The 57,671-nt window shown below is 69.0% G+C and carries 35 protein-coding genes, 1 tRNA gene and 2 pseudogenes (2 of these 38 only partly in view); 19 read left to right on the plus strand and 19 right to left on the minus strand.

The annotated features are described in order from the left end of the window. A protein-coding gene (locus tag OEB96_RS37465; protein ID WP_266221690.1) for a nitrilase-related carbon-nitrogen hydrolase crosses the window boundary here: on the plus strand, positions 1-1,073 show its 3' portion. It extends 631 nt beyond the left edge of the window; 1,073 of the gene's 1,704 nt are visible here — the last part of the coding sequence; the start codon falls outside the window, past its left edge; it ends in the stop codon at positions 1,071-1,073. A gap of 59 nt (positions 1,074-1,132) precedes the next feature. Continuing rightward, positions 1,133-2,548 carry a cobyrinate a,c-diamide synthase gene (locus tag OEB96_RS37470; protein ID WP_266221691.1) on the plus strand — a complete coding sequence of 472 codons (1,416 nt, stop codon included), beginning with the start codon at positions 1,133-1,135 and terminating at the stop codon, positions 2,546-2,548. 26 nt (positions 2,549-2,574) lie between these two features. On the opposite strand, the gene OEB96_RS37475 is transcribed toward OEB96_RS37470, so the two are convergent. Beyond that, on the minus strand, positions 2,575-4,743 hold the full coding sequence (locus tag OEB96_RS37475; RefSeq protein WP_266221692.1) for a molybdopterin oxidoreductase family protein: 2,169 nt from the start codon (positions 4,741-4,743) through the stop codon (positions 2,575-2,577). 20 nt (positions 4,744-4,763) lie between these two features. Beyond that, positions 4,764-6,398, minus strand: a complete 1,635-nt coding sequence (locus OEB96_RS37480; protein WP_323137473.1) for an AAA family ATPase — start codon at positions 6,396-6,398, stop codon at positions 4,764-4,766. 32 nt (positions 6,399-6,430) lie between these two features. On the opposite strand from OEB96_RS37480, the gene OEB96_RS37485 reads away from it, so the two are divergent. After that, positions 6,431-7,174, plus strand: a complete 744-nt coding sequence (locus OEB96_RS37485) for a hypothetical protein (protein WP_266221694.1) — start codon at positions 6,431-6,433, stop codon at positions 7,172-7,174. A 156-nt stretch (positions 7,175-7,330) separates the two neighbouring features. Here the strand turns inward: OEB96_RS37485 and OEB96_RS37490 are convergent, their stop codons facing one another. From OEB96_RS37490 to OEB96_RS37505, 4 genes are all read right to left on the minus strand, one after another. After that, positions 7,331-8,506, minus strand: a complete 1,176-nt coding sequence (locus tag OEB96_RS37490) for a hypothetical protein (protein ID WP_266221695.1) — start codon at positions 8,504-8,506, stop codon at positions 7,331-7,333. Positions 8,507-8,638: 132 nt separating this feature from the next. Then, positions 8,639-10,960 carry a TonB-dependent receptor plug domain-containing protein gene (locus OEB96_RS37495; RefSeq protein WP_266221696.1) on the minus strand — a complete coding sequence of 774 codons (2,322 nt, stop codon included), beginning with the start codon at positions 10,958-10,960 and terminating at the stop codon, positions 8,639-8,641. Positions 10,961-11,088: 128 nt separating this feature from the next. After that, positions 11,089-13,674 carry a protein kinase domain-containing protein gene (locus tag OEB96_RS37500; protein ID WP_266221697.1) on the minus strand — a complete coding sequence of 862 codons (2,586 nt, stop codon included), beginning with the start codon at positions 13,672-13,674 and terminating at the stop codon, positions 11,089-11,091. Next, positions 13,674-15,005, minus strand: a complete 1,332-nt coding sequence (locus OEB96_RS37505; protein ID WP_266221698.1) for a coiled-coil domain-containing protein — start codon at positions 15,003-15,005, stop codon at positions 13,674-13,676. The genes OEB96_RS37500 and OEB96_RS37505 overlap by 1 nt, the downstream gene beginning before the upstream one ends. Positions 15,006-15,216: 211 nt before the next feature. Between OEB96_RS37505 and OEB96_RS37510 the strand changes: the two genes are divergently transcribed. The 7 genes and pseudogenes from OEB96_RS37510 (at position 15,217) to OEB96_RS37540 (ending at position 27,438) form a co-directional block, all read left to right on the plus strand. Then, on the plus strand, positions 15,217-18,111 hold the full coding sequence (locus OEB96_RS37510) for a hypothetical protein (RefSeq protein ID WP_266221699.1): 2,895 nt from the start codon (positions 15,217-15,219) through the stop codon (positions 18,109-18,111). Positions 18,112-20,490: 2,379 nt separating this feature from the next. Then, positions 20,491-20,625 (plus strand): annotated as a pseudogene (locus OEB96_RS46740) (hypothetical protein); the annotation flags it as partial. Positions 20,626-20,693: 68 nt separating this feature from the next. Further along, positions 20,694-20,975 (plus strand): annotated as a pseudogene (locus OEB96_RS46745) (FG-GAP repeat protein); the annotation flags it as partial. Between the two features lie 9 nt (positions 20,976-20,984). Further along, positions 20,985-22,013 (plus strand): hypothetical protein, encoded by a 1,029-nt coding sequence (locus tag OEB96_RS37525; RefSeq protein ID WP_266221727.1) that lies wholly within the window; start codon positions 20,985-20,987, stop codon positions 22,011-22,013. Between the two features lie 352 nt (positions 22,014-22,365). Then, the gene (locus OEB96_RS37530; RefSeq protein WP_266221700.1) at positions 22,366-22,815 is read left to right on the plus strand and encodes a hypothetical protein; all 450 of its coding nucleotides are present in this window, start codon (positions 22,366-22,368) and stop codon (positions 22,813-22,815) included. A gap of 187 nt (positions 22,816-23,002) precedes the next feature. Continuing rightward, the gene (locus tag OEB96_RS37535) at positions 23,003-25,600 is read left to right on the plus strand and encodes a hypothetical protein (protein ID WP_266221701.1); all 2,598 of its coding nucleotides are present in this window, start codon (positions 23,003-23,005) and stop codon (positions 25,598-25,600) included. Between the two features lie 113 nt (positions 25,601-25,713). Continuing rightward, positions 25,714-27,438: a fibrinogen-like YCDxxxxGGGW domain-containing protein gene (locus OEB96_RS37540; RefSeq protein WP_266221702.1), complete on the plus strand. Its 1,725-nt coding sequence runs from the start codon at positions 25,714-25,716 to the stop codon at positions 27,436-27,438. A 15-nt stretch (positions 27,439-27,453) separates the two neighbouring features. Here OEB96_RS37540 and OEB96_RS37545 read toward each other — a convergent pair whose 3' ends face one another. The 6 genes from OEB96_RS37545 to OEB96_RS37570 form a co-directional block, all read right to left on the minus strand. Further along, positions 27,454-28,134 carry a hypothetical protein gene (locus OEB96_RS37545; protein WP_266221703.1) on the minus strand — a complete coding sequence of 227 codons (681 nt, stop codon included), beginning with the start codon at positions 28,132-28,134 and terminating at the stop codon, positions 27,454-27,456. 45 nt (positions 28,135-28,179) lie between these two features. Further along, positions 28,180-29,376 (minus strand): Vgb family protein, encoded by a 1,197-nt coding sequence (locus OEB96_RS37550; protein ID WP_266221704.1) that lies wholly within the window; start codon positions 29,374-29,376, stop codon positions 28,180-28,182. Then, complete coding sequence (locus tag OEB96_RS37555; RefSeq protein ID WP_266221705.1) at positions 29,373-29,522, minus strand: hypothetical protein; 150 nt, start codon at positions 29,520-29,522, stop codon at positions 29,373-29,375. The genes OEB96_RS37550 and OEB96_RS37555 overlap by 4 nt, the downstream gene beginning before the upstream one ends. 47 nt (positions 29,523-29,569) lie before the next feature. Beyond that, complete coding sequence (locus OEB96_RS37560) at positions 29,570-30,640, minus strand: exonuclease/endonuclease/phosphatase family protein (RefSeq protein WP_266221706.1); 1,071 nt, start codon at positions 30,638-30,640, stop codon at positions 29,570-29,572. A gap of 181 nt (positions 30,641-30,821) precedes the next feature. Continuing rightward, positions 30,822-31,598, minus strand: a complete 777-nt coding sequence (locus OEB96_RS37565; RefSeq protein ID WP_266221707.1) for a PfkB family carbohydrate kinase — start codon at positions 31,596-31,598, stop codon at positions 30,822-30,824. Beyond that, the gene (locus OEB96_RS37570) at positions 31,595-33,925 is read right to left on the minus strand and encodes a peptidylprolyl isomerase (protein ID WP_266221708.1); all 2,331 of its coding nucleotides are present in this window, start codon (positions 33,923-33,925) and stop codon (positions 31,595-31,597) included. Before OEB96_RS37570 ends, OEB96_RS37565 begins: the two co-directional genes overlap by 4 nt. A 50-nt stretch (positions 33,926-33,975) precedes the next feature. Between OEB96_RS37570 and OEB96_RS37575 the strand changes: the two genes are divergently transcribed. Then, entirely contained in the window at positions 33,976-34,188 is a 213-nt protein-coding gene (locus tag OEB96_RS37575; protein WP_266221709.1) for a DUF5818 domain-containing protein, read from the plus strand. A gap of 35 nt (positions 34,189-34,223) precedes the next feature. Here OEB96_RS37575 and OEB96_RS37580 read toward each other — a convergent pair whose 3' ends face one another. Together OEB96_RS37580 and OEB96_RS37585 are read right to left on the minus strand one after the other, a co-directional pair. Beyond that, positions 34,224-36,014: an FG-GAP repeat protein gene (locus OEB96_RS37580; protein ID WP_266221710.1), complete on the minus strand. Its 1,791-nt coding sequence runs from the start codon at positions 36,012-36,014 to the stop codon at positions 34,224-34,226. A gap of 55 nt (positions 36,015-36,069) precedes the next feature. After that, the gene (locus OEB96_RS37585) at positions 36,070-36,234 is read right to left on the minus strand and encodes a hypothetical protein (RefSeq protein WP_266221711.1); all 165 of its coding nucleotides are present in this window, start codon (positions 36,232-36,234) and stop codon (positions 36,070-36,072) included. Between the two features lie 48 nt (positions 36,235-36,282). On the opposite strand from OEB96_RS37585, the gene OEB96_RS37590 reads away from it, so the two are divergent. Together OEB96_RS37590 and OEB96_RS37595 are read left to right on the plus strand one after the other, a co-directional pair. Then, complete coding sequence (locus OEB96_RS37590) at positions 36,283-36,906, plus strand: DUF6891 domain-containing protein (protein WP_266221712.1); 624 nt, start codon at positions 36,283-36,285, stop codon at positions 36,904-36,906. Between the two features lie 141 nt (positions 36,907-37,047). After that, positions 37,048-37,467, plus strand: a complete 420-nt coding sequence (locus OEB96_RS37595) for a hypothetical protein (protein ID WP_266221713.1) — start codon at positions 37,048-37,050, stop codon at positions 37,465-37,467. A gap of 65 nt (positions 37,468-37,532) precedes the next feature. Here OEB96_RS37595 and OEB96_RS37600 read toward each other — a convergent pair. Both OEB96_RS37600 and OEB96_RS37605 read right to left on the minus strand, forming a co-directional pair. Next, a tRNA-Leu gene (locus OEB96_RS37600) sits at positions 37,533-37,614 on the minus strand. A gap of 59 nt (positions 37,615-37,673) precedes the next feature. Beyond that, positions 37,674-40,940, minus strand: a complete 3,267-nt coding sequence (locus OEB96_RS37605) for a methyltransferase domain-containing protein (RefSeq protein ID WP_266221714.1) — start codon at positions 40,938-40,940, stop codon at positions 37,674-37,676. Positions 40,941-41,225: 285 nt separating this feature from the next. On the opposite strand from OEB96_RS37605, the gene OEB96_RS37610 reads away from it, so the two are divergent. From OEB96_RS37610 to OEB96_RS37625, 4 genes are all read left to right on the plus strand, one after another. Next, on the plus strand, positions 41,226-41,630 hold the full coding sequence (locus OEB96_RS37610; protein ID WP_266221715.1) for a hypothetical protein: 405 nt from the start codon (positions 41,226-41,228) through the stop codon (positions 41,628-41,630). A gap of 236 nt (positions 41,631-41,866) precedes the next feature. Next, a complete protein-coding gene (locus tag OEB96_RS37615) occupies positions 41,867-43,510 on the plus strand; it encodes an adenylate/guanylate cyclase domain-containing protein (RefSeq protein WP_266221716.1) in 1,644 nt (547 codons plus the stop codon). A gap of 164 nt (positions 43,511-43,674) precedes the next feature. Then, a complete protein-coding gene (locus OEB96_RS37620; RefSeq protein ID WP_266221717.1) occupies positions 43,675-44,130 on the plus strand; it encodes a c-type cytochrome domain-containing protein in 456 nt (151 codons plus the stop codon). Continuing rightward, complete coding sequence (locus OEB96_RS37625; protein WP_266221718.1) at positions 44,127-45,602, plus strand: multiheme c-type cytochrome; 1,476 nt, start codon at positions 44,127-44,129, stop codon at positions 45,600-45,602. Before OEB96_RS37620 ends, OEB96_RS37625 begins: the two co-directional genes overlap by 4 nt. A gap of 13 nt (positions 45,603-45,615) precedes the next feature. Here OEB96_RS37625 and OEB96_RS37630 read toward each other — a convergent pair whose 3' ends face one another. Continuing rightward, complete coding sequence (locus OEB96_RS37630; RefSeq protein ID WP_266221719.1) at positions 45,616-46,077, minus strand: FixH family protein; 462 nt, start codon at positions 46,075-46,077, stop codon at positions 45,616-45,618. A 169-nt stretch (positions 46,078-46,246) separates the two neighbouring features. Here OEB96_RS37630 and OEB96_RS37635 point away from each other — a divergent pair, with 169 nt between their 5' ends. After that, positions 46,247-47,290 carry a hypothetical protein gene (locus tag OEB96_RS37635; RefSeq protein ID WP_266221720.1) on the plus strand — a complete coding sequence of 348 codons (1,044 nt, stop codon included), beginning with the start codon at positions 46,247-46,249 and terminating at the stop codon, positions 47,288-47,290. An 80-nt stretch (positions 47,291-47,370) separates the two neighbouring features. Continuing rightward, a complete protein-coding gene (locus OEB96_RS37640; RefSeq protein ID WP_266221721.1) occupies positions 47,371-48,357 on the plus strand; it encodes a hydantoinase B/oxoprolinase family protein in 987 nt (328 codons plus the stop codon). Here the strand turns inward: OEB96_RS37640 and OEB96_RS37645 are convergent, their stop codons facing one another. Both OEB96_RS37645 and OEB96_RS37650 read right to left on the minus strand, forming a co-directional pair. Then, positions 48,358-49,398 (minus strand): hypothetical protein, encoded by a 1,041-nt coding sequence (locus OEB96_RS37645; RefSeq protein WP_266221722.1) that lies wholly within the window; start codon positions 49,396-49,398, stop codon positions 48,358-48,360. Positions 49,399-49,537: 139 nt separating this feature from the next. Continuing rightward, positions 49,538-57,671, minus strand: the 3' portion of a protein-coding gene (locus OEB96_RS37650; RefSeq protein ID WP_266221723.1) for a tetratricopeptide repeat protein. Its footprint extends 3,800 nt past the window's final position; only the last 8,134 of its 11,934 coding nucleotides appear in the window; its start codon lies off the right edge, out of view; it ends in the stop codon at positions 49,538-49,540.

The following is a 57,671-nucleotide window of genomic DNA, read 5'->3' on the forward strand; positions in this document are numbered from 1 at the left end:
TCGCGCCCACCAACTCCGGGGTGACCACGACGTTCGGGCAAGTGCGCGCCTACGAGAACAACTTCCACTTCATCATCGCAAACCGCTATGGGGAGGAGACCGCCGGGACCCCCCTGGACCACTTCACGCAGGACACCTTCACGATCCCTTCGCCATTCCCCTACAACTTCGATTTCGATCCTCGCAGCATGATCATTCGCAACGACACGAAGGTCATGGTCGACATCTCCACCAAGGAGAACACGATCGGCTACGCCGAGCTCCCCGTGTTGGGCGAGCGCGCGCGGCCGGTCGTACGACGGCCGGAGCTCTACTCGATGCTCGCGCAGGACACCCTCCAGCCCTACGTACAGCAACAACTGGGGCTGCCGCCCGCCACCACCTTCGGCGCGGCTGCGGTCCAGCCCGCCTCGGGCGGTGACCCCTACCAGCAGACCATTCACGCGGCAGAAGCCGCCATCGCCGAGGCGAAGTCCAAGGGGATGACTCTTCGCGTGCTCGTCCTTCCCGCGGACTACTTCGGCAAGCCCACCAGCGGCGGGGTGCAGCAACTCCAGGACTTTGCCAGGGCCCAGGGCATCGACCTGTACGTCAACTTCGGCGCCGGAGAGGTGGTACCACCCGAGAGTCGATTGTTGGGCTCGGACGGCAAGGTCTTCACCTACGAGCGAACCCATCGAGCCCCCACCGAGCCGGATGTCGTGGGCGCGGACTACTGGGTCGTGGATCGGGACTACGGTCGGGTGGGCTTGCTGCAGGGGAATGATCTGCTGGCTCCGGAAACCAGCCAGGTCATGCAGAGCATGGGCGTCGACGTCCTCCTCGTCAATGCCAACTCTTCGGAGGCCGTACTGCCCGCCCTCTGGGAGAATCGCACGGGAGACTTCGTCCACGTGATCGAAACCAACCTCAACGGGCTGGAGGGCATCTACCTCGGCGGCTATGTCGCCAATCCCAGCAAGAGTGAGGGCGAAGGGACGGTCATGCTCGACGTGAACACTGCCGACGTTCGCAACAAGAAGGGGCTGCGCTTCCTCGATCCCTATCCATTACTGGGTCCGAAGGCGCCCTGAGCCTGCAACGTCGGAGGAGGCGCTCGTGTTATGCTCGGAGCCCCGCCAACCGGGGGCCCATGGCCAGCGACTCCCACCGACCCGGCTTCATCATCGGAGCGACGCACAGCGGTGCGGGCAAGACCACTGCGTCGATCATAGTGATGGCCATGCTGCGCGAGCACGGCTATCGGGTGCAGCCGTTCAAGATCGGGCCGGATTTCATCGACCCGCAGTACCATCGAGCGGCGACCGGCGCGAACTCCGTCAACCTCGACGCGTGGATGCTCGGAGAAGAGACGATTGCGTCGGTCTATCGCGAACACTCGCAACGGTCCGACGTCGCGGTGGTCGAAGCAATGGGGGCCCTCTTCGACGGGGAGAACGGCACGCAGGACCGAGGAAGCGCGGCTCACCTGGCGCGACTGCTACGGCTGCCCGTGATCCTGGTACTCGACATCTGGGGCATGACCCGGAGCACGGCAGCGGTGGTGCAGGGGTTCGAGTCCTTCGACCCAAGGGTCGAGATCCGCGCCTTGCTCTTCAATCGCGCGGGTAGCGTCAAGCACTTCGAGATGGTGCGAGACGCCATGCCCGCGCGACTGCGGCCGAAGATCATCGGCTACCTACCGGCCTCCGCCAAGCTGACCATGCCCGAGCGCCACCTGGGCTTGGTGACCATGCACGAGAACACGCGCGCGGATCGCCTGGTGGAGGAGATGGTCGCACAAGTGCGAGATACCATCGATCTTCCGCGCCTGTGCACCTTGTTCGGCATCGAGAGGCGAGAGCTGCCCTCCCCCACGAAGAGGCGGTCCCCCGCGGGGACCGTGCGCATTGGAGTGGCCGACGACCAGGCCTTTTGCTTCTACTATCCCGACAACCTCGAGCGCCTCGAAGCAGCGGGAGCCGAGCTCGTGCGCTTCAGCCCGATCGAGGACGATGCTCCCCCCGAGGGTATCTCGGGCCTGTACTTCGGCGGAGGCTACCCAGAGCACTTCGCCACGGCCCTGAGCAACAACCGCTCGATGCGAACCGCGCTGCGAGACGCGCTTGCGGCGGGCCTCCCGGCCTACGCCGAGTGTGGCGGGTTGATCTACTTCGGTCGAAGTCTCATCGACTTCGAAGGCGCGCGTCACGAGATGGTGGGCGCAGTGCCGGTGGATACGCAAATGGACCGGGAGTACCTCGCGATTCGCTACGTCGAGCTGACGACCCGAGTCGGCACGCCCTTTGGCCCGGCGGGGCTGCGCGTGCGCGGTCACGAGTTCCATCAGTCCCGCATCGTCGCCGACGACACCGATGTGGCAGCCTACGCTGGGGTGGACAGCGCAGGCCAGCCGCTGGAGGCAGGCTACAGCAACAGCACCATCCTTGCGGGCTACCCCCATCTACACTTCGCGTCGAACCCGGAGATCGCGGTGAACTTCGTCGCAGCCTGCCGACGATTCCAGGAGCGGACGCGAGAAGGGCTTGCCTCCACCGAAGGCCAGTGAACCAGCCCGCCGAGACATCCCACGGTCTACGCCGGCCCCACCGTGACCTCGAGCCCGTTGAGCGCCGCGTTGCCGCACAGCTCGTCGATCGCCAGCTCGTCCGTGAGATCGTTGAGACTCACCCCGGCGTGAGCCCGAGCCACGCGCAGCTCGACGCCCTCGCGATCGTGCCCCCAGCCATGCGGCAGGCTGATCACCCCCGCCTTGATGTCGCGGGTGAGCTCGACCGCCGCGGTCACCATCCCCACCCGCGAGCGCACCTGCACCCGCCCCCCATCCTCCACCCCGCGCGCCGCCGCGTCATCGGGATGCATGAGCACCGTGCACCGATCCTTGCCCTTCACGAGCCGCTCGGCGTTGTGCAGCCACGAGTTGTTGCTACGCAGGTGACGACGCCCGATGAGCCGCAGCGGTCTCGCATCGCCACCGTCCACCACTGCCGCCTCCCCGAACGCAGCTCGCAGCCGCTCCAGATCCTCCACGAGCAGCTTCGGCGCCAGCTCGATCCGCCCCTTGGGCAGCCGCTCGAGCAGGCACGCCTTCAGCGGCCCGAGATCCACCCCATGCGGCTCCCCCCGCAGGCGCCGTAGGCTGAGCGCATCCTTGCCCAGGCCAAAGCGCCCCCCGTACGGCCCTGCTCGCAAGCCGAGGTCCACCATCCGATCCGGCCCCAGCCGCAGGAGCGCCTCGTCCATCAGGCGCTGCGCCACCCCCACCCCGCGGAGCTTCTCGAGGCGCTGCTTGAGCTCCAGCAGGATCTGCCAGTCGTGCTTGGCATCCGCCGGCGGCTCGAAGCACGCCTCGGAGAACTTCGCCGTGTTGCGCACGGCCAGCATGTGGAAGATGAGATCGTAGTGGCTCCGCTCGAGCGGCGAGGTGGGCGGCAAGATGATGTGCGCGTGTCGAGTGGTCTCGTTGACATAGAGGTCGACCGCCACGTAGGTCTCGAGCCCCGCGAACGCCTCGTCGAGCCGCGCACCATTGGGCGTGGACAGCACCGGGTTGCCCGCCAGCGTCAGCATCCCGCGGATCTGGCCCGGCCCCTCGGTGAGCATCTCCTCGGCCATGCACGCCACCGGCAGCTCGCCGCCGAACTCGGGAAGCTGGCGCACGCGGCTGCGCCAGCGACCAAAGCTGCCTCGGCCCACGCCGAGCCCCTTGGGCAGGTCCAGCGCGTCGACGGCCGGCGAGGTGAACATCGCCCCCCCGGGCCGATCGAAGTTGCCGGTGACGAGATTGAGCAGGTTGATGGCCCACTGGCACAGCGCCCCGAAGGCTTGCGTCGAGCACCCCATGCGCCCGTAGACCACCCCGCTGCCCGCCTCCAGCAGGCCCCTGGCCAGCCGCCGGGTCACCTCCGCGGGCACCCCCGTGTGCACCGCCGTCTGCTCGGGGCAGAACCCTCGCGCCAGCGCCTGCACCTGCTCGAGCCCGTCGCACACCGACGCGAGATGACCGAGCCGCGCGCCTCCCTCCTCGAGCACCACCTGCAAGAGCGACCACAGCAGCAGCGCATCGGTCCCCGGCGCGATGAACACGTGCTCGTCGGCGATGCGCGCGGTCTCGGTGCGGCGCGGGTCGACCACCACCAGCCGCCCTCCCCGCTCCTGGATCGCCCGCAGCCGCGTCTTGACGTCGGGCGCCGTCATCAGGCTGCCGTTGCTGGCCAGCGGGTTGGCGCCCAGCATCAGCATGAAGTCCGTCCGGTCGATGTCCGGGATCGGCAGCAGCAGCTGGTGCCCGAGCATGAGGTACGACGCGAACATGTGGGGCAGCTGGTCGACGCTCGTGGCGCTGAACCGGTTGCGGGAACGCAGCGCCCGCAGCAGCAGCGGCCCGAACACCAGCGCCCCGAGGTTGTGGACGTTGGGGTTGCCGAAGTACACGCCCAGCGCATCACGCCCGTGGCGCTCCTGCACCGCATGCAGCCGCTCGGCCGCCTCCGCCAGCGCCTCCTCCCAGGTGATCTCCGAAAAGCCGCTCGCGGTCCGTCGCACCGGCCGCCGCAGGCGATCCGGATCCTCGTGGAGGTCCTTCAGCGCAACGGCCTTGGGGCACACGTGACCGCGGCTGAAGGGGTCGTCGTCGTCGCCACGGATGCCGGCGATGCGCTCGCCCTCGAGCTCGATGCGGATGCCGCACATGGCCTCGCACAGGTTGCAGGTGCGGAAGTGGGTTCGCCGACCGTCGTCCATGGCCGCCGGAGTATAGGACCTCACGTCATCAGCTGCTCGGCCGTCACCACCGAATCGATGACCTCGTCGTTCCAGAGGCCCGGCCGCAGGCCATGGGTGGTCACGAGCGTGGTCACGACCTCCTTCTTCGTCCTGGTTCGTGCCCGAAAGATCTCCGCCTTGGTCACCAGCTCCTTGGCGTGTGCCTTCGTGAGCACGAATTCCTCCGCGGCGTACTTGATCTCGCACAGGTTGATGATTCCGTCGGGACGGTCGAACAGCAGATCGACCTGGGCCCCCGCATCGTCGTGCGCTCCGGGCCCCGGGACATGCCTCCACGTCCCCACTTCGTTGGCCATGCCATCGATGCCCAGAGCCCGCTCGATCTGGGCCGAGTGCTTGAGGCAGATGCCCTCGAAGGCGTAGCCGGCCCAGGCCCGGAAAGCGGGACTGCCGGCCTTCGACATCCAGTACTTGCTGCCCCGAGCTCCGAAGCTGGATGCCGGCGCAGGCTCGATCCACCTCAGGTGGAACAGCGAGTACTCGTCGATGAGCCGATAGCTCGTGTTCCGCTTGGTCCGGCCATACGGAACGAAGCGCGCGAGGAAGCCCGCCGCCTCCAGCTCGTCGATCCATCGCGTGGCTCGCCCCCCGCTCTCGAGCCCCGCCGCCGTGATGAGCTCGTCTCTCGACATTCCGCCGCGATTCGTGGCCGCAGCGCGGACGAGGCGCTCGTGCTCGCCTGCATCGTCGAACAGCGAGGCGAACAGGCGCCCGAACTCGTCCTTGAGCTGGCCGGATCGGCTGAAGCAAACGTGGCCGATCGCCTGGCTGGCCGACATGCCGGATGGAACCTGGAGCAGGTAGTAGGGGACCCCTCCGAGCGCCATGTAGAGCTCGAGGGCCTGCATCGTGCCGCGGCGAAGCCCGCGCTTGGCGAGCAGCTCGCGAACCTCGCCCAGCCGAAACGGCTCGAGGCGCAAGCGGTGGGTGATCCGGTTGTGCAGCCCCCCCTTTGCGTTGATGAGTCGATCCAGCATGAACGACGCCGCGCTGCCGCAAAGGACCCACACGAGGTTGGGAACGCGAGAGAGGCGGGCGTTCCACAGGTAGTCGATCGCCGGCAGCAGCCCCGAGCGGTGGGTGGCCATCCATGGGAGCTCGTCGAAGAATACCACGACCGGCTTCGTCGGCTTGCGCTCGGCGGCCGCGATGACCCCGTCTCCGAGCAGCGACAGCGCCTCGCGCCAGTCCGAGAGACGGGGCAGGCGATGGTCGAAGAACGTGCGCTCGAGCTGCTGCTTGAAGTTGTCGAGCTGCACCTCCCGTGGGGCAGTGTGTTGTCCGATCGCCTCGAAGTAGGTCCCGGCGAGAGGCTCGAGGTGATTCCGCACCAGGTGAGTCTTGCCCACGCGCCGGCGACCATAGATGGCAACGAGCGCAGCTCGGTCCACTCGTGCTGCCTCCGACAGGACCCGCCGCTCCTCGACGCGGCCTACGATGCCCTCGGACCCGCGAGCCATGACGCAATCGTGGCCACAGCGCCGAGCGCCGTCAAGTTGTGGCCACCAATCGGACCCGAATGGCGGCCATAACTCGGCAGGGGATCGAGTTGTGGCCACCAATCGGACCCGAATGGCGGCCATAACTCGTCCCTCCCTGCCATTGGCCACCATCCAGATCCCCCAGATCCCAATGGTGCCGCGGCATGCGTGGCGGTAGAGTCGGACCACTGGCCGAGGATGCGATGACCACTGCGCTCGATCCCTCGCTCTACGTCCGCCTCCCTCGCCTGAGCGTCGAGGCCGGCCTGGACCTCGCCAGGGCGCTCTTGCCGTTGGTCCCGTCACGACCGAGCCCGGGGATCGAGCTGACCGCCAAGGCCCTGGCCGTGGCGCTCGCTGCCCTCGAAGCCGCCGTCGGCGCCCACGGCAAGCCCGGGCCCCACCCCACCGGGCGCGACACCGACGTGCGCCTCGACCACGCCTGGCGCTCGATCCACGCGCGCCTCTCCACGTGGACCATCTTCCCGCCGGACGATCCCAATCGGCGCTGTGCCGAGGCTCTGCTCGAGCGCCTGTTCTCCACCGGGCTCGACTTCCTCGAGCTCCACTACCTCGCCGAGCACGCCCAGAGCGAGCAGCGCCTGCGCCTCATCGACGCCGAGGGTCCAACGTCCGAGCTCGACCGTCTCGTGGGCCACCCCTTCGTCGAGGAGCTGTTCGATGCCCACGCCGCCTATGGCGTGGCGCTCGGCATCACCGAGCCCACCGTCACCTCCGAGCCCAAGGCGCTGCTCGGCGAGCCGCTGCGGATGCTCACCGAGGCCATCGTGGCCCATGCCGTGCAACTGCTCGCGTTCGCCGGGCTCTCACCCGATCACCTCGAGCCGGCCCGCCGCGCCCTCGAGCCCATCGCGGCCCTTCACGCCACGGCCCGGCGCCACGAGTGACGGACGGCAAGACGAGCCAGGAACCAGCCAACGGTGGGCAGTGAACGCCCCGGTTCGATCCAACCGGGGCGCCCACCACCAACCTCAGGAGCGGAGGAAGGACCTCGCGCTCGCCTCGGCGAGCGCTCTGGTCGGGCCGCCAATCACGGCCAGGAGCTACGGACAGGGGAACAGGGCGTCGAGCGCCACCACCCCGGCCTGGATGTCGGCGGGGGTCGGCGCGTCGTTCTCGAGCAGTGCGGTCAGGGTCGCCGCCTGGCCGGAGTCGGCGTCTTGTGCCGGCTTGATGAGACCCTGGCCGAACGTCTGCACCCAGGCCCAGTTGGCGTCGGCCTCCGAGCCGCACAGCGGAAGCTGCCGGCCCAGGCGATCGCGCAGCACCACCGCAGCCGCGTGGTTGTTGGCGCGATCGAGCTGGTCGTAGCCGTAGCCGTAGAGCGGATCGGACGTGTCGGAGTCCATGTCGGCCGGCTGCGTGTCACGGAAGCACTTCATCGCCGCGATCCCGTCGAACACCCGCTCGTTGGACATCGGGCTCACATCCATCACGTCGCCACCAAACCCCAGCGGATTGGCTCGGCCCGTGGCGCCATTGTAGTAGGCCCAGCTCGAGTCACAGTCGGCGCCCTTCTCGGCGCGCGGGCAGCTGAACGTCGCCTCCTTGATCACCGACAGGTACATGAACCACCCGATCGCGGCGTCGATGCGGGCCGCGTGCACGGCCGGGTCGCCCTCACCGGTCTGGCCCGCCATGAACGCCTCGTTGATGATGGGTGCGATCTTGGCCGGCCCCGCGCAGCGATCGGGGTAGTTCATCACGTTGGCCTCGATGGTGCACTGCTTGTCGAAGTCGACCCCGGGATCCTGCTCGGCCTCGGGGATGTTGGGATAGTGCACGTCCTCGCGACGGACCGTGCGCGACTCGATGCCCTGGTCGAGCGCATACTGCTCGCGCGCCGCGGTGAAGTCCTCGGGGGTCAGGCCAGCCGCGAAGATCGATCGAATCATCTCCCACGCCTCCACGCGAGCCGCGGCACCCGGCGCCTCGAGCGGGTGGTAGTCCCCGTCGTCGTTGACACAGGCCGGCCACACGTCGTCGGCCGAGCCATTGACGGTGGGAGTGTAGTCGTTCGCGGCGAGGGTGCATGCACTCTCGTCGAGCGCGGGAATCTCCTCGTCCGAGGGCACGCAATCTCCCCCGGTCCCAGTGCTGTCGGCGGAGCCCGACTCGGCGCTCTCGGTGCCGTCCGAGCCCGTGTCGTCGCCGGGACACGCGGCCAGGAGCAAAGCAGTCGAACAAAGCACGGAAAGGTGGAGCAGACGAGTCGTCATGGTGCGGCGACGGTAGCCAGACGGGACCTGCCGTCGTAAGCGGGCTTCCTTGGATCGACCGCGGGTGGATCACCCGTGTGGCCATCGAGGGGATCCACCCGTGCCGACCGAGGTCCAACTCCGAGCTCGGACTCAGAACCCGAATTGCAGCTCGGCCACCAGTCCGCGTCCCGGTCCGTTGGTGCTCGAGCCGTGGTGGCGGTAGGGCGCGTCGGCCAGGTTCTCCACCACCACCGCCGCCAGGATCCACGGCGCGAGCCGATAGCCCGCGCGCAGATCCGCCACCACATAGCCCGGCGTACCGCCCAGCGGGATGCGGGCATCGACGCGGTCCTGGGGAGCCAGCCGCGTCTGCGGCCGTGCCCAGCGAAGCACCCCCACCAAGTGCACTCCCCACCGCTCGCTGCGCCAGCCCGCCTCCACCAGGCCATTGAGCGGAGGAATGCGCGACAGGGGGATGCGCTCGGGCTGCATCGCCTGCCCCGCCCGGGGATTGCGGCCCTCGCCCCACGCATACGAGACCGTGGTCCGCAGGCCCAGATCCCATGGCAGGTACACGCGCAGACCTCCTTCCACGCCCAGCACCTTGGCCTGGCCCTCGAGGTTGACGAGCTGGAAGATCGCACGCGATGCCGAACACGAGGAATCGCCCATCGGGCACTGATCCACCTCTCGTGTGTCCCGCTGGATGAGATCCTCGATCGTCGTGCGAAACGCGAACGCCTCGAGCTCGAACCAGCGATGGTGGGCCAGCGCGCCCACTTCGAGCGACAATGAGCGCTCGGGGCGAAGGCTGGCGTTCTCGTACTGGAAGCCGGGCCCCACCTGCTGGCGCGAGGTGAGGTCGTCGAGGTTGGGCGCACGAAAGCCCTGGTCCACGTTGAAGACGAACGTCAGCCACGGCACGGCATCGGCGGCGATGCCCGCGTTGCCCACCGCGGTGGCCCACTGCCGGTCCACCGGGCTCGAGCTGGTCTCGGGCTCGCCTTCGGCGTGGGCCACCACCAGCGCGCCCCGTCCCCCCGCTCGCAGCCGAATCGCATCGAGCAGCTCGGCGTGCACCTCGGCCCAGGTCCCCGAGGTCATGTACTGCGCCCCGTCGAGGTACTGCCCGCGCGGGCGCTCCACCGAGATGTCCACGTCCGTGAAGATGATCTCCTCGGCGCTGTCGAGCCGGTCGTAGTAGAGATCGAGGCCGTAGCGTGCCCCCAGCGATGCCCACGGGGCCAGCTCGAAGTCGCGGGTGTCGATCACCACGCTCGTGCCCAGCGTGTGCACGTCGTCCTCGCCCTCGAGCCGCGTGGTCGAAGGGCTACCGCGCCGCTCCTCTCGCAGCTCGTGCTGGCGCTGGTACGACACCGTCGCGCGTGCACGCTCGGCCGCCGCCGGGCCATGCTTGGTCTCGTAGGCCCCGTAGGCCAGCGTGCGGAACTGCTCGAGGTACGTCAGGCACTCGTCCTGCGGGGCCGTGGGGGGCGGGCACTTGTCGGTGCGCGGTGCGTCGTACTGTCGATAGTCGTAGTAGCCCAGCGTGAAGCGATGACGACGTCGCGGCTGCCAAACCAGGCGCACGTCGTCGGTGAGCTCGCGAAAGCCCGTGCCGAGCTGGGTCTCGTCATCGGGGCCGAACACGGGCGGCACCGTCTGTGGCTGCCCCGTCTGCGGTGCGATCACCCGCCCACCCGAGCGGAGCTGGCCCACGTCGCGGTAGCCCGCGCCCACGATCACGCCGAGCTTGCCGCGCACCGAGAGACTGGTCTGCGCCCGCCCGCCCACCTCCGCATCGGCCGTGGTCGTCCTCATCATCACCCGTGGGTGCACCACCACTGCACGCCCCGGCTCGAGCTTCGGCTCGATAGGGCTCGCGATCAGGGCTCCGCCGATCGCATCCGACCCCCACCGCGTGGACGCGCTGCCGCGCTGGATCTCGAGGTGATCGACGGTGCGCGAGTCGATGGTGAAGAAGTACTGGTTGGGACCCTGGCGGAACGTGCTGTTGTTCAGGCGCACACCATCGAAGAACATCGCCGTCTGCTGGCCGGTGAGCCCGCGCAGGTAGGGCGAAGCCTGCCCATGAGCGGTTTGCTGGATGTACACCCCCGGCTCGCCGCGCAGCGCATCGGGGGCGGAGCGAGGCAGACGCTCGGTCAAGTCGGCGGACGAGACCACCGACGCGGCGCGGTCACGCTGGGGCTCGGGTCGGCGAGGCTTGACCACGACCACTCGGCGCTCGTCGTCGGGCTCGGAGGAGCCGGGCGCGGCTCCCGGGGGACTGTCGCCGCCGTAGGACGAGCTCGCCGGTGGAGCCGGCGTGCCCTCGACGGGAGCGGCGGGCTCGTCGGCCGACGCCTCCTCGGCCACGAGAACATCGGTGCTCACGTCGACCGACGCAGGCTCGGCCCACGCGACCCACGAGGTCAGAAGGGCGACCGCCCCTGCGCTCGCCACCGGCACGGGGCGCCATCTTGGTGCATCCACCGCGGGATGTCTCCCGGGGGAGTCCCCGGGGTCATACGGGGGGATCCACCCGTGCGCTTGCGTTCAGCTTCGCGCACGGGTTGGGTGCGGGGGCGATGATCGGCTCACAGGGTGACCGGCAGCTTCACGAAGTCGGTGGGCTCGTCGCGGGGCAGCATCTTGAAGCGCTCCACGTGCTTCTCGGCGCAGGCCTTCACCGCGGGGTCCTTGTTTGCCGCGCCCTTGACGGTGACCTTGGGCTTGAACAGCCGGCCCTTGTCGAGCACGTACTCGGCCGTCACCTCGATCGAGCCCTCCATTCCCGCTCCGCAGCGCTTGAGCTTCTTGGCCAGCGCGGCACGCAGCGAGCGATTGGTCACCGCGGGCTTGTCGGGATCGGTCGGGGTGCCAGCGGCCGGGGTGCCAGCGGCACTCGGCGGCGTGTCTTCGAGCGCGAGCGCGGAGTCGTCCTCGCCGCCCGTGGCATCGTCGCCCGTGCTGCCCGTCGCGTCGGTGTCTCCCGTGCTTCCCGTTGCTTCGGGCTCGTCCTCGGCGCCCGTCGAGCCCGCGACCGTGGGCTCGGGCGCCGCGTCGGCGACCTTGAAGTGGTGCAGCTCGATCACCACCTCGCCGGGGATCGTCGCCTCGATCACCTTGGTCGCGCGCTTGGCCTGGCCGTAGCCATCCGAGAGCCGGGCCGATGGCTGGTAGGTGCCCTCCGAGAGCCCCACGATCTCGAAGATCCCCTCGTCGTCGGTATAGACCAGCGGATCGAGCCCAGGACCTTGACGACCGGCCTGCACTCGCGCCGCTGCGATCGGCTCGCCGCCTTCCTCGTCGATCACGCGCCCGATGATCTTCGACTCGCGGCGCAGCACCAGCGCGAACGGCTCGTCCGATCGCCCCTGGGCCACGAGGTCGGCGTACCCCTCGGCCCATGCCACCACGCTCAGGTCCCCTTCGCCCGTCCACAGCGTGAACTCGCCCTTGCCGTCGGCCACCGCCAGCGCGCGCACGGGGCCCACCACCGCCACCTTGGCGCCCGCGATGGGCTCGCCGGCCTTGGTCTCGACGGTGCCGCGAACCTCGGTGCCACCCGGGGCGAGCACCACCTCGAGCTTCTCCAGCCTGCCCTCGGGCTGAAGCGTCAGCGGGTAGCCGTCGCGCTCGAGCACGCTCTGCGGCAGGAACCCGCGGGCGAACGCATGCAGGTCGTAGAATCCGGGCGGCACCTCGTCGAGCACGAAGCGGCCCTGGCGATCGGTCTGGGCGCACTTGGGCCGGCGTCGCAGCTCCGCGGGCGCGCGAGGATCGACCATCCACGCACACACCCGGGCTCCGGAGAGCGGTCGCTCCTTGTCGTTGAGGATCCGTCCTGCCATGCGACCGACCTCGAGCGTCCAGGGTTGCGCCGGTAGGAGCTCCTCGAGCGGTACTGGCTCGCTGGGAATGGCCTCGGTCTCGCCCTCCGCTCCGGCCGCCACCGGCGGTGGGCCCATGCGTCCGGTCAGGGGGGGAGCCCCGAAGGGATCGGCAAACGGGTCGTACTGCTTCTCCGGCGGCGGGAGCAGCCGTAGCGGCTCCGGCTCCGGCTCGTCCTCGAGCGACTCGCCCGATGCGTCGTCCTTGGCGGTCTTGGTCGTGTTGCTCGCGATCTCGTCGTCCGTCTGCCGCGAGTGCTTGATCCACTGCGTCACCGCGATCGCGGCCCCGAACAGCAGCACCGCAGCGATGACCGGTCGTACCCATCGTGGCGACTTCTGCTCGACGTACCCGGGGAACGTCGCCGAGGTTCCGATGCGCGGGACGGTGCGGCTGCCCTCGATCGTTCCGGGCACCTCCACCAGCGGCGCGAGCACGGCCTCGATGTCCACCATCGCCTGGAACCGCTCCTCCGGCTTCTTGGCGATCGCACGCAGGATCACCTCCTCGACCTCCGGCGGAAGGTCTGGCGCCAGCTCGCTCGGCGGGCGCGGGGCCTGCTGCTGGTGGGCCAGCATCACCTTCATCATGTTCGACTCGCGGAACGGCACCTGGCCGGTCAGCAGCTCGTACATCATGATCCCGAGCGAGTAGACATCGGTGCGGGAGTCGACGTGATCGGCCATGATCTGCTCGGGCGCCATGTAGAGCACCGAGCCGATGATGTCCGACGCCCCGGTGAGCGCGGTGACCTTGTTGCTCTCGTCCTGGAGGTTGGCGATGCCGAAGTCGAGGATCTTCACGAAGTCCGGCTCGTCGCCGGCCTTGGGGTCGAGCAGGAAGCAGTTGGCGGGCTTGATGTCGCGGTGCACGATGCCCTGGGCGTGGATCGCCGCGAACGCGCGCACCACCTGCAGGATGATCCAGCCCGCGCGCGACCACGGCAGCGCGCCCGTCTCGCGCAGCAGCTGCGAGAGATCGCGGCCCTGCAGCAGCTCCATCGTGTAGTAGAGCTCGCCGGTGGGCAGGTGGCCGAAGTCGAGGATCTTGACCACGTTGCGGTGGTCGATCGACGACGCCGCCCGGGCCTCGCGTTCGAATCGCTTGGCCGCCGTCTCCTTGGTCGCGTACTCGGGCAGCAGCACCTTGAACGCCACCGCGCGATCCAGCTTGACCTGCTGGGCCTGGTACACCGTGCCCATGCCGCCCCGACCGAGGCGGCGAGTGATCCGGTAGCGCTCGTCGACGACGTCGTCGACCTGTAGCTCGATCGTCTTGGCGTCGGACATCAGAACCTCGTGGTGAGAGACAGGTGGACCTGTGAGCGGGACACCGAGGGGGTGAGGGCGAGCTTGTCCTGCCCGCCGCGCGCGCCCTTGGGGCGGCGGTTCTTGACGAGGATCACCGCGCCTGCGATGCCCGTGGCCAGACCGCCGGCCAGCAGCACCGAGCCGCCCACGCTCATGCCGAGGGTGCGGACCTGGAGGTCGTCGCGGAACTGCTGCAGGTCGCGGTCGAAGTCGTCGCGGGAGTAGGCGTCGCCGTACATCTGCTCGAGCGCGTCGGCCTCGGCCTGCTCCGCGTCGCCCGAGCGGCGGGCACCGGGGGCAAAGGCCAGGCCCTCGCCCATGACGCCCGCGCCGGCGGCCGTGGCCACGGCGCCCGTGGCGAGGAGGATGATGCCGAGCTTGCGCTTGCGCGCTCGTGCGGTGTCGTCCTTGGTCTCGGCGGCTAGGCGCTGGCGCTCTTGCTCGAGCTCTTGCTGGCGCTTGCGCTCGGCCTCGGCGCGGGCGGCCTCCTCTTGCTCCTGCTGGCGAGCGAGCTGCTCGTCCTGGAGGCGTCGCTGCTCGTCGCGGATGCGGTCTTCGAGCTCGCGCACCCGCTGCTGGACGAGCGCGCCCTCGCTGCTCTGGTCGTCGGGGGGGCGCTTGCTCTGGAGCTCTTCGAGCGTGCGCTTGGCGGTCTCGAGCTTGCGCAGGTTGGGCTCGATGTCGTCGACCTCTTCCACGCTGGCGTCGTAGGCGATGACCTGCGCATTGGCGGTCTGCAGCGCGATGCGGGCACCGACCGACCATTCGTGCTGCTGGTACTCGAGCGCCTCGATGGCTGCCTCGGAGTACTCGGTGGCCTCTTCGAGCTTGCCCGCATCGAGGGCCTCCTTGGACTTGGCCAGCGGATCTCGGATCGCTCGCAGCTGCGCCATCTTGAGCTCGATGCTCTTGCGCAGGGACGCGCGGTTGTCCGGGCCGGCTTGTTGCAGCCAGTAGTCGAGGACCTCGATGCCCGAGTCGAGGTGGGCGACGTTGCCGTCGAGCTGGAACGCCTGCACGTAGGCGTCGGCCGACAGACCCGCCGCGCGAGCACCCTCGTTGGCGCGCTGCCCCTTGGGCGAGAGCGCGTCGAGGGCGTTGCGGTAGGCCTGGCCGGCCCCCACGAAGTCGGAGGTGCGCTCGCGGGCTTCGCCCGTGCGGAGCCAGGCGGAGGAACTCTTGGGCTTGGCTGCGGCGGGGGCCGGACCCGGGGCCGCGAGCGCGGTGGTGGTGGCGAGGAAGGGAGGTAGCGCCAGCGCGACCGCGAGGAAGCAGGCCGCGGGCGAGGAAGGGAACGCTACGAGGGGCATACGAAGGAGGGCGCCGGGAAGTGGCGGGTGGTGGCAGAATTAGCACGGGCGGATGGGTTCTCGTCAAACGTATCGACCAACGCGCGCTCTTCGCTTTCGGGGACGGCACGAGTGAGGTGGGGGACCCTTCGTGCAGCCGGAGATGTCCTCGTCGTGACAGATCGGCCGGGGCGAGTAGAGGTTGATCATGGGGTGTGGTTAGAGTCCGAGCATGCTGCCCTGGCGTGCTCTGGTGGGTTGGGTTGTGATCGTGGTGCTGCCGCTGGTGTTCGCGGGGTGTCGGCTTGGTCCGCCGAATGCGGATGACTACGTGCTGGTGGATACCGAGGGGACGAGCGAGGCGGGCGGAGTGGCCCCGTCGTCGGGTGGTAGCGAGTCGGGAACCACGACGGCGGAGACCCAGGGGTCGGGCTCGGGGAGCGGGGACACCGGGGGCGAGCCCGTCTGCGGCGATGGCCTCGTGGAGGGAGACGAGGAGTGCGACGACGGCGGGGAGTCACCCGGCTGCAATGCCGACTGCACGGCTGCGGTGTGCGGGGATGCGCTCGTCAACGTCGCGGCGGGGGAGCAGTGCGACGACGGCGGGGAGACCGAGACCTGCGATCTCGACTGCACCTTCGTCGCGTGCGGCGATGGGGTGACCAACGTTGCGACGGGGGAGGAGTGCGACGACGGTGAGGAGACCGAGACGTGTGACGGCGATTGCACCTTCGTCGCGTGCGGCGATGGGTGGCACAACGCGATCGTGGGCGAGGAGTGCGACGACGGCGGGCAGTCTGCGCTGTGCGATGTCGACTGCACCCTGGCGTGGTGCGGCGACGGGATATTCAACGCCAGCGCCGACGAGGAGTGCGACGATGCGGGTCGCACGGCGGCGTGCGACACGGACTGCACGCTCGTGGATTGCGGGGACGGGTACGTCAATGCCGCCGCGGGGGAGCAGTGCGACGACATGGGGAAGTCGGTTACGTGCAACTCCGACTGTTCGGTGGCCTGGTGTGGCGATGGCATCACCAACGCGACCGCGGGTGAGGCCTGCGACGACGCCGGGCCTTCGCTCGGATGCGATGCAGACTGCACGGTCGTCGAGTGCGGGGACCTGGTGATCAACGACGTCGCGGGTGAGGAATGCGACGACACGGATCTCGCAGGAGCCTCCTGTGCCGGCGAGGGCTTCGACGACGGCGCGCTGGCCTGTGATCCGGTCACGTGTCAGCTCGACACCACCGGGTGCTTCTCGTGCGGCGATGGGGTGATGAACCCGCCCGCAGAGCAGTGCGATGGCGGCGACCTCGGCGGGCAAACCTGCGTCTCCCAGGGTTTCCTCGGAGGAACGCTCGTTTGCGACGGTGCGTGCGGTTACGATGTGAGCGGGTGCTGGAACCAGCCCGGCGTTCCCGTGCTGATGCTGGGCTTCTCGCAGGTCAAGCGCTTCGATTTCAGCTGGGCGGCCGTGCCGGGGGCGGACTACTACCAGCTCGAACAGAGCGTTGCACCCGGGGAGCCGTTCGTACAGCTCGGGGGGGATGTCCTCGGGACGGCGGTGTCGCACGAGATGCCGCTGCACTTCCGGTGGCAGGCGAGCTATCGGCTGTGGGCGTGCAACGCGGTTGGGTGCACGGACTCGGCGGTCGTGGACGTGGTGGGGTCGCTGGCGGAGGCGGTGGGGTACTTCAAGGCCTCGAACACCGAGGCCAGCGACTCCTTCGGGTGGAGCGTGACGCTGTCGGGCGACGGCAACACCCTCGCCATCGGCGCCTACTGGGAAGACAGCAACGCAACCAACATTGGGGGCAACCAGGCCGACAACAGCGCCAGCATCTCGGGAGCGGTTTATGTGTTCGTTCGAGACGGCGCAGGGGCATGGTCGCAACAGGCCTACGTCAAGGCCTCCAACACCGAGACGGCCGACCGGTTCGGCACGAGCGTCGCGCTGTCGGGAGACGGCAACACCCTCGCCGTGAGCGCCTACGGGGAAGACAGCAACGCCACGGGCACCGCGGGCAACCAGGCCGACAACAGCGCCAACAGCTCAGGAGCGGTCTACATATTCGTGCGTGATGGCGCAGGGGTCTGGTCCCAGCAGGTCTACGCCAAGGCCTCCAACACCGGGGTGGACGACCGATTCGGGCATAGCGTAGCGCTGTCGGGAGACGGCAACACCCTCGCCGTCGGCGCCTACTTGGAAGACAGCAACGTCACGGGCATCGGAGGCAACCAGGCCAACAACAGCGCCAATGGCTCAGGAGCAGTCTACATATTCGTGCGTGATGACGCAGGGGTCTGGTCCCAGCAGGCCTACGTCAAGGCCTCCAACACCGGGGCAAACGACCGGTTCGGGTGGAGCGTGGCGCTGTCGGGAGACGGCAACACCCTCGCCGTCGGCACCACCTTGGAAGACAGCAACGCCACGGGCATCGCGGGCAACCAGGCCGACAACAGTGCCACCGACTCCGGAGCGGTCTACGTGTTCGGGCGTGATGGCGCAGGGGTCTGGTCCCAACAGGCATACGTCAAGGCCTCCAACACCGAGGCACACGACTACTTCGGCCATGACGTGGCGCTGTCGGGAGATGGCAACACCCTCGCCATCGGCGCCTACGGAGAAGGCAGCAATGCGACGGGCATCGACGGCAATCAGGCCGATGACAGCGCCTCCAACTCAGGAGCGGTCTACGCATTCGTGCGTGATGGTGCAGGGTCCTGGTCGCAGCAGGCCTACGTCAAGGCCTCCAATACCGGGGCAAGCGATTGGTTCGGCTATGACTTGGCGCTGTCGGGAGACGGCAACACCCTCGCCGTCGGCGCCTACTTGGAAGACAGCAACACAACCGGCATCGGCGGCAACGAGGCCGACAACACCGCCTCCGCCTCAGGAGCGGTCTACGTGTTCGTGCGCGATGGCGCAGGGGCCTGGTCGCAGCAGACCTACGCCAAGGCCTCCAACACCGGGCCGAATGACCACCTCGGCCATAGCATGGCACTGACGGGAGACGGCAACACCCTCGCCGTCGGTGCCCCCTTGGAAGGCAGCAGCGCAACGGGCATCGCGGGCAACCAAGCCGACGACAGCGCCGATGAGTCCGGTGCCGTCTACCTCTACTGATCTCCAACCTCCACCGATGCGCATCGCCGGACGACCGAGGGCATCTGCTCGGACCAGGCAACCATCGGATCACGGAAACAGCGTTCTCATGGCGAACGTATCGACCAACGCGCGCTCTTCGCTTTCGGGGGACGGCACGAGTGAGGCGGGGGACCCTTCGTGCAGCCGGAGATGTCCTCGTCGTGACAGATCGGCCGGGGCGAGTGGAGGTTGATCGTGGGGTGTGGTTAGAGTCCGAGCATGCTGCCCTGGCGTGCTCTGGTGGGTTGGGTCGTGATCGTGGTGCTGCCGCTGGTGTTCGCGGGGTGTCGGCTTGGTCCGCCGAATGCGGATGACTACGTGCTGGTGGATACCGAGGGGACGAGTGAGGCGGGCGGAGTGGCCTCGTCGTCGGGTGGTAGTGGGGAGTCGGGATCCGGTTCCTCGGCGGAGACCCAAGGGGAGGGCTCCGGGACCGGGGACACCGGGGGCGAGCCCGTCTGTGGTGATGGCATCGTGGAAGGGGGCGAGGAGTGCGACGACGGCGGGGAGTCGGCGAGCTGCAATGCCGACTGCACGGTTGCGGTGTGCGGCGATGCGCTCGTCAACCTCGCGGCGGGCGAGCAGTGCGACGATGGCGGGGAGACCGAGACCTGCGATCTCGACTGCACCCTCGTCGCGTGCGGCGATGGACTCCTCAACGACGCGGCGGGCGAGCAGTGCGACGATGGTGAGGAGTCCGAGACGTGTGACGGCGATTGCACCTTCGTCGCATGCGGCGATGGCGTGCTCAACGAGATCGCAGGCGAGCAGTGCGACGACGGAGGCGAGTCTGAGACCTGCAACGTGGACTGCACCCTGGCCTGGTGCGGCGACGGGATCTTCAACGCCTCGGCAGGAGAGCAATGCGACGAGACGGGGCGAACTGCCGCCTGCGACGACGATTGCACGCTCGTGAGCTGCGGCGACGGCCACATCAACGCCGCGGCCGGCGAGGAGTGCGACGACATGGGGGAGTCGGCCGCGTGCAACTCCGATTGCTCGCTCGGCTGGTGCGGCGATGGCATCACCAACGCGACCGCGGGTGAGGCCTGCGACGACGCCGGACCTTCGCTGGGGTGCGACGCGGACTGCACGGTCGTCGAGTGCGGGGACCTGGTGATCAACGACGTCGCAGGGGAAGAGTGTGACGACACCGAGCTCGCGGGAGCGACGTGTGCCGGCGAGGGCTTCGACGATGGCACGCTGGCCTGTGATCCGGTCACGTGCCAGCTCGACACCACCGGGTGCTTCTCGTGCGGCGATGGGGTGATGAACCCGCCCGCAGAGCAGTGCGACGGCGGTGATCTCGGTGGGGCTACGTGCGTGTCGCTGGGGTTCGGTGGCGGGACGCTGGGGTGCGACGGGGGTTGCGGCTTCGACGTTGGTGGCTGCTACGCGTGCGGCGATGGGACGATCAACCCCGGTGAGCAGTGCGATGGGGTCGACCTTGGGGGGCAAACCTGTGTCTCTGAGGGCTTCGACGGGGGCACGTTGGCCTGCGCTGGCAGCTGCGTCCTCGATGCCTCCGCCTGCCATGCGTGCGGCGATGGGGTGACCAACGGCGTCGAGCAGTGCGACGGCGCCGACCTCGGTGGGCAGACCTGCGTTTCACAGGGCTTCGACGGCGGGGCGCTCTCCTGCTCCGCCTCGTGCAACTTCGACACCGCCGCCTGCTTCGAGTGCGGCGACGGAGCCATCGACCCAGGCGAGCAGTGCGACGGAGCCAACCTCGGTGGACAGAGCTGCGTCTCCCAGGGCTTCGACGGCGGCTCCCTCTCCTGCGCCTCCTGCAACTACGACACATCTGCGTGCTACGTGTGCAGCGACGGGGTGGTCAACGGCCTCGAGCAGTGCGACGGCGCCGACCTTGGTGGGCAAGACTGTGTCTCCCAGGGCTTCGACGGGGGCACCCTCGCCTGCTCGGCCTCCTGCAACTACGACACCGCTGCTTGCTACGAGTGCGGTGACGGAGCCATCGACTCCGGTGAGCAGTGCGACGGGGCCGACCTGGCCGGGGAAACATGCGTGAGCCAGGGGTTCCTCGGAGGGACGCTCGCATGCAACGGCGCATGCGCCTACGACCAAAGCGGGTGTTGGAACCAGCCAGGTACCCCCGTGCTGCAGCTGAGCTTCTCGCAGGTCAAGCGCTTCGACTTCAGCTGGGCGGCGGCGACGGGGGCGGAGTACTACCAGCTCGAGGAGAGCGCTGCACCGGGGGAGCCGTTCGTGCAGCTCGGGGGGGACATCGTGGGGACGTCGGTCTCGCACGAGATGCCGCTGCACTTTCGCTGGCAGGCGAGCTATCGATTGTCGGCATGCAATGGAGGGGGGTGCACGGAATCGGCGGTCGTGGACGTGATGGGATCGCTGGTGGATGCGGTGGGGTATGTGAAGGCCTCCAATACTGATGCGAACGACAGGTTCGGCACCAGCGTGGCGCTCAGCGGAGACGGCAACACCCTCGCCGTCGGCGCATACCTAGAAGACAGCAACGCCAACGGCGTCAACCCGGGCCCCGCCGCCGAGGCCGACGACTCCCCTCCAACGCCGGAGCCGTCTACGTGTTCACCCACGACGGCATCGGCACATGGTCGCAGCAGGCCTACCTCAAGGCCTCCAATACCGACGGGGACGACAGGTTCGGCTCGAACGTGGCGCTGGCGCTCAGCGGAGACGGCAACACCCTTGCCGTCGGCGCCCACTACGAAGACAGCAACGCCAACGGCGTCAACCCGGGCCCCGCCGCCGAGGCCAACGACTCCGCCTCCGATGCCGGAGCCGTCTACGTATTCACCCGCGACGGCATGGGCTCGTGGTCACAGCAAGCCTACCTCAAGGCCTCCAACACAGACGTGAGCGACCACTTCGGCGTCAGCGTGACGCTCAGCGGAGACGGCAACACACTCGCCGTCGGTGCATACCTCGAAGACAGCAACGCCAATGGCGTCAACCCGGGCCCCGCCGCCGAGGCCGACGACTCCGCCTCCAACTCCGGAGCCGTCTACGTGTTCACCCGCGACGGCATGGGCTCGTGGTCACAGCAAGCCTACCTCAAGGCCTCCAACACAGACGCGAACGACCGGTTCGGCGTCAGCGTGGCGCTCAGCGGAGACGGCAACACACTCGCCGTCGGTGCATACCTCGAAGACAGCAACGCCAACGGCGTCAACCCGGGTCCCGCCGCCGAGGCCGACGACTCCGCCGGCAGCGCCGGAGCCGTCTACGTGTTCACCCGCGACGGCATGGGGTCGTGGTCACAGCAGGCCTACCTCAAAGCCTCCAACACAGGCGCGAGCGACCAGTTCGGCTGGAGCGTGGCCCTGAGCGAGGACGGCAACACACTCGCTGTCGGCACAGACGGAGAAAGCAGCAACGCCAACGGCGTCAACCCGGGCCCCGCGGCCGAGGCCGACGACTCCGCCAGCGGCTCCGGAGCCGTCTACGTGTTCACGCGCGATGGCATGGGCACATGGTCTCAGCAAGCGTACCTCAAGGCCTCCAACACCGGCTCGGTCGACTTCTTCGGCACCAGCGTGGCGCTGAGCGCCGACGGCAGCACACTCGCTGTCGGCGCACGGCAAGAAGACAGCAACGCCAACGGCGTCAACCCGGGACCCGCGGCCGAGGCCAACAACTCTGCCAACAACGCCGGAGCCGTCTACGTGTTCTCGCGCGACGGCATGGGCTCGTGGTCACAGCACGCGTACCTCAAGGCCTCCAACACCGGCCAAAGCGATTACTTCGGCTTCAGCGTGGCGCTGAGCGGAGATGGCAACACACTCGCCGTCGGCGCAGAACAAGAAGACAGCAACGCCAACGGCGTCGCCGGCAACCAGGCCAACAACAGCGCCAGTGGCTCCGGTGCCACCTACCTCTACTAAACCGACCCCCTGTGCCAGGCTGCTCGAGAGCCCGACCCCTTCGCCCCCAAGCAGCGCCAGCGGTCGGCACGTCCTTGACTTGACCTCCCCAACCCGATCTCGACCGGGCGTCGGCACGTCCTCGACCTCCCCCACCCGCCCTCGACCGCGGGTCGCCCAGTTCTTGACCTCTCCCACCCGTTCTCGACCGCGGGTCGGCATGGGAGCGATTGATCGAGGTCGGCGGCACTGGGGTCACCAGCGCGCCGGATCGACCGGCTCGCAAGCACGGCTCCACGGCATGTTCAGCGACCTCCCATGCTCGTTGACGCACTCGCTTCTCGGATCACAATGTCGCCGAGGTCTCGTCACGATGAACGCTCTCGACGCGCGCTCGTTTGCCATTCTCGCCAACCTATCGGCAGCCGCCTGCGCCATCGTGGACGATGAGCCGCCGGGTGGCGCGGGTACGGACGACGAGTGCCTCGAGAGCACCGTGTGGGAGTTCGAGTGTCCAGTGGGCTTCGCGCCGGCGGTGCACTTCGGTACCGATCTCTCGATCGCCGACGTGACCGACGACATCGTGCTCATGTGCGGCGGTCATGGGCTCTTCCTCGATGGGGAGGTGCACGAGGGGGTCGATCGGGCAGGCGTGCAGCTAGTGGAGAGCTCGGCGTGCACGCTCGGCTGCTTCGTCGGGTGCGGGCCTGGTCTGAGCCTGTGCGCCACCGACTGGGGGCACGTGTGCTCCGACATCGGGCGGATGGAGTGCTCGGATTTCGTGGAGACGCTCGTCGAGGGTCAAGGGCAGATGTGCGAGTGATTCGCTCCGCTCCGCGACGAACCCGCTTCCCACCCCGCCCGATCCGGTCGTGAATGCCGATCGATGAACCCTTGGCCTCAGCGGGTTGGGTGGGTTTGGCTCGTGATCGTGCTGGCGCTCGCAGGGTGCTGGCCGCAACGGCCGCAATCCAATTGCCCGAATCACCACCGACCCCTATGCTCCGACCGTGCCGTCGTCGACTACTCCCGCGGTCTGGGTGGGCCTGTGCTCCCTCCCCCTGGTGCTCGCCAGTTGCCGACCCAATCCTCCCAGTGCCGACGACTACGTCTTCGTGACCGAGGGCGGCAGCACGGGCACCACCTCGAGCGCGACGCTCCCGGGCAGCACCGGAGGATCCGACTCCGAGCCCACCCTCGGGACCGCGAGCGGGGGCTCGGATGACACCGAGCCCGACCCCGTCTGCGGCAACGGCATCCTCGAGGCCGACGAGGAGTGTGACGACGAAGGCGAGTCGCCGTCTTGCAACGCCGACTGCACGATCGCGTCCTGCGGAGATGCGATCGTCAACGCCGCGGCGGGGGAGCAGTGCGACGACGGTGACGAGACCGCCATGTGCGACGACGACTGCACCCTCGCCGAGTGCGGTGACGCCAACCCCAACGAAGCCCTCGGCGAGCAATGCGATGATGCCGGCGAATCCGCCACGTGCGACGACGACTGCACCTTCGTCGAGTGCGGTGACGGCTACGTCAACGAGACCTTCGGCGAACACTGCGACGATGCCGGCGAATCCGCCACTTGCAACGCCAACTGCATGCCCACAGCGTGCGGAGACGGCGTCCTCAACGAGACGGCGGGCGAGCAATGTGATGATGGCGGCGAGTCCGCCGCCTGCAACGTCGATTGCACTCCCGCATTCTGCGGTGACGACATCTTCAATGCCTCGGCAGGCGAGGAGTGCGATGATGCCGGACGCACCGCGGCCTGTGACAGCGACTGCACGCTCGTCGAATGCGGAGACGGCAACTTCAACATGATGGCAGGCGAGGAGTGCGACGACGGTGGTGAGTCCCCTACCTGCAACTCGGACTGCACGGTCTCGTCATGCGGCGATGGCATCACCAACGTGACCGCCGGAGAGGACTGCGATGACGCCGGCCCCTCGCTGGGCTGCGACTCCGATTGCACGGTCGTCGTATGCGGAGATCTCACCATCAACTCGATCGCCGGAGAGCAGTGCGACGACACCGAGCTCGACGGAGAGACCTGCACGAGCCAAGGCTTCGACGGCGGCACGCTGGGCTGTGATGCCGTCACGTGTCAGCTCGACACCGCCGGATGCTTCTCATGCGGCGACGGGACCAGGAACCCGCCCGGAGAGCAGTGCGACGGAGCCGATCTCGGCGGCCAGACCTGCGTGTCCGAGGGCTTTGCCGGCGGTTCTCTCTCCTGCGCCCCCAACTGCACCTTGGACACCGCCGCCTGCTTCGAGTGCGGCGACGGAGCCATCAACCCCGGTGAGCAGTGCGACGGCATCAACCTCGGCGGCGCCACCTGTACCTCCCAGGGCTTCGACGGCGGCACCCTCTCCTGCTCGGGCTCCTGCACCTTCGACACCGCCGCCTGCTTCGAGTGCGGCGACGGAGCCGTCAACCCCGGCGAGCAGTGTGATACCGCCGACCTCGACGGCCAGACCTGCATCTCCCAGGGCTTCGACGGCGGCGCCCTCTCTTGCTCCGGCTCCTGCACCTTCGACACCACCGCGTGCTTCGAGTGCGGCGACGGAGCCATCAACGCCGGTGAGCAGTGCGACGGCGTCAACCTCGGCGGCGCCACCTGTACCTCCCAGGGCTTCGACGGCGGCACCCTCTCTTGCTCTGCCTCCTGCAGCTTCGACACCGCCGCATGCTTCGAGTGTGGCGACGGAGCCATCAACCCCGGCGAGGAGTGTGATACCGCCGACCTCGGCGGAGCCTCGTGCACATCGCTGGGCTTCGACGCTGGCACTCTCGCCTGCGCGGGCAACTGCACCCTCGATGCCTCGGGCTGCTCCGTGTGTGGTGATGGAGTGATCGGATCGAGCGAGGTCTGCGATGGTGCGAGCCTCGGAGGACAGAGCTGCGCGACCCTCGGCTTCGACAGTGGCAACCTCGCCTGCGCGCCCGACTGCGCGACCTTCGTGACGTCGGGTTGTGGGATCTGCGGCAACGGCATCATCGATGGGACCGAAGCTTGCGACGATGGCAACTCGGGTGTCCTCTGCCTGCCAAACTGCATCCCGTGTCCCGGCGATCTCGTGTTCGAGGAGGACTTCTCCGACAATTCCGCTGGCTGGCTCTTGGGGCCGGAGTGGGCCATCGGGCCGACGATGGTGTCGATGGGACAAAATGGCGGTTGCACCAACCCCGATCCCGAGTTCGATCACACTCCGACTGCCGACAACGGCGTCGCAGGAGTCGTGCTGGGTGGCAATGCGACCACGCCCCTGCACCCGTTCTACTACCTCACCAGCCCGCCGCTCGATGTGAGCGGATATGGCTCGGTCGAGCTGAGCTTCTGGAGGTGGCTGAACAGTGACTATACGCCATTCATGCAGAACCACATCCAGGTCTTCGATGGTGTAGCGTGGCAAACGATCTGGGAATCGGGCCCACCCCCGAATGTCGCGGACCCGGCCTGGGTCCAGGTCGCGTATGACATTTCCGCGTACGCGAACCCAGCGCTGCAGATCCGCATCGGCTTCGACATCAACAGCGGCGGGGTTTGGACGTGCTCCGGCTGGAACGTGGACGATTTGACCGTCACGGGAATTTCGTGCCCATGATCGACGTGCCCTCGCCTTCGCGCTGCGCCCAAACCGTCAGGACCACCACCCCCCCTCGCCGGATCCCGCAGCACGGTTGAAACCAGCGCACGCCCGTGGTTCGATCCCAAGCGATGCGGTCACGGCTCCAGCTCGCAGGTATCTCCCTCGCCGCGTCGACGCTGGTGCCGTCCGGTTGCCACCTCGAGCCTCCCCACGCAGGGGACTACGTCCAGGCCACCGAGACCGGGACCGACGCGACCAGCCTTGGCCCCGAGACGACGTCGACGTCCGGCACCAGCTCGGAGGGACCCGAGACCGGGGTGGTGGACGACACGCTGGGCTCGGAATCGAGTGACTCCGGATCGAACTGCGGAAATGCCGTGGTCGAAGAGGGAGAGCAGTGCGACGACGGGGTCGAGACCGCCACGTGCGATGACGACTGCACCTTCGTCGAGTGCGGCGACTCCCTGGTCAACGCGACCTCCGGCGAGGAATGCGACGAGGGCACGGAAACCGCAACATGTGACGACGACTGCACCCTCCCCGTGTGCGGGGATGGCAACGTCAATGAGGCCTTCGCGGAGCAATGCGACGACACGGTCGAGACCGCCACCTGCAACGCCAATTGCACACTGGTCCAGTGTGGCGATCTCACCATCAACGCGGTCGCCGGAGAAGCATGCGACGGCACCGAGCTCGGCGCAGAGACCTGCGCCAGCCAGGGCTTCGACGACGGCGCCCTGGGCTGTGATCCGATCACCTGTCAGCTCGACACCACCGCGTGCTTCTCCTGCGGCGACGGGATCTGGAACCCGCCCGGAGAAGAGTGTGACGACACGGAGCTCGGCGGGCAAACCTGCCTCTCCCTGGGCTTCGACGGCGGCACGCTCTCCTGCGCCCCCGACTGCACCCTCGACACCAACGCCTGCTTCGCCTGCGGCGACGGAGCCATCGACCTCGGCGAGCAGTGCGACGGCCTCGACCTCGGCGGAGAGTCCTGCGCATCCCTGAGCTTCGACGGCGGCACGCTCTTTTGCGCCCCCGACTGCACCTTCGACACCAACGCCTGCTTCGCCTGCGGCGACGGAGCCATCGACCCCGGCGAGCAGTGCGATGGCCCCAACCTCGACGGAGAGACCTGCATCTCCCTGGGCTTCGACGCCGGCACGCTCGCGTGCAACGGCACTTGCACCTTCGACACCTCCGGCTGCTACCACCCGTCCTGCCAGGACGTCCTCGACGCCAACCCGACTGCGACCAGCGGCCTCTATCAGCTCGATGTCGACGGAGCCGGCCCGATCCCCCCGTTCCAGGCCTACTGCGACATGGACACCGATGGCGGCGGCTGGACCGAGCTCACGCTCGCGCTGGGCTGCACGCTGGCCGGAGAGATGATCGCGGTCCAGCCCGCCGCGACGGACGGCATCGATGCCGCGTGCCGGCCATTCACCCTCGACAGCGGCAACCAGGTGCACACGTACCACTACACGATCCCGTTCCCGCCCGGCTTCACCCAGATCATGCCCATCGACTACGTGGCACGGGCCAATGCGGGGGTCGGCAACGTCTCGGACATCGGGAACACGTTCACGCAGACCCTGTGGACCCTCGCGAACAATGCCGGCGGCTACGGCGACATCTCCTTCGGTGCAGCCGAGGAACCCGGCCCCATCGCCAGCTTCTCCGCAGCGGGCGTCTCGATCATGTGCTTCGATTGCGAGATCCCCTACCCCGACAGCGGGGCCATCTACACCCTCGGCATCGAGAGCCACGCCCTGCGCTTCGGCTGGGGTGAGTCGGGTGGCCAATCCGAAGGCTGGTACCCCTGGTGGTCCGGCACCTTCCGCGTGCGGTGACTCGAGCCACCGCCTTCAGATCAACAACCCCACCACCACCCCAGCGATCACCGCCACCGCGATCAACACGATCACCACCCCCCCCGACCCCTTGTCGGAGGCTGGCCTCGCCACCGTGGCGCGCCGCTCGACGATCTGCGTCCCGCCCGGCCGCGTCGCCACCTGCGTGCCCCGAATGCTCTCTCCCGCCCGCGACTTCTCGCCCGCGGACGACCCAGGTGCCACCACGGTCCCACCACCCCGCTCCGCTCGCTCGGGCCCGGGTGAGGCCATCGTCAACGCCACCGTCCCGTCCTCCACCGGCTCCCCGAGCCCGGGCAGGCGCACCGTTCCCTCCGCCGCGTCCGGCTGCCCGCTCCCCGCGAGCACCACCGTTCCCTCCGCCGCCGCGTCCGGCTGCCCGCTCCCCGCGAGCATCACCGTTCCCTCCGCCGCCGCGTCCGCCCGCCCGCCTCCCGCGAGCATCACCGTTCCCTCCGCCGCCGCGTCCGCCTGCCCGCCTCCCGCGAGCATCACCGTTCCCTCCGCCGCCGCGTCCGGTCGCCCGCCTCCCGCGAGCATCACCGTTCCCTCCGCCGCGTCCTCTTGCGTCGAGTCAGGCCGATCGCGAGACCACTGCACGGTCCGGTCCATCCCCTGCTCCTCTTCCCCTTCACCCGGGTCCGCACCTGACTGCCCCTCGAGTTGCACCGCCATCGCCTCCGCCTCCTTCACTGCCTCTGTCCCACGTGCCGCCCTCGCTCACCCGGTGTTCACCAGGCTCAGCCCCCACCCGGTCATGTCGCTGTAGGTATACGGCCCCGTCAGCCCCTGGTACCGCTCCCAGGTCCCCGTGTCGGGGTCGATCTTCCACGCGCTGTCGGTCTGGTCCACCATCCACACGTAGCCATCGAAGTCGATGCTGATCCCGCGCGACTGCGGTGCAACGCCGGTCATGTCGTACGTGGCCACGGTCGCCATGGTGTTGATGTCGAACGCCACCACCCCCGTGGTACCCCACGGATAGATCGCCATCCACATGCGCCCCTGCGCGTCCTCCTGGATGCCCAGGCCCGTGACCCCGGCCACCGTCTGCCAGGTGCCCGCCACGGGATCGTAGCGGCCAATGCCGCCCTGATAGCCCGCCAGCCACACCCGGCTCTGCGAGTCGATCGTGATCCCATACGGCACCACCGGGTTGGGCACCGGGATGATCTCGTAGCCCGAGCCATCGCCGTACACGTGCACCAGCGGATGAGGCGAGCCCGCGTCACGCGAGTGGAACCAGAAGTCGTCGTTGGCATCCACCGCCCCGCCGTAGGGACCGAACGAGCCCGTGCTGATCTCGGGCACCGGAAGCTCGACCTCGATCACCCCCGAGTCGCCGTCGTAGCGCAGCGCCACCACGGTGCCCGCCGAGCTCTGCATCGACGCCGTGGACCAGATCTTCTGCTCCACGTAGGCACACTCTTCCTCGTCGAACACGCCCGAGGTCCAGGCCACCGGGCGCTGCTGGTTGCGCCCCCCGGGCGCGGCCGTATACCAGGCCAGGCACTCGTCCTCGCCCCACGGCAGGATGTCGGTCGCCCCCGTCGAGGTCTGGATCCCGGGGATCCCATTGCCCTCCACGCAGCGATCCTCCTGCGCGTAGATCTTCGCCATGCCGCCCAGGCGGTTGCCCACCGCCACGTCGCCCACGAGATTGACCGAGGTCCGCGAGGGGCTGCCGGCCGAGTCGGGACGCACGATGTAGCGCCCCAGCTCGGTCAGCGTCTGCGTGTCGATCTTGCTCACCGTGCCCTGCGGCGAGTTGGCGATCCAGATGTACGAGAAGTCCAGGCCGCCCCCGCCGCCCACGCAGGCCGGCACGTCGTCCACCCCCACGTCGAACTTCGGCCCGTCGTCGACCGAGCTGGTGGTGTCGGGCGTCGTCGTGTCGTCGACCGGGCTCGTCGTCATCGCGGTGCCACCCCGCTGCCGGAGGCCGTACCACCGCCCGACCCGTCCATCGTGGTCCCCGCCGACAGGCTCACCGAGCCCAGGCTCGTGCCCTCGGCGCTCGCTCGACCGTCGTCGTCACTGCCGCTGCCGCCACAGCCCCCCATGCAACCAATGATCGCCGTGGCCACGGACCAACGCGTCGTTCGAACCATCATCCACCCTCACCTTCGTCAGCCGCCGCCTCGCCACCCTCGCCCTCGGCCGGCTCGGGCTCGGGCTTCTTGGGCAGCGCCACCTCGGCCCACACCACCAGCTGATCGCTCACGTCGCGCTTGGGCCCCTCCTCGAGCGCCACCGAGGGCCACGGCGTGTCGTCGGGATCCTCTTCCCCCCGCACGATGAGCTCGCGACCCGAGGTCTCGGCCCCGCGCATGTCCAGCCCGCACACGAAGATCCGATCGAGCGGATCTCGCGACAGCACCCCCACGTCCTGGGCCAGGCGCTCCTCGGCCGAGTCCTGGCAGTCGTCGCTCTCCTTCTTGGTCGACTTGCCCGCCAGCATCCCGGCCGCGCTCTCGTCGTAGCCCTCGTCGAACGGCAGCGTGGGATCGCCCAGCGTCCCCACGATGATCACCGGGTGCTTCTTTTGCTCGGCCACCGCGCGGCGCTTGAGCGACTTGGCCATCTCGAGCCGCTTGCTCACCGCCGCCTTGTTGGTGCCCTCCTTGAGCTGCATGCCGATCACCGTGATCACGTCACCGGTGGGCAGCTCGACCTCGGCCGCCACGTGGATCGGCGCATAGGCGTCGGTGCGGCGCTCGTTGCTGATCGGGAAGCGCGAGAGGATCGCGGTCTGCTTGCCCGAGAACGAGTCCTCGCCCTTGACCCACGCGTATTGGTAGTCGGGCCCGTCCTTGCTGCCGACGCCGAGCACGATGTCGCCGAGCTCGCGCTCGCCACCGAGCTCGCTGAGCACCACGATGTCGAGCTTCTCGGCGACGAGCACCTCCACGATCCGATCGCGCTTCCACTCCCAGGCTTCCTGGTCGGGCGAGGTATGCTCCTGCGCCGACTTGGGTCGCTTGTCCGCCAGGTTGTCGAACGCCCAGTCCACGTTGAAGCTGCCGATCGAGAACGCATCCTCGGGCACCTTGGGCGGCGGCGCAGGAGGAGCCTCGGGCTCGGCCGGCGCCTCGGGCTCGGCCACGGGCGCGGGCTCGGGCGGCTTGGGCGGCGGAGGCTTGGGTCCGCAGCCGCCGACCAGCCACGCCGCCGCGACCATCCCGGCGACGGGGCGGGCGACGGACCGGGCCCGACGAGAACCAGAACGAGGACGAGGGGAAGCCAGGGGATCGAGGATCGGCATGGAAGGGATGAGCCATCGTAGCGATCGAACCTGGTAGGACACCACACAAAGGTGGCGCACACGTGGGCAACCGGCGCTCGATCCCGTCCCTGCCGCGTCAGCGGCCATGATCGGGCAGGTGGGCGCGCCCATCGGGGCCTTCGTGCCAGGCCGTGCGCTCCTCGTCGAGCCACGCAATCGCTGCACCCACGGCCTCCCGAAGCGTCGCTCCCAGGGCCAGCCCGGCCGCGATCGCGGTCGCCAGGGCACAGCCCGTGCCGCGCGGATCGGGCCCGGCCAACCGAGGACGCGCCAGGAGGGTCACGTTCGATCCCTCGATCAGCCGATCGACCACCTGCTCGGGATCCGCCCCATGCCCTCCCTTGAGCAGCACCAGCGCCGCCGGCCAGCGCCGCCCCAGCGCCGCCGCCAGTGCCTCTTCGCGCTTCGGCGCCTCGCCGAGCCCACCGCCCACCAGGGCCCGTGCCTCGTGGAGGTTCGGGGTCACGAGCGTCGCCACGGCCAGCAGCGGAGCCAGTCCCTCCGGGCTCGCCCCCAGCCGCCCGCCATCGCTCGCCCGCAGCACCGGGTCCACCACCACCGGAACCCCCAGCTCCGACGCGGGCCCCACCAGCTCGGCCACCGTCGCCGCCAGCTCGTCGGGCACCAGCCCCACCTTGATCGCCAGCGGACGTGGCCATCGCCGCACCCGCGCCCGCAGCCGCGACGCGGGCACGGCCCACGCCCGGGCCGGCTGCCCGTGCCCCTGCTCGGTCAGCGCCGTCACGGCGAAGCAACGCCGAAGCCCGGGCGCTCGCACGCGCGCCGTGACCAGGTCGCGGTGCAGCCCGGCCCCGCGCGTGGGATCGAGCCCGCCCAGGATCCACAGGCTCACGGCGCCGATCCATCGCTCGGGGGACCGCTCGCGGGCTCGAGCGCTGCCTGCGTCTCCAGCACCTCGACCCGGGAGATCCGATCGTAGGGCCAGATCGCATCCACCACCTCCATCCCCTCCACCACCTTGCCGATCACCGTATAGCGCGCATCGAGGTGATGCGGCTCGTCGTGGGTGATGAACAGCTGCGAGCCTCCCGTGTCCTTGCCGGCCAGGGCGATGCCCACCGTCCCGCGCTCGTAGCGAAGGTTCGACCACTCGCACGGCATCACGTATCCCGGTCCTCCGTAGCCATCGCCACGCGGGTCGCCGCCCTGGATCACGAACCCCGGCACCACCCGGTGGAACATCAGCCCGTCGAAGAACCCCCGCTCGGCCAGCGCCGCCAGGCTCGCCTGGGCCACCGGCGCGGGTGCTCCCGTCAGATCGATCGTGATCACCCCCGCGTCCGTGTGCAGCCGCAGCCCCTTGGCCCGATCGCCCCAGCGCGTCACCGCCTCGTGCACCGCCGGCGCGAACCCATCGGGCATGCGCGCGGGCACCCCCGCATCGAACGCCTCGAGCAGCGCCGCGTGCCCTCGCAGCGCACGTCGGGCCGCCGCCCGCACCGCCGCCGCGCGATCGCCCGACAGCGGCACCAGCTCGTCCTCCAGCCACGCCACCTCGGTCGCGCCCGCGTCCGCGCTGCTGCGCGCCAGCCTCCCCAGCGCATCGATGGCCGCGATCCTCGTCTCCACCGCGTGCTCGTCGTCGAAGCGCCGCACCACCGCCAGCAGCGGCTCGATCGCCAGCGGATCGCGACGGCTCGCATCGGCCGCCCGCGTGCCGATCGCTGCCGCTGCCGCCGCCGCCACCCCCATGTCCGCATGCGAGAGCCCGACCCGCAGCACCGGTGCCACCGCCGGATCATCGATCCCCGTCAGCGCGCTCAGGGCCGATGCCGCCACGCTCGGCCGCTCGTCCTTGGCCCACTCGAGCAGCCGGCGCACCTGCTCCTCCCGGGGCATCGCCTCGCCCATGTCCACCAGCGCCTCGATCACCAGCTCGTCGCCGTGCTCGGCCGGCACCGTCGTCACCTCGCGCGCGCACGTCGAGATCCCCTCGAGCGAGCCGCTGCGCGTCGCGATCAGCACCCTCGCCTCGCACCCGACCAGCGCCAGCGCCTTGCCTCGACCCGGCTCGCTCGCGCTCGCTCGCGCCACCTCGATCGCCTCGACCAACCGCTCGAGCACCCCGTCGAGCGCCGCTTCATGGGCCGCGTACGGCCGCAGTCGCACCAGCGCCTCGTGCAGCGCATGCAGCCGCGGTCCCTCCATGCTCTCCACCTTCACCTGCTCGAGCCGTCGCGCCAGCACCTTGCGACCATCCGCATGCGCCGACAGGGCCCGCACCGCCGCCACCTCCGTCATCCAGTCGGTCGGCCGCTCGTCCAGCACCCACCCCGGCACCGCCCGCGGCAGCGCGCCCAGCCCTTCGAGGGCTCCCCACGCGCGGCGTGCCGCCTCCATGTCCTCACCGGCCGTCAGCACCCCGAGCTGCTCCACCAGCCCGCTGCGCTCGACACCCGCGAGCGTCTCCGCCGAGACCGCCGCGCACCGACCCAGCGCATACGCAGCCGCTCCCCTCGTCGTCGCCGATGCTCCCGGCCCGTCACCGAGCCCCTCGCCGATCACCTCCACCGCCTCCATCGGCAGCGCGTATCCCCGCGCGCACAGGATCGCCAGCGCCTCCATGCCACGCACGTATCGCGGCGCTTCATCCTCCGCCGGCCGCACCTTCAGATCGGCGGCCAGCCGTCCCATCGACCGCGAGCCGCCCACGCGCGCCACTCCCAGCAGCAGCGCATCGGCCTCCGGCGCCGCCTCCGTCACCGCGTAGCGGACCCACAGTCGATCCTCCAGCTCGTCCCATGCCGCTGCCCGCGGCTCCTCGTCTGCGCCCGGTGCCGGCAGCAACGCCACCGCAGCCAGCGTTGCCGCATCGAGCTCGATCCGCCCGTCGCCCAGGCGTCCGGAGAGCTCCTCGCGTGCCTGCGTGCTCCCGATCCTTCCCCAGGCCCACGCCGCTCGTCCGCGCCACCCGACTTCGTCGCGGTGCCACGCCTCCCCGATCGCCTCGGCGCCTGCATCTCGATCGAGCTCCGCCTGCACCAGCCGCCGCGCCAGCGCCTCGTCCCCATCACCCCAGGGCACCGTCCCCCATGCGCTCCACTGCGGACGCACCACGGGCGGCGCCTGCACCATCGCCACCTCACCGCCGCCCTCGGGCGCTCGCGGCGTTCCGCCGCAGCCCATGATCACCAGCCCCAGAGCGACCAGGCCCCTCATCCCGCCCAGGGTACCAGCCCGGCCCCCCGCCTTACGCTATCCTCCCGCCCATGCCCAAATTCACCGGCACCATCCGTCACAACGATCTCGAGGGCGGCTTCTACGAGCTCCACACCGACGATGGTGACGTCTACCGCCTCGAGGGCGCCGGCAAGGTCACCGCCGGCAGCCGCGTGGTGGTCAAGGGCAAGGTCGAGGGCGGAGGCTTCGGCATCCACATGTCCGGGCCGTCGATCACCGTCGAGCGCATCGACCCGGCCTGAAGGGTCCGGGTCGAAATCTCGGGCGCAGCTCATCCTCAATAGAGGTAGACAGCACCCGCGTCGCGGGCGAGGTTGCTGGTTGCGTCGCCGCCGATCCCGGTCGCGTGGCCATCCTCTTCGGGAGCACCCACGGCCAGCGTCGTTCCGTCTCCGCTCAGCGCCACGCTCGCGCCGAACTCGTCGAACTCCGCTGTGTTCGACGCCTTCACGTACGCCCCGTGTACCCACTGTCCCGTCCCGTCCTGCACGTAGACGTAGACCGCACCGGAGTTGCTGGCGAGCTCATTGCCTTGGTCTCCACCGATGCCGATCGCGTCGCCGTCCTCTTCGATCGCCCCGACGGCCAGGGTACGACCGTCTCGGCTCAGCGCCACGCTCCCGCCGAAGTAGTCCACGCCTCCGGTGTTCGACGCCTTGACATAGGCCTGCTGCGACCACCGCTGGCTCGCATCCCGCACGAGCACATACACCGCACCGGAGTAGCCCGCCGCGTTGTCTCCCTCGTCACCGTCGATGCCCGTGGCCGCGCTTCGCTCCTCGCGGGCACCCACGGCGAGAGTGTTGCCGTCATCGGCGAGCGCCACGCTCGCGCCGAAGTAGTCGGCCAGCTCGGCGTTCGATGCCTTGACGTAGGCCTGCTGCGACCACTGCTGCGTCGCATCGCGCACGTACACGTAGACCGCACCGGAGTCGGGCGCGGAGTCGTGGACCGGCACGCCGTCGATGCCGGTTGCCTCGCCGTCCTCCTCCTCGGCTCCCACGGCCAGGGTGCTGCCGTCACCGCTGAGCGCCACGCTCCGGCCGAAGTAGTCGCTCTCCTCGGTGTTCGACGCCTTGACGTAGGCCTGCTGCAGCCACTGCCCGGCCGCATCGCGCACGTACACATAGACCGCACCGGAGTGGGGCGCATCGTCGTTGGTCTGGTCGCCGTCGATGCCGGTCGCGGCACTGTCTTCGTTGGGAGCACCCACGGCGATGGTGTTGCCGTCCCCGCTCACGGCCACGCTCGAGCCGAACCGGTCGTCCCCGCCGAAGTTCGAGGCCTCGAGGAACGCCTGCTGCGACCACTGCCCCGTCGTGTTACGCACGAATACATACGCAGCGCCGGTCTTGTAGTAGTCGCCATCCGCGAGATTGGCACCACCGACCAGGGTATTGCCATCCGCGCTCAGCGCGATGCTCCGGCCGAAGTAGTCGTCGAAGTGATTGTCGGAGTCGGGCTTCGAGGCCTTGATGAAGGCTTGCTGCGACCACCGTCCGCCGACATCCCGCGCGAACACGTAGATGGCCCCGGAGTTGTGCTCGTCGTTGTTGAATGGGTCCCCATCGATGCCGGGCGAATCGCTGTCCTCTCCGATCGCGCTGACGGCCAGGGTGCTGCCGTCTCCGCTCAGTGCCACGCTCCAGCCGAACGCTTCCCCACCCGGATCCTTCTCCTCCGTGTTCGACGCCTTGAAGTACCCCACCGCCACTTCCAGCGAGCCCGTCACGCTCACCGGCGATGACTCCGTGCAGCCCGCCTCGTTGCACGCGCGCAGCACGTAGCTCGCCCCGAGCCGGAGGTGCAGCGGCATCGTCGTCGAGATTCCCGCGTCGACGATGTCCCCCCGGAGCAGCACGAACGGCTCTCCCGGGACCGCGCTCTCGAACAGCTCGTAGTACTCGGCGTCTTCCACCGGCACCCATGTGAAGTCGAACCGCTTGATCGCCGAGAAGGCGAGCTCGAGCACGGGGTTCTCGGCCGGGGGCGCGTCGTCGATCGTGCTGTCCTCGCTGCCGCCCCCCGGCGACTCGCCGCCGCAGCCCACGACAATCGTCGCGACCACCAGTACCGCCCTGGCCCGAGCCATCGTGCGCCGCCCATGACAGCGACGCCCTCCGTCATGCAACGCCCACGTCATCCTTCGGCTCGACGCCATCGTGTATCATCCTTGAAGCGCATGCTGCCACAGCCTCGGGATCATTCAATGCCATCGGAGCAACACCGTCCTGCGAGAAGTCGAACGGCATCCACATGTCCGGGCCGTCGATCACCGTCGAGCGCATCGACCCGGCCTGACGGCAGGACCCACGAGAAGTGCTAACGTTGGCGCCGTGGCCACCGAGGAGCGGATCCGCGAGCACATCGAGCGCACGCTCGACGTCGACATTCGCTCGGGGTACGGCAGCGAGGCACGGGTCCTCGAGCGCCTGCGCGAGCAGGTGCGGGACGAATTCCGCAACGTGCTCCCGGCGGAGCGCGAGGCCGAGGTCGAGCGCTGGATGACGCTCGCGCGGCGAGAGCTCGCGGCGCAGCGCGAGCTCGAGGAGAGCTGGACCGAGCCGACGGTCAACGATCACCTCGATGCCGCATTCGTGGCGCTGCGGCGCCAGGGCATCGTCGCGCTGCAGGATGCGGGCTACACCATGTCCGACGGCTGGGAGGATGTGCACGAGGTGCGCGACCGGATCCCGCGGGCCTGGGGCGGCGTGTTCTTCCATCGCCAAGACGTCGAGCGCGCGGTCGAGGGGGGCGGTCTCTTGCTCGCGTTCGGTGCATTCGCCACGGGCGACGACCACGAGTCCGAGAGCCTGCGGCTGGCAACACAGACCTGCGAGGTGCTCGCGGCTCACGACATCGCGACCGAGTGGAACGGCACGCTGAAGCAGCGGATCCGCGTGCTGCCGTTCGAGTGGCGCAAGCGTCGGTGGACCCCGGCACCCGATCCGCAACGATGAGGCAATGGTCCACACCCGCCAACGCCCTGCGCGAGACGTCCCGCCGCAGTGGGGCACGATGCCACGGCCGCGGGCTCCAGCTTTACCGACCAGAAAACCAAGCGCGTGAGCACGGCCCCGACGAGCCTCGTCCGAGGGGCCATGTTGCAAGCCAAGCTCGGCCTTCGCCCCCGCTCGTCCATCCTCGGTCGCCTCGGTCTGACCGCCCTCGTCACCGCAGCGCTCGCCGGAGCACCCACGAGCCAAGCCCACGCCGCCGAGAACCTCACCGAGTACCCCGCGAGCGATGCTCCGCTGCTCGAGCTTCGCGACATGCTCCGCACCACCGGCCTCGACGCACGGGCCCGCATGCAGGCGCTCGTGTCGGCCGCATTCCACCGCACCGCGCTCCGCATGGACGTGGCCCGCGATCGCATGGAGCGGATGGTCGGCTTCGAGGCCTGGGAAGCCGACCACGCCGATGACGACGACGCGACGCTCGACCAGCCCCCCACCCCAACGCGAAACAGCGGGCGCCTCGAGTACGTCACCGACACCAACGACCCGCTCGCAGGGCTGTGAATCCCACTCGACCCAGAATTGAAGAACCCCTCCGAAGAGGGGTCCCAGGTGGTCTACAGGGTTTGTGCGAGGAGAGGGACTCGAACCCCCATGTCCAAGGACACACGGACCTGAACCGTGCGCGTCTACCAGTTTCGCCATCCTCGCATGGACGCCGCCTGGTGTTTTTCCGGGAGCGGGAAATTACTCCACCGCCCGCCACCCAGTCAAGCCTTCCCCTTCGACCCCGCGTCCTCCCCGCGATCCCTCACCAACGCCACCGGAGACGGCTTGGGAGCGCCCTTGTCCCCCGGCGGCGCCTTCGCCTCGTCCTCGGGCCACTCGTCGTCCCCGAGCGCCTCGACCACCATCCGCGAGTTCGACCGACTCGCCGCCGGGCTCGACGTGCTCCCCTGCCGATCGTGCACCGACCGCCCGGGTGCCCCCGCCTCTGGCGCGCGCCGTGGCCCCGTGGCCTCGTCCGCCCCGCCCCGCGGCACCCCCTCGAGATCCACCATCGAGCTGCCGTTGCCGCCGCCTCCGTTGCCGCTGCCCATCTCCAGCTCGGCGAACAGGTCGTCCACCTCCTGCCCCGTCTCACCGCCCGCCCGAGCCGTCGACAGCAGCCCGTCGGGACCGATCCCCGCCCGCGCCAGCTTCGCCCGCTCGCTCGCCAGCAAGCGCTCCTGCTCGAGCGCCCGGGCCTGCGCCGCCGCCAGCAGGTTGCGGCCGACCTCCAGCTCGTCGTGCAGCTCGTCGATCTGCTCCTTGTGCTTCTCGAGCTGCGCCAGCCCGGCCGCCAGCCGAGCCGCGTTGCGATCGGCCGCGTCCGTCATCTCCCAGATCCGCTGCTCCGCGCTCTCGAGCAGCATCAGCAGGTGCTCCTGCTCCTCCGCCCGCACCGTGACCTCGAGCTCGAGCATGCGCACCCGCTGTCGATCGGCCCCGTTGTCGTCCGACAGCGCCTCCACCCGCGCCAGCTGCTCCACGTGCCGGCGCGCCGCCTCGGCCAGCATGCCCTTGAGCCGCCGGATCTCCTCGATCGCCTCCTCGGGCCACTGCTGCTCCTGCAAGAGCGTCGGCCCTTCCTCCAGATCGGCCTGCCGATGCAGCGCCAGCTCGATGTCCGCGTTGGCCTGAGCCGCCGTCTCCAGCTCGCGCCGCAGCCGATACAGCTCCGCCCCGTCCGATTCCTCGCTCGAGACCACCTCTTCGAGCTCTTGCTCGCGCGCCCGCAGCCGTCGTCGCAGCGATTCCTGCTCGGCCGCCTCGACCTCGACCCGCCGCTGCAGCTGCTCGGCGCTCGCCTCGGCCTTGCGCCGCTCGGCTCGCTGCTCGTCGAGCTGACGCTGCACGTCGGCCAGCGACGACGCGAGCTGCTCCGCCTCCAGCGACTTGACGTCGAGCTCGCTGCGCAGCGCCGCCACCAGCCCTTGCTTGTCGTCGGTTCCCTGGCGCAGGCGCTCGAGCTCCGCCCCCTGCTCCTGGAGCTGCTGCTCACGGCGCCTGACCAGCGCCAGCGCATCCTGCTCGCGCGCACGCGCCTGCTCGAGCTGCTCGTTGCGCTCGGTCAGCTCACGGCTGCGCGTCTGCAGCTCCACGCGCAAGCCGGCCATGTCCGCCGACTCGGTGGACATCGCCTCGAGATCGCGCCGCAGCCTCGCCACCTCCTCGTCGCGGCTGCGCAGCAGCCCCAGGCTCTCGGCTCGCTCCACCTCGAGCGCCCGCAGCTCCTTGCTCAGCTGCTCCACCTCGCGCGAGCGATTGGCCTCGGCCTGGTGGGCCCGCTGCGCCTGATCCCGCAGCCGCTCCAGCTCCGATCCCGTCCGAACCGCATCGAGGCGCTCCTTCTGCAGCTCCTCGCGGGCCTCCCACAGCCGCTCCTCGAGCCGCTGGATCTCCGCCGCGCGCTTGGAGAGCTCCTCGCGCAGGTGGTCGCGATCGCGAGCCACCTCCGCCATCATCCGCCCTTGCTCGTAGCCCTTGGCGGCCGTGGCCGAGAGCTCCTCGGCGCGCGATCGCGTCTGGTCGAGCAGCGTCTCCTGGTGCTGCAAGCGCTCGCGCAGCGCCTGCAGCTCGCCCGTCAGCCGCGAGGCCTCGACCGCCTTGTTCGCCAGCGCCTCCTGATGCTCGGCATGTCGGCGCCGCACCTGCTCGAGCTCCGCCTCCACCCGCGCCGCGAGCTGCCGCGCCCCCTCGCGCTCCGCAATCGCCACCTCGACCTGGTGCGTCAGCCCATCGCGCTCCTCCGACAGCTCGTCGAAGCGCTGCTGCAGCTCCCCGCGCGACGCCGCCTGCGTCTCGAGCTCGCGCGTGCGGGCCTCGACCCGCTCGGTCATCCGCGCCAGCGACTGCTCCAGGTCCTTGACCGTGGCCGTCAGCACCGCCAGATCGGTCGTCTTGGTGCGAAGCTGTGCCTGCAGCTCCTCGCGCTCGGCCTCGGTGTCCTCGTAGGCGGCCTGGCTGCGCTCGAGCTGCTGCCGCAGCGAGTCGAGCTGACGCGGGAGATCCTCGTCCCGCGCCTCCGACAGCGCCTGCTCGAGCCCCTGAGCCCGCGCCTGGGCCTGCTCCGCCTGCTCGCGCAGCGCGGCCACCCGCTCCTCGAGCCCCTCCTCGAGCGCCCGCGCCCGCGTGCGGGCCTGCGACACCTCGGACTGCAGCGCCTGCACCCGCCGCCCCAGATCCTGCTCGAGCGCCCGCGCCCGCGCCTGGTGCCGCTGCGTCTCGTCGCGCGCCGCCTGGAGCTGCCGCTCCACGCTGCGCTCGAGCTCCTGTGCCTGCGTGTCGGCCTCGAGCACCTCCGCCTGCAGCGACGCGATCTGCTGCGCCAGCGTCGCCTCGCGCACCCGCGCCTGCCCCAGCTCCTCGCGCAGCGCCTCGGTCTCCGCCCGAACGGCCGGATCGGGCCCCACCAGCTTGGGCGGCGCCTGCTCGGCCTCCGGCAGCGGCACCAGCAAGCACTCGGCGGTCAGCCGCTCCACCAGCTTCGCCGCCGGTCGCTGCCGAAACGCCACCGCGAGGTAGTGGCTCGCCTCCGGCAGCTCCTCGAGCAGCCCCTCGTCCAGGGTCAGCGCCGGCGACGAGCCGGGCGAGCCCTCGTCGAGCACCGGCGCCAGGCTGAAGCCTCGCCACGGCATCTGCGCCACCATGTACGTGCGCTCGAACGTCGCCGACAGCTCTTCTTCGAGCGTCCAGAAGTCCACCCCATCGTCCGGGCCCGGCGGGTGCCGGATCCACGCCGCGAACACCCCGCCCGGCCGCAGCACGCGATAGGCCTCGTGCAGCAGCCCCTCGCGATCGCTGGTGCTCAGGCTGCCATACGACTCGATGCACACCACCATGTCGATGGTCGAGTCGCCGCCCGGGATCTTGGGCACGCCTTCGTAGCGCTCGGTGCCCGGAATCGGCGGAAGCTCGCCGCCCACCACGATCACCCCGCGGGCACCTGCCGCCAGCAATCGACGTGGTCCCTGGGGATCGGTCGGCGCTACCACCACCACGCGGCGCGTCGCCGCCCACCGCTCGAGGGCGACGTATGCAGGCAGGTGGTGCACGGATGACTCGACGGCCCGCGATCATAGCGGCGGCGCTTGCAAACCTCCATCCATCCGGCCCCGGATTGCCTCGGGGCCGACTCGGCCCCCCGGAGCCGGGCTGCTATCATTCCACCACGTCCACCCAGGCGGGTCCGCCGCGTCCAAGCCCTGGCCCGATCTCGGCCCGATCACCGATCCCGACTCCGGTCCCGCTCCGGTCCCATTCCGGTCCCATTTGCGGTCATGGCCCAGCCCATCAAGTACAAGAAGCCTCGCCGCATCAACGTCGTGAGCGTCAGCGTGGTGCTGGTGCTGGCGGCGGGGGCCTATGCGCTCTACCAGTGGTTCCCGCTCTACGTGAAGCGCAACGAGGCCCACCGCGTGCTCCAGGAGACCGGCTCCAAGATCGCCGGTCGACCCGTGATCTACGAGGAGGACACCAAGGTACGCGAAGAGCTGCGCCGCACCATGCAGCGGCAGCTCGTCGAGATCGGCATCGACGACCCCCAGATCGAGACCTGGATCGAGATCGAAGGCAAGGTGGTCAAGGTCGGCGTCGTCTACTCGTCCTACTTGGAGTGGCCCTTCGACGTGTTTCCTCGCCACGAGCGCATCGATCAGGTCGAGCACGAGGTGGTGGTCCCCTGATCCTGCTAGCCCTACCAGCCCCGCCAGCCCAGCGAGTCCCAGCCGTCGTCTGGCGACAGACCCGTGGCGCCGGGGACCCGAACCTCCCCACTCCAGGAATGGACTCCCTTCATGCCGCGGCCCCGCCCACTCGATCGCCACTCCGCAGCCGTCTGCGTGATGCTTCGCACGGGTTCTGGGCATCGTGTTGATCGAAGCCCTTCCGTGACCTACGATGCGTTTTCGACGATTCGGCGATGAGTGCCCGGCTGATCCTGGTCAGCGGTGAGGGTCCCTCCGAGTACCCCCTGGCCGCCTTCAATACGATCGGCCGTCACCCCGACAACACGGTGCAGGTCCTCGACCGCATCGTGTCCAAGGAACACTGTCGGATCACCCGGGCCCCCAGCGGCGGCTACGTGCTCCGCGACGTGGGCAGCCTCAATGGCAGCTTCGTCAACGGCGAGCGCGTCAGCGAGCGACCCCTCGCCCCCGGGGACCAGATCACCCTGGGCAACACCATCCTCCGCTTCGAGGACGACGACGCCGGCCAGCAGCAGCAGCAGCAGGCTCGGCTGCGCAACGTCACCATGGCCGGCGGGGGCCTGTTGCAGAGCCAGGTACGCAGCCGCCTCGACGCCTCGGCCCGCTTCCTGCCCGCGACCGAGATCGTCGACATCGAGGCGCTCAAGAGCGACTACGAGAAGCTCCGCATCGCGCACGAGCTGTCACAAAAGCTCAGCATCGAGTCCGATCTCGACCAGCTCCTGCAGCAGATCGTCGACGAGACCTTCGCCATCATCCGCGCCGACCGGGCCGTGATCCTGCTGGTCGACGACGAGGGCGAGCTCGAGCCCCGCTACCTCCGCACCAAGCGCGAGGACGACTCGATCAAGCTCAGCAGCAGCATCCTCGAGGAGGTCAAGAACAACAAGAAGGCCGTGCTCAGCTCCGACGCCACCGTCGACGAGCGCTTCAAGGCGGCCAAGAGCATCATCATGCAGGGCATCCGCTCCACCATGTGCGTGCCGCTGCTCTACGCCGACCAGCTCGTCGGCGCCATGCACATGGACTCGATGCTCACAACCGGCGCCTTCACCGAGAAGGACCTGCAGCTGTTCCAGGGCATCGCCACCCAGGCTGCGATCGCCATCGAGAACCATCGCCTGGCCAAGAAGATCGAGCGCGAGGCGGCCACCCGCGCCGAGTTCCAGCGCCTGCTCTCCCCCAACCTCGTCGAGCAGATCGTCAACGGTGCGCTCCAGCTCGACAAGGCCGGCACCAAGCGCGTGGTCACCATGCTCTTCGCCGACATCCGCGGCTTCACCTCCATGAGCGAGCGGACCGCCCCCGAAGAGATGGTCAAGACCCTCAACAGCTACTTCGAGATGATGGTCGACGTGCTGTTCGCTCACGGCGGCACCCTCGACAAGTACGTCGGCGACGAGCTCATCGGGCTGTTCGGCGCCCCCGTGTCGATCCCCGAGGCCCCGCTGCGGGCCGTTCGCTGCGGGCTCGAGATGCAGCGCGCGCTCGAGGAATTCAACCGCATTCGCGTGGCCAACGGCCAGGAGGCCATCCACATCGGGATCGGCATCAACACCGGGCCCGTGATCGCCGGCGCCATCGGCTCGTCGCGCACGCTCCAGTACACCGTGATCGGCGACCCCGTGAACATCTCCTCGCGCCTGTGCAGCGTGGCCAAGGCCGGCGAGGTGATCATCAGCGAGCACACCATGCGCGCGGTGCAGGCCGACGTGGTGCTCGAGCCGCGCGAGGCCGTACGGGTCAAGGGCAAGTCGCAGGCCCTGGAGATCTACTGCGCCACCGGGCTGCCCGATGAGCCCACCGGCACCCGAGCGACCCAGGCGGTGAACACCGGGGCACATCGCATCGGCTGACCGCGCGAAATTGGGACGACGCACCGCGCTCCACCGGGCGTACCACCAAGCGTCATCCTGGCTCGTGCATCGCCGTCAATGGCGCCAACCCGTGCGACCACCCGCCGCACGTCATCCGTTGGCGTGACCACCCCCCCACCCCACGCTAGACTCGGCGGGCTCCAATGATCGCGTCCTCGCGCTCGGCCACTCCGCGAATGCTCGCGCTCGCCACGACCCTGGTGCTCGCTGCCGCGTGCAACGACGACACCGGCGACGACGAGGGCTCCGCCTGCGTCCCCCGCGACGCCTCGGCCTGCATGCCGCTCTACGAGCCCACCTGGGACCGCGTCTTCGAGCAGACCCTCGTTCCGCGCTGCGGGACGGCGGGTGCCGCGTGCCATGCCGACACCTCGGCCATCGGCGGCGGCGGAGGCTTCGTCGTCGGCGACATGACATCCACCCACGCCGCCTTGATCGACCACGGGTTCATGGTGCCGGGTGATGCAGCGTGCAGCGAGCTCATCGTGCGGCTCGACACCGACGACGACGCGCTCCGCATGCCCCCCGGCTCGCAGACGATCGACGAGCCCGAGCGCTGCGCCGTCGCCCAGTGGGTCGAGAACGGAGCGCCCCCATGAGCCGCAAGCACCCACCAGCCCATGCCTGGCCGCTCGTGCTCGCGGTGCTCGCCGGCTGTCCCAGCGACCCCGATCCCCCGCCCGCTCTCGACCCCAACGAGCGCCTGCTCGACCCCGCCACGTGCGAGGAGTGCCATCCCACCCACTACCGCGAGTGGCTCGGCAGCATGCACGCCTATGCGGCCGAAGATCCCGTGTTCCGGGCCATGAACGCTCGCGGCCAGCGCGAGACCAACGGCGAGCTCGGGGACTTCTGCGTGCGCTGCCACGCCCCCATGGCGGTGGAGCTCGGCCTCACCACCGATGGCCTCAACCTCGACGAGGTGCCCCAGCACCTGCGCGGCGTCACCTGCTTCTTCTGCCACACCACCGAGTCCGTCGGCGGTGCACACAACAACCCGCTCCAGCTCAGCGGCCAACGCACGATGCTGGGCGCCATCCACGATCCCGTCGACAACGACGCCCACGCCTCGGCCTACTCGCCCCTGCTCGACTCCGCCACCATGGAGTCCGCCGACATGTGCGGCTCGTGCCACGACGTCGTCACCCCCAATGGCGTCCACCTCGAGCGTACGTTCGTCGAGTGGCAGGGCAGCTTCTTCTCCGACGTCGATCCGCTCTCGGGCGGCCCGGCGATCTACGGTCAGCGCTGCGGCACCTGCCACATGGGGCGCGCCATCGAGGGCCCCATCGCCGACGCTCCCGGCGTCCGGGCCGATCGCCTCTACCACCCCCACGCCATGCAGGCCGTCGACGTGGCCCTGCACGACTGGCCCGACGCCGAGCTCGGGCCAGAGCTACGCGCCGAGCAGCTCGAGCTCATCGAGTTCCAGCGCAAGTCCGCGCTGTGTGCCTCCATCTGCGTCAACCCCCGCGACGACGGCGGCTCGGACCTCGACATCTACCTGCACAACGAGTTCTCGGCCCACTCGTGGCCCAGCGGCTCGGCCCAGGATCGGCGAGCCTGGCTCGAGCTGCGCGCGTTCGCGGGCGACACTCCAGCGCTCGAGCTCGGCATGCTCGACGACGTTCAGCCCCTGTCCACCATCGCCGACGACCCCCTGCTGTGGCAGTTCCGCGACTGGATGCGCGACGCCGCCGGCCAGGAGGTCCACATGTTCTGGGACGCGGAGCAGCTCGAGAGCAACCTCTTGCCCGCATCCGAGATCCTCAGCCCGTTGGGCGACGCCTCCACGTGGAGGGCGCGGCGCTACGAGGTCCCCGGCACCGCGGTCGACCGCGTCACCACGCGCCTGCGCCTGCGCCCCATGGGACTCGACACCCTCGACGATCTCGTGGCGAGCGGTGATCTCGACCCGGCCTTCCGCGACCAGATCACCACCTTCGACGTCACCCCCACCGTGCTCGAGTGGACCCCCGACACGGCCACCGAGTTCGAGGGCTACGGCCAGTGCGTCAGCAGCAGCAGCAGCTGTGGTGCACCGCTGATCGGAGCGGCGCCTCCCTCGTAGCCCGCGGCCGGCCTCACTCCACGCACACCTTGAACACGACCGAGTCGGACGCTCCGCTCGCGTCGGTCACGTCGAGCGTGACCTCCCAGTAGCCGGCCATGAACAGGTTCACCGGGGTCGCCTCGTACTCGCCCGCACCGAGCTCGGTGATCTCCGCCTCGACCGGAGTGCCGTGCCCGTGATCGGGCATCCACGGCTTGAAGCCGATCGTCGCCCCCTCCATCGCTGCCCCGTCGGGGTCGGTCACCATCACCGTCCACATGTTGTCGCCGCGGATCGGCTCGGCCGGATCGGCCTCGACGATCGACACGGTGTGCAGGTCCCCCGTCTGGCTCGTGCCCACCGTGAACGCCTCCGCGCGGTCTTCCTCGGCGCAGGTTCGCGGCTCGGAGGAATCATCCGACGTGCCATCGTCGCCATCGCACCCACCGAGGGCGAGCATCGTCACGAGCAGGGCCATTCCACGGGAGCGCATTCGATTGGCGAGCATCATGATTCTCCGGGCAGTTCGAGTATGGCCCATGCGACGTTACGCGACAGGTCGGAGAAAGGATCGCTGCGACCCATCGTCACGCCTGCTGGCGCCAGACCCGCGTGATGCCCGCCAGGACCGCCCGGCGTGCTATCGTGAGCGTCGATCTCCCATGAGGATCCGGTCGTCCATCGCGCTCGGCCTCGGCCTCGGGCTGGGGCTGTCTCTGAGTTGGGCGCCTTCGCTGGCCCAGGCCGCCAACGGACTGCGTCCGCGCACCCCCGCGAAGTTCGCCAGCGTGCCCTGCATGCAGACGATCGCCCCGGGTGACGTGCTGCACATCGACTACTCCGTCGACTACGACGACATCGAGCTCACGCCCGACGAGCTCCCCGACAGCCGCAAGCACCAGTGGTTTGCCTTCTCCAAGCAGCTCTACGACTTCGGGTTCCCGATCTGGATCAACCAGAGCGACTACGACCGTGCCGAGCAAAATGGCGACATCACCGTGATGTTCGGCCCCGAGGACATCCTCGACACGAGCGCCGTGTGGCCAGCGGGAACCTCGGTACGGATCACCCCCGATGATCCCCGCCTCCCCATCACCATGGAGCAGGCGGCCATGGGCATCGACTGGGACACCACCGGGGTCGGCCCAGGCACCTGGCTCGTCGCCGCCTACACCTGGGAGCCCGAGAACAACCTGTGGTCGCCGCGGTTCGGGGCCGTGCGCATCGAGGATCCCGCCGATCCCGAGGCCGGCGGCCCCACCGTGTTCCTTCCCTTCGACGACGGGCTGTTCGTGTTGCGGGGGGAGCCCCTCGCGCTCTCGGCCTGCGTCGAAGCTCCCGGCGGCTCCACCTTCACCGCGTCGTGGGCCACCGTCGACGGCGTCAACGAGCCGCAGTGGGTTCCCTTCATCGAGGACGAGCCCGTCGCGTCGGGAGACCTGTCCGTGGAATTCGTGCCACCGGCCGAGGCCGGGACCGCGGTCAAGGTTCGCATCGAGGTCACCGATCCGGCCGGGCGCAGCTACGTGGCCTTCACCCCCCGCACGATCGCGGTGAGCGGAGAGATCGCCGAGGACGACACCGGCGGAGGCGAGGACGTCGGCGGAGGTGAGGGCTGCGGAGGCTGCCGCACGGCGCCGTCGAGCCCTGGCCTGCTCGTGGGGCTGGGGCTGCTGGTGCTGGGCTCGTGCCGCCGCCGCCGCTGAGCGCCGCTCGAGCGTGGTCAGCCAACGGCCACGGCCCGTTTGCAGGCCGGGCCCGAGCCGAGTAGATCGCCGCCACGCCCATGAGCTTCTCGACCCTGCGCGACCGCCTGCCCGTGCTCGCTCCTGGCCCCGTGCCCTCGACCCCGTGGCCTCGCATCGGTCGCGGTGGTGCCTCGTTCTCCGACGATCTGGCGCTCCCCGAGGGCGGCCGGCTCGGCGTGCGGGTACGGATCTCCGACCGCGACGGCGGCGGCTACTGCATCGATCTGCGCGACAGCGACGAGCGCGATCCCTCGGGCCGCTTCGGCCTCGACGAGCCGCACCTGCGGACCGCCTGTGCGCTGGCCCTCGGTCATGCCCTGGGGGAGACGCCGAGCCAGGCATGGGCCGACCGTCTCGAGCTGCTCACCGACCCCGCCACCTGGATCGGCACCAGCCCCGACCGGGATCCCGCGGCTCTGGCCTTCGGCATCGCGCGCACCTTCGACGCCGTGCTCGGTGCGTTCGCCAACGCCTGGCCCGGCCGAGTGGGTGCAGGCTCGTGCAGCCTGGGGGTGCTCGTCGAGCTGGGCACTGGTCACGAGGTGCTGATCACCGACGTCCTGCCCGGCGGCGAGGGGGGTCGGCCCGATCGTCCCGGCCGCTCCGCATGGGGCGGGCCGGTGCTCGGCAGCACCCTCGACCAGACTCCGACGATCGAGGGCATCACCATCGAGACCAACTCCCGCGAGGGCTCCGGTGGCATGGGCAAGCACTCGGGGGGCGATGGCGTCGTCCGGCGCTACCGAATCCAGCATCCGCTTCGGGCGGAGCTCGCGTTCGACCGCGTCCGCAACCCGCCGCACGGCATCGACCGCGCGGGCCCTCCCGAGGGCACCTTGGTGCGGCTGCACCGCCCCGGCGCCGAGCGACCGCTCGCGGTCGTGCCGTGGGTCCCCCTCGAGCTACCCGAGGGCTCGACCCTCGAGATCCTCACCTGCGGCGGCGCGGGCTGGGGCTTCCCGGGCTACGGCGACATCGAGTGGGATCCGAGCGAGTGGTTCGGGAGCAAGAACGAAGACGGCTGATCACGCCGCCTGACGCCCCTCCACGGCCAGGCCCAGCGCGCGGCGAGCCGCGAAGTAGTCCTCGCTGATGCTGTAGAGCACCAGCTCGTCGAGCTCGTCGCGAGGGGACAGCATGGCACTCACGCCCAGCGGTGCCGCCTCGCACGAGATCATCGTGCTTGCGTCCCGGAGGTCGCCCGCGAGCAGCAAGCCCACGCGGCACGCCGTCAGCTCCGCGGCCGCAACCCACTGCTCGACGTCGATCGACCGCCCCCGAGCCACCATCTTCGTCAGCACCACGCACAGCTGGTCGCGAGCCCGGGGCTGCATGCGGCTGAAGACCTCGTGGGCGATCTGGTCGAGCGCCCTTCGATCGCCCTCCACGGGCAGACCCACCCGGTGCAGGCACGCCTTGAACACCTGCTTGACGGCCTGTACCGAGCGATCGAGCGCCACGAAGCAGAAGTGCGGCGGATAGAGGTCCATCAAGTACCGGCCCAGCGCGAACGCCACCTGTCGCTCCGTCTTGCACAGCAGCAGGTTCTGGAACACCACGACCGACGGGTACAGCCGACCGTCGCTCTTGACGTTCAACATGGCGAGATCGCCGGGTTCCTTCGCGCGCAAGTACAGCTCCGGCCTGTCCACGTCGAGCACGTCGGTGACGTACTCGGTCATCCGCGAGATCAACAGCTGGTCCCTGGTCACGTCGATGCGAGCCTTGCGGCTCAGGGAGGGCGGCAGCTCGGTCGCACGCCATACGGCCACCGCCGGAGCAATGAGGCCGAGCACCGCGGAGACATACGGGTCCTGATCGGGATGGCACACGTGCCGCCGCAGCACGTCCTCGGAAAGCCGGTACCGGGCCATCTCCATGCCAGGTGCATGGAACTGAGCCGCAAACGCCTCTTCCTGCGGCGTGGCCTGCTCGAGGAAGCACAGCGTGGCCGCCACCCCCTGCGCTTCGTCCAGCCGATCGTTGCGGCGGTAGAGATCGAACAGGGCGTGGTAGCTCTCGAAACGGAGATTGTCAGCGTCGATCAGGCTCTGGTGCTCGCGCACCGCAGCAATTACATCCCTTGGCGTCATCCCGGGCCGCTCAACCTCGCCGCGGTGCCCCCTATGTCCACGCGCCGTCCGAATTGCGAGAGGGAGCCGGTCCCCCGGCTCCCTCTGCTCGAACCCGCCCCAGAACGGCGTATCAGCCGGTCACGTTCAGGCCTACCGCGCGACGCGCGGTGAAGTAGTCCTCGCTGATGCTGTAGAGCACCAGCTCCTTGATCTTGTCGCGCGGCGACATCGTGGCCCCCACGCCCAGCGGCGCCTGCTCCTGCGAGATCATCATGCCGGCGATCCGCAGATCACCCGACAGCAACAGACCCACGCGGTACGAGGTCAGCTCCACCGCCGCCGCCCAGCGCTTGACGTCGGTCGACCCGCCGGCCTCGATGAACTTCTGCATGAGGCTGCGCAGCTGATCCTTCGCCGCTGGCTGCATCCGCCCGAAGATCTCGTTGGCGATCTGGGTCAGTGCCGCCACGTCGCCCTGCACCGGGAGGCCCACGCCGTGTAGGCAGGCCATGAACACCTGCTTGAGCGCCTGGGTCGAGCGATCGAGGGCCACGAAGCAGAAGTGCGGGAGGTACAGGTCCATCATGTACCGCCCCAGCGCGAACGCCAGGTGCGGCTCGGCCTTGCCCCGCAGCAGGTTCTGGAACACCACGATCGACGGGTGCAGCTGGTTGTCGCGCTTGACGTTCATCAGCGCCAGATCGCCCACGTCGTTCGGACGCAAGTACACATCGGGCTGGGCGACGTTGAGCACGTCCTTGACGTACTTGGTCATGCGCGAGAAGAGGGCCGGATCCACCGAGACGTCGATGCGCTCGTTGGAGTTGATGCTGGGCGGGAGCTCCGTGGCCCGCCATGCCGCCACCGCCGGGGCGATCAACCCCAGGATGCCGGTCAGGTACAGGTCCTGATCGGGGTGGAACACGTGCCGCCGCAGCGTGTCCTCGGAGAGCCGCTGACGGGCCATCTGGAAGTCGCCCCGCCGGTAGCGCTCGAAGTAGGCCTCCTCGTCGGGCGTGGCCTTCTTGAGGAAGTTCAGCACCGACGCCACGCAGAACGCCTTATCGACCTGCTGCGCCTTGAAGTAGATGTTGAACAGCGCGTGGTAGCTCTCGTAGCGGAACGGCTCGTTCGCGATCAGGATCTGGTGCTCGCGCACCGCTGCGTCGACGTATTCCTGCGGCTCATCGGTCAACAGGCGCTCGTAGAGCTCGGCCATCTTGATGTGCCGATCCACGTTGCCCGGCTCGAGCTTGGCCGCCACGTCGAACGCCGCCACCGCGGACTTGAAGTCGCGCAGACGCGTTCGGTAGATCTCCGCCAGGTTGTTCCACAGCGTGATCTTGAGCGCGTCGTTGCCCTCGGGCGGGAGCCGCTTGAGCATCTTGCGGTACGACCGCTCGAGCTTCTTCCAGTCCTTGTTCTTGGTGACCAGGACGTCGATCGCCTGGAACGCCTTGAGCATCCCCGGGTCGTCGTCGAGCACCATGTTGAAGCGATCGATCGACTCGTCTTGCGCGCCGAGCTCGTCGCGAAGCAGCACCGCCGCCGTGTAGTGGTAGCGGCTGCGGCGCTTGCCGTCCGACTCCACCTCGACGATGCGATCGATGGTGTGGATCGCATCCTCCCAGCGCTTGGTGCTGGTGTAGAGGTCGAGCAGGGTGTGCAGCAGCGGGTAGTCCTCGGGCCGCAGGTCCAGCGCCTGCCGGTAGGCCTCCGCCGCCTTGTCGCGGTTGGAGAGCTTCTCGACGTAGAGCTCGCCGATGTCCTTGTAGAGCGCGAACTTGGAATCACCCTCGTGGGTGATGTCCACCAGCGCCCGCTTGGCCTGGATCACGCCCTCCCAGTCGCCCGCCTGGGCCTGGAGGTTGATGATCGCCATGAGCGTCTGCTCGTGGTGCGGATCGACCTCGAGCGCCTTCTCGAGGTAGTTCAGGGCCTTGCGCGGCTCGTTCTGCTGGTTCTTGATCGTGCCCAGTCGGTAGTAGACGCGAACCGTGTCCTCGTCGGACTGCGTGTCGCGGTGCTGGACCAGGATCGTCTGGTACAGCTTGAACGCGCGCTCCCAGTCCTGCCGCTCGAACAGCAGGTCGGCCATGCCCGACAGCACCTCGTGGTTGGTCGAGTCGATGTCGTAGGCCCGCTTGTACTGCTTGAGCGCCTTGTCGGCGTTGCCCAGGGCGCGCGCCGCCTTGGCCGCGCGCAGGTACAGGTCACGCTGCTCGTCGGGCTCGAGCTGCAGCTGCTCCACCTTGCGGGAGAGCATGTCGAAGATGGGATCGGCGCCGCTGAAGTCCTGACGCTCGTACAAGATGCCCGCGAGCACCTTGCCGACCTTCGCGTGCTCCGGATCGAGGCTCAGCGTCTTGCTGAACAGCAACACCGCCTTGTTCTCGTCGTCGAGCTCCTCGTAGTTGATGAAGGCCGCCTCGGCCGCGAGGTTGGTCTTCTCGATGTTGTTGTGCGCGTAGTCGGAGGCCGCCTCGAGCACGCGCGAGGCCTTGAGCCAGTCCGAGCGCTCCTTGTAGATCTCGGCCAGCAGCACCATCGCGGGCACGTGGCCCGGGTTGATGTCGAGGGCCTGGGTCAGGCGCAGCTCCGCGTCCTCGGCCGCCCCGAGCTTCTGGTGCAGGATCCGCCCCATGCGGGTCAGCAGCTCGGTGCGCTGGTTCATGTCGCCGGTCAGCTCGGCCATCCGAGACACGGTCTCGATCGCCGAGGGCCAGTCCTCGATGCGCTCCTGCAGCTTGCTCAGGGTGTCGGCCGCGAAGTAGTTGTGCGGGTCGAGCTGCAGGATCTCCTGGTACGTGTCGATCGCCCGGTCGACGTCCTCGACCTTCTTCTCGTACACGTCACCCATCGCGGTCAGCAGGTGGACCTTCATCTGCACGTCGGGCGAGGCCTCGATGTGCGAGCGGTAGGTCTCGACCAGCTCCGTCCACTTCTCCAGGCCCATGTACAGCTCCTCGAGCTGCCGGTAGGTCTGGTCGCGGTTGGGATCGAGCATCACGATCTTCTCGAGCACCTCCGTGGCGCGCTCGCGATCGTCGGCCATGGTCACCAGGGCCTGCGCCATCTTCTCGTAGATGGAGATCTGCTGCTCCACGTCGGCCGTGGCGTCGAGCTGAGCCTCGAGCGTCTCGAGGTAGTCGGTGACCTGGTTGCCGCCGAGGTAGAGGCGCTCGAGCGCCGTCAGTGCGTCGAAGTCGGTCGGCTCCTGCGCCAGGATGTCCTTGTAGGTCTCGATCGCCGCGGCGTTGTCACCGAGGTTGGCCTCCTGCACGTAGCCGATGCGCTTCTTGAGGTTGATCGCCTCGTCGAGCTCCTCGCAGATCGCCGCTCGCCGCGACAACACCTGCACCTGGTCGAGCCACGCCGCCTGGACCTCGTGCAGTCGGATCAACGCGTCGAGCGCGATCACCGAGTCGGGATCGATCTCGAGCACGCGGCGATACGACTCGACCGAGCCGTCCACGTCGCCGAGCCGCACCTCGAGCACCTCGGCCAGATCGAGCAAGGTCTGGGCCTGATCGGCCGGCTCCTGCTCGAGTGGAACGATTCGACCCAGCACATCGGCCAGCTCGGGCCAGCTCTCGGCACGCCGATGGAAGCTGGCGAGCTCGCGTAGCGCCGACACGCTCTCGGGATTCAGCTCCAGCGCCTTCTCCAGCGACTGGATCCCATAGTCGGGACGCTCGAGGTGCTCGCCGTACCAGCGGCCGATCTTCACCCAGAGCTCACAGCGCTCCATCGGATCGTCGATGGTCTGCACCAGGCCGTTGTACTCGTTGAGCAGCTCGCTCCACTTGCCGGCCTCGGTCGCGATGCGCTCGAGCTCGCGCGAGGTCACGTCGTTGGCGTAGTCCACGTTGAACGCGGCCTGCAGGGTCGCGAACGCCATGTCCTGATCGCCCAGGCTCTGCTCGGAGACCCGCGCCGCCGCCTGCAGGCGCTCGACCTTGTCCTCGCGATCCTCGAGCGTCTCGGCCCAGGTGATGAGCAGCTCCACCAGCTCGGGCCACTGCTCGAGCTCGCGGAAGATCGCCTCGAGGGCCTCGTAGGCCGCGCGATGGGTCGGGTCGTTCTCCAGGATCTCCTGGTAGGCGCCCGCCGCCTGCATCTTGTCCTCGAGCCGCTCCTCCCAGATCGACGCGACCTGCATGAGGACGTCGATCTTGCTGTCGGTGTCCTCGAGCACCTTGACCTTGCTCTCCAGCACGGAGATGGCGTCGGTCCAGCGTCCCTCTTGCGAGTACAGCTCCTCGAGGGCGGCCAGTGCCTCCATGTCGCCGGGGTTGAGCTCCAGCACCTGGTGCCAGGCCTCGATGGCGCGCTCGGGGACCATCAGGTACTCGCCCTGGATGCGGCCGACCTTGGCGTACAGCTCGCGCTGCTCGTGGGCCGGCATCGCGTCGCCCCCCACCGCGAGCAGCTGCTCGAGGATGTCGATGAGCTCCACCCACGCCTGGTTGGTCTCGTAGATCCGGTGCAGGGCCTGCAGCGTGTCCACGTTGGCGCTGTCGAGCTCCATCGCGTTGAGCCACGCACCCAGGGCGTCGCGCTCGCGATCGAGTCGCTCGCCGTAGACGCGACCCAGGGTCTGGTAGGCGTCCACGCGGCCCGCTGGATCGTCGATCACGTAGACCTGCCGCTCGAGGATCTCGACCAGCTCGTCCCAGCGCTCGGCCTTCTCGTGCAGCGCGGCCAGCTCGCCCAGGGCCAGCGGATCCTCGCCCCGCAGGTCGAGCACGCGACCCCACATGTCGATCGCATCGCTCTCCCGGCTGAGCGTCTCCGACGCCAGCTTGGCCATGCGCTGGTAGCAACCAGCCATGTCCTCGTCGGTCTGCGCCACGTCGACCATCTTCTGGTACACGTCGAACAGCTCCTCCCAGCGGTACTGACCGAGGTAGAGCAGCTCGAGCCGCTCGAGCGCGGCGGTGTTGCGCGGGTCGTTGTCGAGCGCGCGGTTGTAGGCCGCGATCGCCTGCTCGGCGTTGCCGAGGTACTGCTCGTAGACCTGGGCCAGCCGCACCTCGAGCGCGACGATCTCCTCGCCGTCCATGGTGATGCGGATGCGCCGCTGCAAGATCTCGGCGAGATCCTGCGCCATGCCATGCGCGGAGTAGATGCGATCGAGGGCCGCGAGCGCCCCCCCGTGCTCGGGATCGATCTCCAGCACGTTGCGGAACGCCTCGATCGCTCGCCCGGCGTCGCCGACCTTCTCCTCGAGGATCCGGGCCGACCGTAGCAACACCGACTGGCGCACCTCGGGCGAGGGATGGTTCTCCTCGAGGATCTGCTCGCCGATGTCGACGATGTGGCTCCACGCCTGGGTGATCTCCGCGAGGCGCTCGAGTTCGAACGAGACCTGCTCGTTGAGCGGATCGTCGATGTACGCGCGCAGCCACCAGATGTGGGCCTCCTCGGCGTCGCCCAGGCGGCGCTCGCAGATCTCGGCCACGTTCTGGATGATGGACAGGCGCTCGACGGTGTCCTCGGTGTGCTCGAGCTTGACCGTGCCCAGCCGCACCAGCGAGTCCCAGCGCTCGGCCGAGTAGTAGATCGGCTCGAGGATCTCCGCGATCTCGGCCTGGTGCTCGCCCTCGGCGAGGATGAGCTCGAGCGACTCCTGGGTCTGCGAGTGGCTCGGATCGATGTTGAGGATCTCGCGATAGGCCTCGATGGCCGCCGCGGCGTCCCCGATGTTCATCTGCTGGATCTGGCCCATCCGGAAGTACAGGCCGATCACGTCGAGCTCGTCGGACGTGATCGTGATCTGCCGACGCAGGTTCTCCACCAGATCGGGCCAGCGCTCGAGGTGGGTGAAGATGCGATCGAGCGCTGCGATCGACTCCGTGTTCTCGGGGTCGATGTCGAGGACCGACAGGTAGCGCGCGACGGCCTGGTCCACGTTGCCAAGGCGCTGCTCGAGGATCACGGCCAGGCCCAGCAGCATCTGCACCTTGGTCAGCGGATCGAGGACCTTGTCGGCCTGCTCGGCCAGCAGCGCCGCGAACTTCTCCCAGTCCTGGGTGGTCTCGGCCACGCGGTGGAGCTGCTCCACCGTCTCCTCCGACTGCGGGTCGGTGTCGAGGGCGCGCGCGTAGGCGTCGAACGCCTTGTCGAACTCGCCGAGCTGTCGCTCGTAGAGCGCCGCCATCTGGTGGAGCCGCTCGATCTTCGCGAGCGGATCCTCGGTGTGGGTCACCATCACGTTGAAGATGTCGACCAGCAGCTCCCACTCGGCGAGCTGCTCGTAGAGCGGCGCGAGCACGTGCGCCGCGGCCATCGGCTCGTTGTCGCCGTGCACGATCCGATCGAGGGCCTCGATGGTGGGACCGTGGCTGTAGTCGTGGTTCAGCACCTCGCGGTAGGCCTCGATGGCCCGCACCATGTCGCCCAGCTTCTCCTCCCACAGGCCACCGATGCGGAAGCGGATCGAGGTCTGCTCCTGCGGGGTCTGGGCGGCATCGACGGCTCGCTCGAGGATCTGCAGCTGATCGAGCCAGCGCTCGGCCTGGCCGTAGAGCCGGTCGAGCGCCGAGATCGCCTCGTAGTCGGCCGGATCGAGGTCGAGGATCTGCTGGTAGGTGTCGATCGCCCGATCGATGTCCTGCAGCTCGGTGTCGTAGACCTGACCGAGCACGAACAGCGCGTTGCGTCGCTCGTCGGGATCCGTGGCCAGCTCGCTCTGGCGCTGATAGACGTCCTTGAGCTTCTCCCAGTTCTCGAGCTGGATGTAGAGCTTGACCAGCTCCTCGAGCGCCGTGTGATCGGCGTCGTCGATGGTGAGCACCTGCTGGTACAGGTCGATGGCGCCCTGCGGGTCCTCCATCACGCTCTCGCGGATGCTCGCGGCGTAGAGCAGCAGCCGCTTCTGGTCCTCGGGGTCCTCGACCATCTCCGACTTGCGGACCACGGCCGCCACCAGGGCCTCGAAGTTGTTGGTGCGACGGTGCACCTCGATGAGCGCATCGATCGCGTCGAAGTTGGCCGGATCGATGTCGAGGATCTTCTCGTAGCTGCCGGCCGCCTTGGCGGTGTCATCGAGCGCCGCCTCGTAGGTCTGCGCGACCTTGGTGAGGATGTGGACCCGAAGCTGGTCGTCGACCACGTCGTCCACCACGCTCTCGTAGAGCGCCACCATCTCGGCGTAGGCGCCCATCTGCGAGGTCAGGCGATCGAGGCGACCCTGGGTCTCCTCGTTGGCCGCGCTCTCCTTGAGCGCACGCCCGTAGGCATCGAACGCCTTCTCGAGCTCCTCGCCCACGATCTCGTGCAGCTCGCCGATCTGGTGCAGCAGCCCGATCTTCTCGCTGGGATCGAGCGAGTGCTTGACCATGATCTCGTAGGCCACCACCAGGCTGGCCCAGTCGTTGGCCGCCCGGTAGTTGGGCTCGAGGATCTTGGCCACCGACAGCTGGTGCTCGTGATCCTCGAGCAGGCTCTCGAGGGCCTCGAGCGCGGCGTCGTTGGTTGGATCGAGCTCGAGCACCTCGCGGTAGGTCTCGACCGCGAGGCCGGGCTGAGTGAGCCTGGTCAGGCGCACGTGGCCCAGTCGCAGCGAGAGCTCGACCTGCTGGGCCGAGTCGTCCGCCAGGGTCAGCTGACGCGAGAGGTTCTCGGCCAGCTCGCTCCACGCCTCGCCCTGCTGATACAGGCGGTCCAGGGCGGTGATCGCCGCCAGGTTGGCGTCATCATCGGCCAGGATCTCGTTGTAGGTCGCGATCGCGTCCTGCGGCTGACCGAGCAGCTCCTCTTGCAGCCGCGCGATCTGGAAGCGCAGCTGCTCGCGCGGCTCCGGATCCACGTAGAGATCGACCTTGGAGCGATAGACCTCGAGCAGCTTGGCCCAGTTCTCCTCGCGGGTGTAGAGCGCCTCGAGGGCATCGAGGGCGTCGGTGTTGGCGGGATCGATGTCGATCGCCCGCTCGTAGCACGCGATGGCCTTGGCGGTGTTGCCCAGCTGCCCGTCGTAGAGCACCGCGAGCTTGTGCAGCAGCGCCAGCATCAGCTCGCTGGGGAGATCCTTGCCCACCGCCTCTTCGAACAGGTCGGCGAAGTCCTGCCAGCGCTCCTCGATGCTGGCGATGTTCTCCAGCTCTTGCTGGGCGATCTCGCTCTGCGGATCGTCGCGGAACGCCCGCGCGTAGGTGTTGAACGCGCCCTCGCTGTCGGCGAGGTTGCGGGCCTGGATCGAGCCCATGCGCAGCAGCAGCACGCCGCGCAGCATCACCTCTTGCTCGGCATCGGCCTGGATG

This window comes from Paraliomyxa miuraensis, assembly GCF_026337845.1.
GTDB lineage: Bacteria > Myxococcota_A > Polyangia > Nannocystales > Nannocystaceae > Paraliomyxa > Paraliomyxa miuraensis.

Excerpts from the sequence above, each read along its gene's own strand:
- OEB96_RS37470 (WP_266221691.1), top strand. The coding sequence starts at position 1,133 with ATGGCCAGCGACTCCCACCGACCCGGCTTCATCATCGGAGCGACGCAC.
- OEB96_RS37475 (WP_266221692.1), bottom strand. The coding sequence starts at position 4,743 with ATGGACGACGGTCGGCGAACCCACTTCCGCACCTGCAACCTGTGCGAG.
- OEB96_RS37480 (WP_323137473.1), bottom strand. The coding sequence starts at position 6,398 with ATGGTGGCCAATGGCAGGGAGGGACGAGTTATGGCCGCCATTCGGGTC.
- OEB96_RS37485 (WP_266221694.1), top strand. The coding sequence starts at position 6,431 with ATGCGTGGCGGTAGAGTCGGACCACTGGCCGAGGATGCGATGACCACT.
- OEB96_RS37490 (WP_266221695.1), bottom strand. The coding sequence starts at position 8,506 with ATGACGACTCGTCTGCTCCACCTTTCCGTGCTTTGTTCGACTGCTTTG.
- OEB96_RS37500 (WP_266221697.1), bottom strand. The coding sequence starts at position 13,674 with ATGTCCGACGCCAAGACGATCGAGCTACAGGTCGACGACGTCGTCGAC.
- OEB96_RS37505 (WP_266221698.1), bottom strand. The coding sequence starts at position 15,005 with ATGCCCCTCGTAGCGTTCCCTTCCTCGCCCGCGGCCTGCTTCCTCGCG.
- OEB96_RS37510 (WP_266221699.1), top strand. The coding sequence starts at position 15,217 with ATGCTGCCCTGGCGTGCTCTGGTGGGTTGGGTTGTGATCGTGGTGCTG.
- OEB96_RS37530 (WP_266221700.1), top strand. The coding sequence starts at position 22,366 with ATGAACGCTCTCGACGCGCGCTCGTTTGCCATTCTCGCCAACCTATCG.
- OEB96_RS37540 (WP_266221702.1), top strand. The coding sequence starts at position 25,714 with ATGCGGTCACGGCTCCAGCTCGCAGGTATCTCCCTCGCCGCGTCGACG.
- OEB96_RS37545 (WP_266221703.1), bottom strand. The coding sequence starts at position 28,134 with ATGGCGGTGCAACTCGAGGGGCAGTCAGGTGCGGACCCGGGTGAAGGG.
- OEB96_RS37550 (WP_266221704.1), bottom strand. The coding sequence starts at position 29,376 with ATGACGACGAGCCCGGTCGACGACACGACGACGCCCGACACCACCAGC.
- OEB96_RS37555 (WP_266221705.1), bottom strand. The coding sequence starts at position 29,522 with ATGGGGGGCTGTGGCGGCAGCGGCAGTGACGACGACGGTCGAGCGAGC.
- OEB96_RS37560 (WP_266221706.1), bottom strand. The coding sequence starts at position 30,640 with ATGGTCGCGGCGGCGTGGCTGGTCGGCGGCTGCGGACCCAAGCCTCCG.
- OEB96_RS37570 (WP_266221708.1), bottom strand. The coding sequence starts at position 33,925 with ATGAGGGGCCTGGTCGCTCTGGGGCTGGTGATCATGGGCTGCGGCGGA.
- OEB96_RS37575 (WP_266221709.1), top strand. The coding sequence starts at position 33,976 with ATGCCCAAATTCACCGGCACCATCCGTCACAACGATCTCGAGGGCGGC.
- OEB96_RS37585 (WP_266221711.1), bottom strand. The coding sequence starts at position 36,234 with ATGCGCTCGACGGTGATCGACGGCCCGGACATGTGGATGCCGTTCGAC.
- OEB96_RS37595 (WP_266221713.1), top strand. The coding sequence starts at position 37,048 with ATGTTGCAAGCCAAGCTCGGCCTTCGCCCCCGCTCGTCCATCCTCGGT.
- OEB96_RS37610 (WP_266221715.1), top strand. The coding sequence starts at position 41,226 with ATGGCCCAGCCCATCAAGTACAAGAAGCCTCGCCGCATCAACGTCGTG.
- OEB96_RS37615 (WP_266221716.1), top strand. The coding sequence starts at position 41,867 with ATGAGTGCCCGGCTGATCCTGGTCAGCGGTGAGGGTCCCTCCGAGTAC.
- OEB96_RS37620 (WP_266221717.1), top strand. The coding sequence starts at position 43,675 with ATGATCGCGTCCTCGCGCTCGGCCACTCCGCGAATGCTCGCGCTCGCC.
- OEB96_RS37625 (WP_266221718.1), top strand. The coding sequence starts at position 44,127 with ATGAGCCGCAAGCACCCACCAGCCCATGCCTGGCCGCTCGTGCTCGCG.
- OEB96_RS37630 (WP_266221719.1), bottom strand. The coding sequence starts at position 46,077 with ATGCGCTCCCGTGGAATGGCCCTGCTCGTGACGATGCTCGCCCTCGGT.
- OEB96_RS37635 (WP_266221720.1), top strand. The coding sequence starts at position 46,247 with ATGAGGATCCGGTCGTCCATCGCGCTCGGCCTCGGCCTCGGGCTGGGG.
- OEB96_RS37640 (WP_266221721.1), top strand. The coding sequence starts at position 47,371 with ATGAGCTTCTCGACCCTGCGCGACCGCCTGCCCGTGCTCGCTCCTGGC.